Origin of the sequence: Allobosea sp. 117 (assembly GCF_000702305.1) — a bacterium.
In the GTDB taxonomy this organism is placed as follows: domain Bacteria; phylum Pseudomonadota; class Alphaproteobacteria; order Rhizobiales; family Xanthobacteraceae; genus Ancylobacter.
Genome location: NZ_JNLC01000017.1, coordinates 169,642 through 225,825 on the forward strand (window position 1 = coordinate 169,642; position 56,184 = coordinate 225,825).

General features: G+C 68.0%; 52 protein-coding genes and 1 tRNA gene (2 of these 53 cut by a window edge). 22 read left to right on the plus strand and 31 right to left on the minus strand.

Going from position 1 to position 56,184, the window contains the following annotated elements; all coding sequences use genetic code 11:
* A protein-coding gene (locus U742_RS23640) for an ImuA family protein (protein WP_038362184.1) crosses the window boundary here: on the plus strand, nt 1–23 show its 3' end. 796 nt of this gene lie to the left of the window's left edge; the window shows 23 of its 819 coding nt (coding positions 797–819); its start codon lies off the left edge, out of view; it ends in the stop codon at nt 21–23.
* Nucleotides 1–1,476: the 3' portion of a Y-family DNA polymerase gene (locus tag U742_RS0119215; RefSeq protein ID WP_248310422.1), read on the plus strand. 12 nt of this gene lie to the left of the window's left edge; 1,476 of the gene's 1,488 nt are visible here — the last part of the coding sequence; the start codon falls outside the window, past its left edge; its stop codon occupies nt 1,474–1,476. The genes U742_RS23640 and U742_RS0119215 overlap by 35 nt, the downstream gene beginning before the upstream one ends.
* Nucleotides 1,473–4,838, plus strand: coding sequence for an error-prone DNA polymerase (locus tag U742_RS0119220; RefSeq protein ID WP_029355999.1), 3,366 nt, complete (start codon nt 1,473–1,475; stop codon nt 4,836–4,838). The genes U742_RS0119215 and U742_RS0119220 overlap by 4 nt, the downstream gene beginning before the upstream one ends.
* Nucleotides 4,839–4,843: 5 nt before the next feature.
* Here U742_RS0119220 and U742_RS0119225 read toward each other — a convergent pair whose 3' ends face one another.
* Both U742_RS0119225 and U742_RS0119230 read right to left on the minus strand, forming a co-directional pair.
* Complete coding sequence (locus tag U742_RS0119225; RefSeq protein WP_029356002.1) at nt 4,844–5,308, minus strand: AAC(3)-I family aminoglycoside N-acetyltransferase; 465 nt, start codon at nt 5,306–5,308, stop codon at nt 4,844–4,846.
* 63 nt (nt 5,309–5,371) lie between these two features.
* The gene (locus U742_RS0119230) at nt 5,372–6,001 is read right to left on the minus strand and encodes an alpha/beta hydrolase family protein (protein ID WP_051661340.1); all 630 of its coding nucleotides are present in this window, start codon (nt 5,999–6,001) and stop codon (nt 5,372–5,374) included.
* Between the two features lie 105 nt (nt 6,002–6,106).
* On the opposite strand from U742_RS0119230, the gene U742_RS23270 reads away from it, so the two are divergent.
* From U742_RS23270 to rimO, 4 genes are all read left to right on the plus strand, one after another.
* Nucleotides 6,107–6,436 carry a hypothetical protein gene (locus U742_RS23270; RefSeq protein WP_156034276.1) on the plus strand — a complete coding sequence of 110 codons (330 nt, stop codon included), beginning with the start codon at nt 6,107–6,109 and terminating at the stop codon, nt 6,434–6,436.
* A 613-nt stretch (nt 6,437–7,049) separates the two neighbouring features.
* On the plus strand, nt 7,050–7,619 hold the full coding sequence (locus tag U742_RS0119240) for a hypothetical protein (RefSeq protein WP_029356008.1): 570 nt from the start codon (nt 7,050–7,052) through the stop codon (nt 7,617–7,619).
* A 117-nt stretch (nt 7,620–7,736) separates the two neighbouring features.
* On the plus strand, nt 7,737–8,066 hold the full coding sequence (locus U742_RS0119245) for an antibiotic biosynthesis monooxygenase family protein (protein WP_029356011.1): 330 nt from the start codon (nt 7,737–7,739) through the stop codon (nt 8,064–8,066).
* Between the two features lie 89 nt (nt 8,067–8,155).
* Nucleotides 8,156–9,514, plus strand: a complete 1,359-nt coding sequence (rimO, locus tag U742_RS0119250) for a 30S ribosomal protein S12 methylthiotransferase RimO (protein WP_051661341.1) — start codon at nt 8,156–8,158, stop codon at nt 9,512–9,514.
* Between the two features lie 94 nt (nt 9,515–9,608).
* On the opposite strand, the gene U742_RS0119255 is transcribed toward rimO, so the two are convergent.
* From U742_RS0119255 to U742_RS0119300, 10 genes are all read right to left on the minus strand, one after another.
* A complete protein-coding gene (locus U742_RS0119255) occupies nt 9,609–10,373 on the minus strand; it encodes a bestrophin-like domain (RefSeq protein ID WP_029356014.1) in 765 nt (254 codons plus the stop codon).
* Between the two features lie 19 nt (nt 10,374–10,392).
* Nucleotides 10,393–11,622, minus strand: coding sequence for a M20/M25/M40 family metallo-hydrolase (locus U742_RS0119260; protein ID WP_029356016.1), 1,230 nt, complete (start codon nt 11,620–11,622; stop codon nt 10,393–10,395).
* Nucleotides 11,619–12,899, minus strand: a complete 1,281-nt coding sequence (locus tag U742_RS0119265; protein ID WP_029356018.1) for an allantoate amidohydrolase — start codon at nt 12,897–12,899, stop codon at nt 11,619–11,621. The genes U742_RS0119260 and U742_RS0119265 overlap by 4 nt, the downstream gene beginning before the upstream one ends.
* Before the next feature lie 112 nt (nt 12,900–13,011).
* Nucleotides 13,012–14,109, minus strand: coding sequence for a BMP family ABC transporter substrate-binding protein (locus U742_RS0119270; protein ID WP_029356020.1), 1,098 nt, complete (start codon nt 14,107–14,109; stop codon nt 13,012–13,014).
* Between the two features lie 98 nt (nt 14,110–14,207).
* On the minus strand, nt 14,208–15,131 hold the full coding sequence (locus tag U742_RS0119275; RefSeq protein ID WP_029356022.1) for an ABC transporter permease: 924 nt from the start codon (nt 15,129–15,131) through the stop codon (nt 14,208–14,210).
* Nucleotides 15,124–16,200: an ABC transporter permease gene (locus tag U742_RS0119280; RefSeq protein WP_029356025.1), complete on the minus strand. Its 1,077-nt coding sequence runs from the start codon at nt 16,198–16,200 to the stop codon at nt 15,124–15,126. Before U742_RS0119280 ends, U742_RS0119275 begins: the two co-directional genes overlap by 8 nt.
* A complete protein-coding gene (locus U742_RS0119285; protein ID WP_029356026.1) occupies nt 16,190–17,746 on the minus strand; it encodes an ABC transporter ATP-binding protein in 1,557 nt (518 codons plus the stop codon). The genes U742_RS0119280 and U742_RS0119285 overlap by 11 nt, the downstream gene beginning before the upstream one ends.
* Before the next feature lie 122 nt (nt 17,747–17,868).
* Nucleotides 17,869–18,846: a quinone oxidoreductase family protein gene (locus U742_RS0119290; protein WP_029356028.1), complete on the minus strand. Its 978-nt coding sequence runs from the start codon at nt 18,844–18,846 to the stop codon at nt 17,869–17,871.
* Between the two features lie 15 nt (nt 18,847–18,861).
* Nucleotides 18,862–19,581: a TerC family protein gene (locus U742_RS0119295; protein WP_029356030.1), complete on the minus strand. Its 720-nt coding sequence runs from the start codon at nt 19,579–19,581 to the stop codon at nt 18,862–18,864.
* Nucleotides 19,582–19,602: 21 nt separating this feature from the next.
* Nucleotides 19,603–20,328: a CDP-alcohol phosphatidyltransferase family protein gene (locus U742_RS0119300; RefSeq protein ID WP_038362187.1), complete on the minus strand. Its 726-nt coding sequence runs from the start codon at nt 20,326–20,328 to the stop codon at nt 19,603–19,605.
* Between the two features lie 165 nt (nt 20,329–20,493).
* On the opposite strand from U742_RS0119300, the gene U742_RS0119305 reads away from it, so the two are divergent.
* On the plus strand, nt 20,494–21,720 hold the full coding sequence (locus tag U742_RS0119305) for a UbiH/UbiF family hydroxylase (protein ID WP_248310423.1): 1,227 nt from the start codon (nt 20,494–20,496) through the stop codon (nt 21,718–21,720).
* A 4-nt stretch (nt 21,721–21,724) separates the two neighbouring features.
* Here U742_RS0119305 and U742_RS0119310 read toward each other — a convergent pair whose 3' ends face one another.
* A complete protein-coding gene (locus U742_RS0119310; RefSeq protein ID WP_029356036.1) occupies nt 21,725–22,687 on the minus strand; it encodes an AEC family transporter in 963 nt (320 codons plus the stop codon).
* Nucleotides 22,688–22,931: 244 nt separating this feature from the next.
* Between U742_RS0119310 and U742_RS0119315 the strand changes: the two genes are divergently transcribed.
* Together U742_RS0119315 and hspQ are read left to right on the plus strand one after the other, a co-directional pair.
* A complete protein-coding gene (locus U742_RS0119315; RefSeq protein WP_248310424.1) occupies nt 22,932–23,981 on the plus strand; it encodes an HpcH/HpaI aldolase/citrate lyase family protein in 1,050 nt (349 codons plus the stop codon).
* Nucleotides 23,982–24,041: 60 nt separating this feature from the next.
* The gene (gene hspQ / locus U742_RS0119320) at nt 24,042–24,371 is read left to right on the plus strand and encodes a heat shock protein HspQ (RefSeq protein ID WP_029356040.1); all 330 of its coding nucleotides are present in this window, start codon (nt 24,042–24,044) and stop codon (nt 24,369–24,371) included.
* A 77-nt stretch (nt 24,372–24,448) separates the two neighbouring features.
* On the opposite strand, the gene U742_RS0119325 is transcribed toward hspQ, so the two are convergent.
* The gene (locus tag U742_RS0119325) at nt 24,449–25,270 is read right to left on the minus strand and encodes an invasion associated locus B family protein (protein WP_029356042.1); all 822 of its coding nucleotides are present in this window, start codon (nt 25,268–25,270) and stop codon (nt 24,449–24,451) included.
* Nucleotides 25,271–25,570: 300 nt separating this feature from the next.
* On the opposite strand from U742_RS0119325, the gene U742_RS0119330 reads away from it, so the two are divergent.
* Nucleotides 25,571–27,268 (plus strand): extracellular solute-binding protein, encoded by a 1,698-nt coding sequence (locus U742_RS0119330; protein ID WP_029356045.1) that lies wholly within the window; start codon nt 25,571–25,573, stop codon nt 27,266–27,268.
* Between the two features lie 135 nt (nt 27,269–27,403).
* Nucleotides 27,404–27,724 (plus strand): hypothetical protein, encoded by a 321-nt coding sequence (locus U742_RS0119335; protein ID WP_029356047.1) that lies wholly within the window; start codon nt 27,404–27,406, stop codon nt 27,722–27,724.
* A 3-nt stretch (nt 27,725–27,727) separates the two neighbouring features.
* On the opposite strand, the gene mfd is transcribed toward U742_RS0119335, so the two are convergent.
* Together mfd and U742_RS0119345 are read right to left on the minus strand one after the other, a co-directional pair.
* Nucleotides 27,728–31,261: a transcription-repair coupling factor gene (gene mfd / locus U742_RS0119340; RefSeq protein WP_029356049.1), complete on the minus strand. Its 3,534-nt coding sequence runs from the start codon at nt 31,259–31,261 to the stop codon at nt 27,728–27,730.
* 16 nt (nt 31,262–31,277) lie between these two features.
* Entirely contained in the window at nt 31,278–31,574 is a 297-nt protein-coding gene (locus U742_RS0119345) for an FAD assembly factor SdhE (protein WP_029356051.1), read from the minus strand.
* A 121-nt stretch (nt 31,575–31,695) separates the two neighbouring features.
* Between U742_RS0119345 and recG the strand changes: the two genes are divergently transcribed.
* The 3 genes from recG (at nt 31,696) to mobA (ending at nt 34,957) form a co-directional block, all read left to right on the plus strand.
* The gene (gene recG / locus U742_RS0119350; protein ID WP_029356053.1) at nt 31,696–33,783 is read left to right on the plus strand and encodes an ATP-dependent DNA helicase RecG; all 2,088 of its coding nucleotides are present in this window, start codon (nt 31,696–31,698) and stop codon (nt 33,781–33,783) included.
* Between the two features lie 156 nt (nt 33,784–33,939).
* Nucleotides 33,940–34,335: a YbaN family protein gene (locus U742_RS0119355; protein WP_248310425.1), complete on the plus strand. Its 396-nt coding sequence runs from the start codon at nt 33,940–33,942 to the stop codon at nt 34,333–34,335.
* A gap of 1 nt (nt 34,336) precedes the next feature.
* Nucleotides 34,337–34,957: a molybdenum cofactor guanylyltransferase MobA gene (gene mobA, locus U742_RS0119360; RefSeq protein WP_029356057.1), complete on the plus strand. Its 621-nt coding sequence runs from the start codon at nt 34,337–34,339 to the stop codon at nt 34,955–34,957.
* An 84-nt stretch (nt 34,958–35,041) separates the two neighbouring features.
* Here mobA and mobB read toward each other — a convergent pair whose 3' ends face one another.
* Nucleotides 35,042–35,575: a molybdopterin-guanine dinucleotide biosynthesis protein B gene (gene mobB / locus U742_RS0119365; RefSeq protein ID WP_029356058.1), complete on the minus strand. Its 534-nt coding sequence runs from the start codon at nt 35,573–35,575 to the stop codon at nt 35,042–35,044.
* A gap of 131 nt (nt 35,576–35,706) precedes the next feature.
* On the opposite strand from mobB, the gene U742_RS0119370 reads away from it, so the two are divergent.
* A complete protein-coding gene (locus U742_RS0119370) occupies nt 35,707–35,973 on the plus strand; it encodes a sulfurtransferase TusA family protein (protein WP_038362190.1) in 267 nt (88 codons plus the stop codon).
* 34 nt (nt 35,974–36,007) lie between these two features.
* Here U742_RS0119370 and U742_RS0119375 read toward each other — a convergent pair whose 3' ends face one another.
* The gene (locus U742_RS0119375) at nt 36,008–36,262 is read right to left on the minus strand and encodes a hypothetical protein (RefSeq protein WP_029356062.1); all 255 of its coding nucleotides are present in this window, start codon (nt 36,260–36,262) and stop codon (nt 36,008–36,010) included.
* Nucleotides 36,263–36,532: 270 nt separating this feature from the next.
* On the opposite strand from U742_RS0119375, the gene U742_RS0119380 reads away from it, so the two are divergent.
* Complete coding sequence (locus U742_RS0119380; RefSeq protein WP_156034278.1) at nt 36,533–36,766, plus strand: hypothetical protein; 234 nt, start codon at nt 36,533–36,535, stop codon at nt 36,764–36,766.
* Nucleotides 36,767–36,794: 28 nt separating this feature from the next.
* Here the strand turns inward: U742_RS0119380 and U742_RS0119385 are convergent, their stop codons facing one another.
* The gene (locus tag U742_RS0119385; protein ID WP_029356065.1) at nt 36,795–37,748 is read right to left on the minus strand and encodes an aldo/keto reductase; all 954 of its coding nucleotides are present in this window, start codon (nt 37,746–37,748) and stop codon (nt 36,795–36,797) included.
* 142 nt (nt 37,749–37,890) lie between these two features.
* Nucleotides 37,891–39,111: an MFS transporter gene (locus tag U742_RS0119390; protein ID WP_029356067.1), complete on the minus strand. Its 1,221-nt coding sequence runs from the start codon at nt 39,109–39,111 to the stop codon at nt 37,891–37,893.
* Between the two features lie 276 nt (nt 39,112–39,387).
* On the opposite strand from U742_RS0119390, the gene U742_RS0119395 reads away from it, so the two are divergent.
* Complete coding sequence (locus tag U742_RS0119395; protein ID WP_029356069.1) at nt 39,388–40,200, plus strand: sulfite exporter TauE/SafE family protein; 813 nt, start codon at nt 39,388–39,390, stop codon at nt 40,198–40,200.
* Nucleotides 40,201–40,384: 184 nt separating this feature from the next.
* On the opposite strand, the gene U742_RS0119400 is transcribed toward U742_RS0119395, so the two are convergent.
* Nucleotides 40,385–40,460 (minus strand) — tRNA-Lys (locus U742_RS0119400).
* Nucleotides 40,461–40,687: 227 nt separating this feature from the next.
* On the opposite strand from U742_RS0119400, the gene wrbA reads away from it, so the two are divergent.
* Nucleotides 40,688–41,287 (plus strand): NAD(P)H:quinone oxidoreductase, encoded by a 600-nt coding sequence (gene wrbA / locus U742_RS0119405; RefSeq protein WP_029356071.1) that lies wholly within the window; start codon nt 40,688–40,690, stop codon nt 41,285–41,287.
* Nucleotides 41,288–41,299: 12 nt separating this feature from the next.
* Here the strand turns inward: wrbA and tgt are convergent, their stop codons facing one another.
* The 7 genes from tgt to gyrA all read right to left on the minus strand — a co-directional run bounded on the left by tgt (nt 41,300) and on the right by gyrA (nt 48,368).
* Nucleotides 41,300–42,433 carry a tRNA guanosine(34) transglycosylase Tgt gene (tgt, locus tag U742_RS0119410; RefSeq protein ID WP_029356074.1) on the minus strand — a complete coding sequence of 378 codons (1,134 nt, stop codon included), beginning with the start codon at nt 42,431–42,433 and terminating at the stop codon, nt 41,300–41,302.
* On the minus strand, nt 42,430–43,518 hold the full coding sequence (queA, locus tag U742_RS0119415; protein ID WP_029356076.1) for a tRNA preQ1(34) S-adenosylmethionine ribosyltransferase-isomerase QueA: 1,089 nt from the start codon (nt 43,516–43,518) through the stop codon (nt 42,430–42,432). Before queA ends, tgt begins: the two co-directional genes overlap by 4 nt.
* 49 nt (nt 43,519–43,567) lie before the next feature.
* A complete protein-coding gene (locus U742_RS0119420; RefSeq protein ID WP_029356078.1) occupies nt 43,568–44,020 on the minus strand; it encodes a peptidylprolyl isomerase in 453 nt (150 codons plus the stop codon).
* A gap of 42 nt (nt 44,021–44,062) precedes the next feature.
* Nucleotides 44,063–44,632, minus strand: a complete 570-nt coding sequence (locus tag U742_RS0119425; RefSeq protein WP_156034279.1) for a peptidylprolyl isomerase — start codon at nt 44,630–44,632, stop codon at nt 44,063–44,065.
* A 44-nt stretch (nt 44,633–44,676) separates the two neighbouring features.
* Nucleotides 44,677–45,180 carry a pantetheine-phosphate adenylyltransferase gene (gene coaD, locus U742_RS0119430; RefSeq protein ID WP_029356082.1) on the minus strand — a complete coding sequence of 168 codons (504 nt, stop codon included), beginning with the start codon at nt 45,178–45,180 and terminating at the stop codon, nt 44,677–44,679.
* Nucleotides 45,181–45,276: 96 nt separating this feature from the next.
* On the minus strand, nt 45,277–45,570 hold the full coding sequence (locus U742_RS0119435; RefSeq protein ID WP_029356084.1) for a DUF2218 domain-containing protein: 294 nt from the start codon (nt 45,568–45,570) through the stop codon (nt 45,277–45,279).
* A gap of 23 nt (nt 45,571–45,593) precedes the next feature.
* Complete coding sequence (gene gyrA / locus U742_RS0119440; protein ID WP_029356086.1) at nt 45,594–48,368, minus strand: DNA gyrase subunit A; 2,775 nt, start codon at nt 48,366–48,368, stop codon at nt 45,594–45,596.
* A 342-nt stretch (nt 48,369–48,710) separates the two neighbouring features.
* Here gyrA and U742_RS0119445 point away from each other — a divergent pair, with 342 nt between their 5' ends.
* Nucleotides 48,711–49,337 (plus strand): MarC family protein, encoded by a 627-nt coding sequence (locus tag U742_RS0119445; protein WP_029356088.1) that lies wholly within the window; start codon nt 48,711–48,713, stop codon nt 49,335–49,337.
* Between the two features lie 76 nt (nt 49,338–49,413).
* Here U742_RS0119445 and ssb read toward each other — a convergent pair whose 3' ends face one another.
* A complete protein-coding gene (gene ssb, locus U742_RS0119450; protein WP_029356090.1) occupies nt 49,414–49,968 on the minus strand; it encodes a single-stranded DNA-binding protein in 555 nt (184 codons plus the stop codon).
* Nucleotides 49,969–50,377: 409 nt separating this feature from the next.
* On the opposite strand from ssb, the gene uvrA reads away from it, so the two are divergent.
* On the plus strand, nt 50,378–53,281 hold the full coding sequence (uvrA, locus tag U742_RS0119455) for an excinuclease ABC subunit UvrA (RefSeq protein ID WP_029356092.1): 2,904 nt from the start codon (nt 50,378–50,380) through the stop codon (nt 53,279–53,281).
* Between the two features lie 296 nt (nt 53,282–53,577).
* Here the strand turns inward: uvrA and U742_RS0119460 are convergent, their stop codons facing one another.
* Nucleotides 53,578–54,645, minus strand: a complete 1,068-nt coding sequence (locus U742_RS0119460) for a COX15/CtaA family protein (RefSeq protein WP_248310426.1) — start codon at nt 54,643–54,645, stop codon at nt 53,578–53,580.
* Nucleotides 54,646–54,835: 190 nt separating this feature from the next.
* On the opposite strand from U742_RS0119460, the gene U742_RS23645 reads away from it, so the two are divergent.
* A complete protein-coding gene (locus U742_RS23645) occupies nt 54,836–55,093 on the plus strand; it encodes a DUF2842 domain-containing protein (protein WP_051661343.1) in 258 nt (85 codons plus the stop codon).
* On the opposite strand, the gene U742_RS0119470 is transcribed toward U742_RS23645, so the two are convergent.
* A complete protein-coding gene (locus U742_RS0119470) occupies nt 55,062–56,048 on the minus strand; it encodes a polysaccharide deacetylase family protein (protein ID WP_248310427.1) in 987 nt (328 codons plus the stop codon). The two genes, U742_RS23645 and U742_RS0119470, sit on opposite strands and share 32 nt — an antisense overlap.
* Nucleotides 56,049–56,184 lie beyond the last annotated feature (136 nt).

Genomic DNA, 56,184 nt, shown 5'->3' on the forward strand with positions numbered 1-56,184 from the left:
TCGCCCTGCGCCGTACCGCGTGACCGGCCCTTCGTCCTGATCGGCAAGGATCGCGGCGCGCTCAGGCTGTCGGATTGCAACCGCCCGGCCCTCGCCCTCGGCCTCACGCCGGGCATGACGCTCGCCGATGCGCGCGCGCGCATTCCCGATCTGCCGGCGTTTCAGGCCGATCCGGACGCCGACCGGATGCTGCTGGAGCGGGTGGCGGCCTATTGCGACCGCTTCACGCCGCTGGTCGCGCTCGATCCGCCGCATGGGCTGACCCTCGACATCACCGGCTGCGCCCATCTCTTCGGCGGCGAGGCGCGCCTGATGGCGCTGGTCGGCCGCTGCATGGCGGCGGCGGGGCTCGATCACCGCACAGCCATCGCCGGCACACCGCAGTCGGCGCAGGCGATGGCGCGCTTCGGCAGGGGCGGCATCGTTCCACCCGGTGGGGACGAGGCGGCGATCCGCCCGCTCCCCCTCATCGCGCTTGGCGTGCAGGCGGAAACAGTGACGGCGCTGACACGGGCCGGGCTGAAGACGATCGGCGATCTCGCCGACCGTCGGCCGGAGACGCTGGCGGCCCGGTTCGGCGAGGCGCTGATTGTGCAGCTCCGCCGCCTGCTTGGCCGGGAGGATGTGCGCATCACGCCGCTCCGGCCGCCTCCCGATTGCGTGGTGGAACGCCATTTCCCCGATCCGGTGACGCTCGCCTCCGCGCTCGAGGACGCCATTTCGGGCCTCGTCCAGGAGGCCGCGCGGATACTGGAACGGCGAGGCGAAGGCGGACGCCTGTTCGAGATCGCCTTCTTCCGCTCCGACGGCGCCGTCCGCCGCCTCGCCATCGAGACGGGCCGGCCGTCGCGCGACGCGGCGGCGATCCTGCGGCTCTGGCGCGAGCGGGCCGACACGCTCGCCGATCCGCTCGATCCCGGCTTCGGCTTCGATGCGATCAAGCTCGCCGTTCCCTTGTGCGAGCCGCTGGACGAGGTTCAGACGAGCCTCGACAGGCGGCATGCCGAGGATCACGAGGTGCTGGAGCTGGTGGACCGGCTCGTCGCCCGCTTCGGTCGCGACCGCGTGCTGCGCTTTGCCGCGCGCGATACCCACGATCCGCGTCGGCAGGCGGTGATGGTTCCCGCGACGGCACGCGTCGAGCCGGCGGCGCCCTGGCCGGAGCCGCAGGTCGGCGACCCTCCGGGCCGGCCGATCCAGATCTTCGAGCCGCCGCAGCCGATCGAGACGCTCGCCGAGGTGCCGGACGGCCCGCCGCTGCGTTTCCGCTGGCGGCGCGTGGTGCACGAGATCGCCCGTGCCGAGGGGCCGGAGCGGATCGCGCCGGAATGGTGGCGCGACGGCCCGCAGCCGCCGATGCGCGACTATTACCGGGTCGAGGATGCACAGGGGCACCGCTTCTGGGTGTTCCGCGCCGGGCTTTACGATACCGGCGCCGAACCGCCGCGCTGGTTCCTGCACGGACTTTTCGCATGAGCAGCTACGCGGAACTCGTCGCGGCGACGAACTTCTCCTTCCTGCGCGGCGCCGCGCCGGGGCCGGACCTGGTGCTGACCGCGCTGCTGCTGGGCCATGTCGGCCTCGGCATCGCCGATCGCAACAGCGTCGCCGGGGTGGTGCGTGCCTGGAGCGCGCTGGAGGAACTGCGCGAGCATGGCCTGCCCTCACCGGAGAAGGTCCGCGAGGGCGGCAGCCCAGGCGAATATGTCTGGGTCGAGGACCCGGATTTCGCCCATCTGCCCTTCACCGAAGATGAGATGCGCCGCAAGGCGAAGGCCTTCCGGTTGGCGGTAGGCAGCCGCCTCGTCTTTGCCGACGGCACGCCCGATCTCGTCGTCTATCCGGCGAACCGCGCCGGCTGGGCCCGGCTCTGCCGCCTGCTGAGTCAGGGCAATCTCCGGGCCGGCAAGGGCGAGTGCATCCTGCATCTCGACGACCTGCTCTCGGACACGCGGGACCTGCTTCTCATCCTCCTGCCCGGACAGGAGCTCGCCCCCCTGCCCGGCCTGCTGCAGCGTCTCGTGGAGGCCGCGCCCGGCGCCATCTGGCTCGGTGCCGCCATGCACCGGCGCGGCGACGACCGCCGCCGGCTGGCGCGGCTCAAGGCGATCGCCGATGCGGCGGGTGTGCCGCTGCTTGCCACCAATGACGTGCTGTATGACTCCCCGGCCCGGCGCGACCTGCAGGACGTGCTGACCTGCATCCGCGAAGGCGTCACCATCGAGACGGCCGGCCGCCTGCTCGAAGCCAATGCCGAGCGTCATCTCAAGCTGCCGCAGGAAATGGCCCGGCTGTTCCGCGATTGCCCGGAGGCGATCGCGGAGACGCAGCATTTCCTCTCGCGCGTCGAGTTCGACCTGCGTCAGCTCGGCTATGAATATCCCGACGAGCCGATCCCGCCCGGCTGGGAGGCGCAGGCGTGGCTGGAGGAACTGGTACGGCGGCGGACGCCGATCCGTTATCCGGATGGCGCCACGGAGAAGGTGCAGGCCCTGCTGGACCAGGAACTCGCTTTGATCGCCAAGCTCGACTATGCCCGCTATTTCCTCACCATCCGCCAGATCGTCGAATTCGCCGACAGCCGGGGCATCCTCTGCCAGGGCCGCGGCTCGGCCGCCAATTCGGCGGTCTGCTACGTGCTCGGCATCACCGCCGTCGACCCGGCCGACCACGATCTGCTCTTCGCCCGCTTCATCTCCGAGGAGCGCCGCGAGCCGCCCGACATCGACGTCGATTTCGAGCATGAGCGGCGCGAGGAGGTGATCCAGTGGATCTATGAGAAATACGGCCGCCATCGCGCCGGCATCGCCGCCACCGTCATACGCTACCGGCCGCGCAGCGCCATACGCGATGTCGGCAAGGCGCTGGGTCTCACCGAGGACATCACCGCCCGGCTCGCCGATACCCAATGGGGAAGCTGGGGCAGCAGGCTCGGCGACGATCGCGTCCGGCAAGCCGGCCTTGATCCGCGCAATCCGGTGATACGCCGGGCGGTCCACCTTGCCGGAAGGCTGCTCGGCTATCCGCGCCATCTCTCGCAGCATGTCGGCGGCTTCGTGCTGGCGCGCGGGCGGCTCGACGAGATGGTGCCCATCGGCAACGCCGCCATGAAGGATCGCACCTTCATCGAGTGGGACAAGGACGACATCGACGCGCTACGTCTGATGAAGGTCGACGTGCTGGCGCTCGGCATGCTGACCTGCATCCGCAAGGCGCTCGACCTGCTGCGCGAGCATGAGGGGATCGACTGGGGGCTGGCGGATCTGCCGAAGGAGGACACCGCGACCTACGACATGCTCTGCAAGGGCAAGTCGCTCGGCGTCTTCCAGGTGGAGAGCCGCGCGCAGATGAACATGCTGCCGCGGCTGAGGCCTCGAAAGCTCTACGACCTCGTCATCCAGGTCGCCATCGTCCGGCCCGGCCCGATACAGGGCAATATGGTGCATCCCTATCTCAAGCGGCGGGCGGGGATTGAGAAGGTCGACTACCCCTCGCCCGCCCCACCCCATGATCCCGATGAGCTGGTCGACGTTTTGAAGAAGACCGAAGGCGTGCCGCTCTTCCAGGAGCAGGCGATGAAGCTCGCCATGGTCGCTGCCGAATTCACGGATGTCGAGGCGAACGGCCTGCGCAAGGCCATGGCGACCTTCCGCAATGTCGGCACCATCGGCCGCTTCGAGGAAATGCTGGTCGAGCGCATGGTGAAGCGGGGCTATCAGCGTGACTTCGCCCAGCGCTGCTTCGAGCAGATCAAGGGCTTCGGCAGCTATGGCTTTCCGGAGAGCCACGCGGCCTCCTTCGCCAAGCTCGTCTACATCTCCTCCTATCTCAAGCGCCACCATCCGGCCGCCTTCGCCTGCGCCCTGCTCAACGCGCAGCCCATGGGGTTCTACGCGCCGGCGCAGATCGTGCGGGAGGCGCAGGAGAATGGCGACGTCGAGCCGCGCCCCGTCGACATCAATCACAGCGCACACGACAACACGCTGGAGGAGAACATGCCCGCCGCCGATGGCGGGAGGCGCTTCGCGCTGCGGCTCGGCTTCCGCCAGATCGACGGCTTCGCGGAGGATTGGGGCCTGCAGGTCGAACAGGCGCGCGGGGCCGGCTATCGCAGCGTCGAGGAGCTGATGCGCCGCGCCGCCCTGCCCGCCCGCGCCATGCGCCTCCTCGCCGACGCGGACGCCTTCCGCTCACTCGGCCTCGACCGGCGCGAGGCGCTCTGGGCGGTGCGCCGCCTGCCGGACGACGATGCGCTGCCGCTGTTCGCCTTCGCCAAGGCGAGCGAGCTGGGCGAGGAGGTCCGCCACCCGCTGCCGCTCATGCCGGTGAACGAGCACATCGTCGCCGACTACCAGACGACGCGCCTCTCGCTCAAAGGCCACCCGATGGGCTTGCTGCGCCCGCTGTTCCGGCGCGAGAAGGTGGCGAGCTGCGCGGAGGCCAATGCCCTACCCGATGGACGCTGGGTGCGGACGGCGGGCGTGGTGCTGGTGCGCCAGCGCCCCGGCAACGGCAAGGCCATCTTCATCACGCTCGAGGACGAGACCGGGATCGTGAACGTCCTGCTCTGGGCACGGCTTTTCGAACGCTTCCGCCGCGAGGTGATGTCGGCGCGGCTGATGGTGGTGGAGGGGGTGATGCAGAAAAGTCCCGAAGGGGTGGCACACCTCATGGGACAGAGGGTCCTCGACCGCTCGGGAGAACTGCTCGCCCTGTCCGAGACGCATCGCGCCACCATCGAGATGGCGCGCGCCGATGTCTTCCAGCATCCGCACCATCCGCGCGCGCAGCATCCGCGACATGTGCGCGTCATGCCGAAATCACGGGACTTTCATTGACGGGGTCATTCCACGGCGATGTCGAAGTGGAAGACCTCTTCACGCTTTCCCAGCTTGTCGTAAAGAGCCACGGCCGGCGCATCCGGCGGGTCGGCCTGGACGAAGATGACATAGGCACCACGCGCCGCGCCGATCGCCCTCAGCCGGTCGATCAGCGCCGTGGCCACGCCCCTGCGCCGATGCGGCGCGGCGACGGCGAGATCGTAGATGTAGAATTCGCTGCGCTCCTGCTCGAATTTCGGAAGCTCATAGGCGGCGAGGCCGCCGACCACCTCCTCGCCCAGCATGGCCGCGAGGGCAACGAACTCCCTCCTTCCCAGCAAGGTCTGCAGATAGGCCGTTCGCGGCTGCGCCCGCGTATAGGTGTCGACCGCGTCAAAGGCCTCGCCCATGACCGCGAGCAGCTGGCGGAAGAGGGAGACCTCCTCCGCCCCGATCTGCCGAATGGAATAGTCCGTCGCTTGCGGCATGTCTCATGTAGCCCCGTCAGTCCGAGGAGGCGTTCCGCCCGCAGGACAGGCGGGTGCCGCTCATCAGCCGCCTTCCCCGCTTCTCCTCGGCGCAGGAGGCGGCAGCGGCACGCTCGCCTCGGCGGCCGGAGGGCTCGCGGCGGCGCGCGTCTCGGTGGCACGTGCCGCCTGGGTATTCTGCGCCATCAAGGTCGCGGTATAGCGCAGCACCATCTGCTGAATCGCCGGGTGGGTGGCGAGCATCGCATGGTTGACCATGTTCGCGCCCGACTTCCAGGCGTCGATGTTCTGCGCGCCGGCGACGTCCGGAAAGCCCGGCCCGTGAATGTTGATGCAGCGGGCGACCGGACATGGCGGCGGGTTGGGGGCGGCGTCAATGGTGATCACCAGCGGCGCGGGATAACCGGCCTGGACGAGCTTGCGTGCATAGGCGAGGCCGGCGCTTCCGCCCATCGAGTGGCCGATGATGACGACGGGGATCTCGCTGCCCGTGCGGTTCATCATGTGGGTGTCGACGACGGGGCGATAGCCCTGCTGCTTCAGCGGCCCCGCCAGCGCCGAGACGCCGATATAGGAATTCGCGACATAGACGCCGAGGCCGTCGAGGAGGAGCGCGGTGCGGTTTGTGTCCTGTGCGACGCAGGGCGTCACGAGCGCGCAGCAGGCTGACAGGGCAAGCAGGAACGACTTCACAGCATCACTCGTTGCAGACTCTGCCCCTCGTCAGACATAGCGCATCCCGGCCGCAGGCGGGAATCGCCGTCGCCGATATCGTTAGGTCGCGTTATCGCCCGAAAAATGGCAAACGCCGCCGCCCGGCAGGGCGACGGCGCGTTCTTCCCATATCGGAGGATTTCAGGCCGCTTCCCGAATGTGCTGTCCGGCGAGGCCGCAGGCGATCGACCACGTGCGGAAGGCGGTCCAGGCCTCCGCCTGTTGCTGCGGCAGGCGCGCGGCTTCCATCTGAGCAAGCAGCATTTCGGCGTAATTGCCGAGCCGATCGTGCCGGAGCGAGCGTATGAGCTCGATCGCGCAATTGAGCGATCGAACGTCGATGTCTTCATGTCCGATGCGGATATGCACGGGCTGGGGACGGAACTCGTCGTGATCGCTTTTCATTGGCGTTGAACCTCTCCCTATAGGGTGCGACCCGTTCGTTGTTGCCCATGGCGGCGTGTGGGGGCCGGAGCCACACGACTGGGACGGCGAAATCGTCTCCTCATCCGATGACGGATTATCGACGCAAACCGCGCCGAATCGCATCCGAATATACGCGTAGGCTACGACTTTCGTCGCACACCTTCGTGTGTTTCGGAAATCGCGGCGATCCGGGATCGATCCGTCACGAAGGAGAAAAATAAAAAATTCGGTGCATTGAACATAGAATTCTGCATTCCAGAAGAATGCCACACCCTGCAACCTCACGTCGCGGAAGAGGACCCGTTCCCTCTTCCCATCCGACGAAAGTCGATGGACAGCCTTATACTGAGCGAGCGCCCGTCCCGCTCCGCATTCGATTGCAGTTGTTCGTAAACATTGTGCGCATATGACAAGCATACGAATTCATATAAGCTGCACATAACTCAATAATGTATTTATTTTTTCGCTTATGCGAAGACAGTAATGGGCAATTGTTGCTATGCAATAACGTTTGTATTTCCGAACCTATTGTCACGAGTTCGATTTTCGGTGTTATTTTTCCTCCCGGATGGCGCAATGACCGTCCATCGGGAGGAAACAAATGAATATTCGTCTCAAGATCGCCGGCCTTGCGGTGGCGGCGTGTGCCGTGGCGTGGGCGCCGGCCATGGCACAGGATGAGTTGCCGCACGCCAAGGCTGCCACCGCCTATGTGAAGAAGAACATCGAGCCCTGGCTCAGCGATCCGGTCGTCATCAGGGCCGTTCTTGCTTCCAACAAGGAGCATGCCCGCCTGATGCAGAGCGACATCGACGCCCTCGACGCCAAATGGAAGGCGAAGGATCAGGCGTTGATGGACACCACCATGAAGAACCCGCTCGCGGCGTTCCTCACCAAGAAGAAGGAAGCCTCCGGTGGCGTGATCACCGAGGCGTTCGTGATGGACGACCGCGGCCTCAATGTCGGCCAGACCGATGGCACCTCGGACATGTGGCAGGCCGACGAGGCCAAGTGGCAGAAGTCCTATGGCGCCGGCCCCGGCACCATCTTCGTCGACAAGGTCGAGGAGGACGGCGGCAAGAAGATCGCGCAGGTCAGCGTCACCATCTCCGACAAGGACAAGGCGATCGGCGCGGTCACCTTCGGCATCGACGTCGACAAGCTGAAGTGATCGTCCCGGTCCTGGGGGCGGAGCGAGGGCGGCGCAATGCCGCCCTCTGCTTTCCGGGATCGACCGCCGCCGCACCGCGCGTTATTGCTGGCCCGTGACATGTGATGGAGGTCGGCAATGTTCCTGGCGATGAACCGTTTCAAGGTGCGGCGCGGCTCGGAGGCCGAGTTCGAGGAAGTCTGGCGTTCGCGCGATTCCCACCTCTCCACCGTGCCGGGCTTCAAGAAGTTCGATCTGCTGCGCGGCCCGTCGGGCGAGGAGCACACGCTCTACGCCTCGCACAGCATCTGGAATTCGCGCGCCGACTTCGAGGCCTGGACGCGTTCGGAGGCGTTCCGCGCGGCTCACCGCACCGCCGGAGGCAACAAGCCTCTCTATGTCGGGCACCCGGAAGTCGAGCTGTTCGAGGGCGTCGAAGGCATCAGCACGCAGGCCGACGCGGCCTGAGCGCGGGAGGCGGCGCGCCGGCGGGTGCTTGACGCGGCAGCGAAGGTGGCTTAACCGCTCCCGCTTTCCCGATCCGAGCCGCACCCATCATGGCCAACGCCGTGCCGACCGATCTTTTGACCCCGGATGCCGGCATCGCGCCGCGCGTGTCCTTCGTTTCGCTCGGCTGCCCGAAGGCGCTGGTCGACAGCGAGCGCATCGTCACGCGGCTGCGCGCGGAGGGCTATGAGCTCTCGCGCCAGCACGAGGGCGCCGATCTGGTCATCGTCAACACCTGCGGCTTCCTCGACAGCGCCAAGGCGGAGAGCCTCGCCGCCATCGGCGACGCGCTGAAGGAGAACGGCAAGGTCATCGTTACCGGCTGCATGGGCGCCGAGCCCGAGCAGATCCGCGACGTGCATCCGGGCGTGCTCGCCATCACCGGCCCGCAGCAATATGAGAGCGTGCTGGAGGCGGTGCACAGCGCCGTGCCGCCGCGCCACGATCCGTTCCTCGACCTGGTGCCGCCGCAGGGCGTGAAGCTGACGCCGCGTCACTACGCTTACTTAAAGATTTCAGAGGGTTGCAATAACCGGTGCACCTTCTGCATCATCCCGAAGCTGCGCGGCGATCTCGTCAGCCGTCCCGCCGCCGACGTGCTGCGCGAGGCCGAGCGGCTGGTCGCGGCCGGGGTGAAGGAGCTGCTGGTCATCTCGCAGGACACCTCGGCCTATGGCGTCGACGTGAAATATGCCGAGAGCCAGTGGAAGGATCGGACGGTCCGTGCCCGCTTCCTTGATCTGTCGCGCGAGCTCGGCTCGCTCGGCGCCTGGGTGCGGCTGCACTATGTCTACCCTTATCCGCATGTCGACGAAGTGATCGGCCTGATGGCCGACGGCGTCGTGCTGCCCTATCTCGACATCCCGTTCCAGCACGCCTCCCCGTCGGTGCTGAAGCGCATGAAGCGCCCGGCGGCGCAGGAGAAGACGCTGGCGCGCATCAAGGCGTGGCGCGAGGCCTGCCCCGACCTCACCCTGCGCTCGACCTTCATCGTCGGCTTTCCCGGCGAGACGGAAGCGGAGTTCGAGGAGCTGATCGCGTTCCTCGACGAGGCGGAGCTCGATCGTGTCGGCTGCTTCAAATATGAGCCGGTCACCGGTGCGCCGGCCAACGACCTCGGCGCGGCTGTGCCGGACGAAGTGAAGCAGGAACGCTGGGACCGCTTCATGCAGACCCAGCAGCGCATCTCTGCCCGCCGGCTCAAGCGCAAGGTCGGCACCCGCCAGCAGGTGATCATCGATTCCGTCGGGCCGACGGTGGCGATCGGCCGCTCCAAGGCGGATGCGCCGGAGATCGACGGGGTGGTGCATGTCGCCTCCCGTCGTCCGCTGCGCGTCGGCGAGATCGCGACCGTGAAGATCGAGCGCGCCGATGCCTATGACCTGCACGGCACGGCGGTCGGCTTCTGAGGCGGATTGACGGCCGAATATCTCTCTTCTGGATCCCGGATCGGCGCTGCGCTCCGCGCAGCTTGTCCGGGAAACGAGGGCTCGCCCCGGCCGCCTACTTCAATATGCGCGCCAGCTCGTCCGAGGGGATGATGCTCTCGTCCACCGTCGGCCAGGCGAGCGCGATGGTGTAGGCGAGCGTCACCGCAAAGGCGACCGAGAAGGTCACCATGCCGAGCACGAGCTGCGGGCGCCGTCCCACATGCAGCGCGGCGAGGCCTACCTGCGACAGGAAGCCGAGCAGCAGCACCACGATCCAGCGGTGCGGCGCGAGGTCGGCATGCAGGATGAAATAGCGGTCCGTGCGCAGGCGGCGCAGCTCGATCTGGCCGGCGAGCAGCGCGCTGCGCAGGTGGGTCGCCACCGTGGTCTCGGCTTCGGCCGACGAGATGGCCGCGATCAGCCCGTCGAAGGCGCGGGTGACCGCCTCGTGCGGCGCGACCCAGCCCTCGTCCCACTCATATTGCGACAGCGCGCGGGCATAGATGCCGACCGCGCTCTCCACCTGCGCGCAGGCCGGCCCGCACACCCGCGCGGTGTCGATCATCGCGTCGAGCTTCTGCACCTCCGACAGCACGGTCTGGGCGTAGCGCGTCTCGCGGTTCCAGATGTCGCTCACCATGAAGGCGAGGAACAGCGCGAAGGGCAGCGTCAGGGCTCCGAGATACGAGGTCTGCAGGTCCCTCGGGTGGAAGCCCTCGACGGCCTTCGGCCGCATCGCCACCCAATAGCACAGCCAGCCCGTCGCGAGGGGCAGCAGGCCGATGAGGGTGACGAAGATCCAGAAATACTCGCCGACGATCAGCCGGGTCCATCCCATTGCTAGGCCCGTCCGGCTCTCATTCCGCCTTCAGCAGGTCGCGCAGCGTGCCTTCGATCACCCTGGTCGCGGCCTTGAGGTCGCTGATGCGCACATGCTCGTCGGCGGCATGGGCGTTGGCCTCGAGAATGCTGCGCGGGCCGGCGCCATAGAGAACGGTGGGCACGCCATGCGCCGTATAGTGCCGGGCATCGGTATAGAGCGGCACGGCGGTCGCCGGCGGCGTGAGGCCGAGCACCTCGCCGGCGTGCTTCTGGATGGTCTCGACGAGCTTCTCGGTGCCGGGCAGCGTGCGCAACGGCTCGGCGAGGATGATGCGCCGGCATTCGAGCTCGATGCCGGGGAAGTCGGCCACCGCCCGCTCGACCAGCGCCGTCAGCCCGGCCTCGACCTCAATGCCGTCCTCCTCCGGGGTCAGCCGGCGGTCGACGCGCATGACGATGCGGTCCGGCACCACATTGGTGTTGATGCCGCCCGAGATGAGGCCGACCGTGATCTTCGGCGAGCCGATGCCCGGCGTCGCGCTGACGATGCCGTAGAGTCGCTGCCGCTCGGCATAGATGGCGGCGAGGATGCGGGTTGCCGCCTCCAGCGCGTCGATCCCGGTCTCCGGCAGCGCGGCGTGCGCCTGCTTGCCGACGACGACGATCTCGAGGTGCAGCGCGCCGTTGTGGGCGATCACGACCGAGTAGGAGAAGCCGGCCGAGATGGCGTAGTCGGGCTTGCTGATGTCGTGCTCCAGCAGCCATTTGGGGCCGACGAAGCCGCCGGCTTCCTCGTCATAGGTGAAGTGCAGTTCCACCGTGCCGTCGAGCCCTTCCGGCCGCTCCTTCAGGGCGAGCAGCGCGAAAGTGTAGGTGGCGAAGTCGGACTTCGATACCGCCGCGCCGCGCCCGTAGATGGCGCCACCCTTCTCTTCGGCCCCATAGGGGTCGAAGGTCCAGCCAGCGCCGGGCGGCACCACGTCGCCATGGGCGTTGAGCGCGATGACCGGACCCCGGCCTTCGCCGAAACGCTGGCGCACCACGAGATTGACCACCGAGCGCATGCCGGCCGTCTTCACGAAGGGCTCCGGCACGACGTGCCGCTCGACGACGAAACCGAGCTCCTCCAGCAGCCGGGCGGCGACTTCCGCGTGCGGCGCGCAATCGCCGGGCGGATTGTCGCTCGGCACCCGCACCAGGGCCTTCAGGAACTCGACCTCGGCGGCGAGGCGACTGGAATCGCCGTCCTGTCCGGAACTGCTCACGTCTGTGCTCCACGCGCATCGCCGCCGCGTTGCGGCAGCTCGAAGCGCTCGATGAACCGTACCAGCGCGCCGACCGCAAGTCCCATGTCGGAGGGCGAGGCATATTCCGCCGGATTGTGGCTGACGCCGCCGCGGCAGCGGACGAACAGCATGCCGATCGGGCACAGATGCGACATGGCCTGTCCGTCGTGGCCGGCGCCGGACGGCAGCGTGACGGCGCGGTGCCCGAGGCTCGCCACCGCATTGCCGAGGCGCATCTGCAGGTCGCGATAGCACGGCACGGTCGCGACCTCGTGGAAGGCGGAGATCACCACGCCGAGGCCGCGGTGATCGGCGATCTTGTGGGCCTCGCGCTCGAAGCGGGTCAGTGCGTCGCGCCGCGAGAGGTCGGAGGGCGAGCGCAGGTCGATGGTGAAGACGACGCGCGAGGGGATGACGTTCACCGCGCCGGGATCGACATGCACGCGTCCCACGGTGGCCACCATGCCGTGGCGGTCGGCCTTGGCGATACGCTCGACGGCGAGCGCCATCTCGGCGGCGCCGAGCAGCGCGTCGTGGCGCAGGCGCATCGGCACGGTGCCGGCGTGGCCGGCCTCGCCCGTGACGGTGACCGACAGCCGGGAGGCGCCGGCGATGGCGGAGACGACGCCGAGCGGCTCGTCCTCGACCTCCAGTACCGGCCCCTGCTCGATATGCGCCTCGAGATAGGCGATCACTCCGTTCGGGTCGTAGGCGGCGGCGGGAATCTCGGCCGGGTCCTTGCCATAGGCGCGCAGCGCCTGCTCGAAGCTGATGCCCTGCGCGTCCTCGGCCGCCAGCATGGAGGGCTGGAACACGCCGGCGACGGCGCTGGAGGAGGACAGCGTGGTCGGAAAGCGCGAGCCCTCCTCGTCGCCGAAGGCCAGGACGTCGATGCCATAGGCGGGGCGCAGGCCGGATCTGATGGCGGCCTCGAGCGCGAGGATCGCCACCACTACGCCCATGCAGCCGTCATACCGGCCGGCATTCTCGACGGTGTCGATGTGCGAGCCGATCAGCAGCCGGGGCGCCGCCTCGCCGGCGGGATGCCAGTGGCCGCGCACGGTGCCGAGGGCGTCCTCAGTGACTGCCATCCCGGCATCGTGCATCCATCCCGCCATGAGGTCGGCGGCGCGGCGGTGCTCGGGGGTGAGGAACAGGCGAGTCAGATGCTCGGGCGAGGCCGATATCGAGCCGAGCGCGTCGATCATCGACGCCGCGCGCGCGCCGAGCGCCTCGATGTCCAGCGCCGTGCTCATGATGTGACTGCCCGCTCCGATCCCGTGCGCCGCGCCGATGCGGCGAAGCCCCCTGCAAGGGCCCGCCGCATCGCATATGGAGCGGCCTTTGGCAATGCGCCTGCCGGCTGACCTACTGGCCGGGGACCTTGTCGGTGATGCCCTTCACGTACCAGTTCATCGAGAGGATGTCCTTGTCGGGCAGCACCTCGCCCTCCTTCACCACGAGGGTGCCGTCCTGCTTGTAGATCGGCCCCTTGAAGGGGTTGAGCGCGCCGGACTTGATCTTCGCCTCGGTCTCCTCGGCCATCTTCTTCACGTCGTCCGGCATGTTGGTGTAGGGCGCCATGACGACCTCGCCGTCCTTCATGCCGCTCCAAGTGTCGGTCGATTTCCAGGTGCCGTCGAGCGCCGCCTTCACGCGCTCGACGTAATAGGGCGCCCAGTTGTCGACGATGGAGGTGAGCTGCGCGTTGGGGCCGAAGTTCTTCATGTCGGAAGCCTGACCGAAGGCCTTCACGCCACGCGCCTCGGCGGCCTGCATCGCGGCCGGGCTGTCGGTGTGCTGAGAGATGATGTCGGCGCCCTGGTCGATCAGCGCCTTGGCGGCGTCGGCCTCCTTGGCGGGGTCGAACCAGGAGTTCACCCAGACGATCTTCACCTTGATATCCGGGTTCACCGACTGCGCGCCGAGCATCAGCGAATTTATGCCGGAGATCACCTCGGGAATCGGGAAGGAGGCGATGTAGCCGATGGTGCCGGTCTTCGAGGTCTTGGCGGCGATCTGGCCGAGGATGTAGCGGCCCTCGTGGAACTTCGAATTGTAGGTCGAAACGTTGGCCGCGCGCTTGTAGCCGGTGGCGTGCTCGAACATCACCTTCGGGTAGCGCTTGGCCACCTTCAGTGTCGGCTCCATGTAGCCGAAGGAGGTGGTGAAGATCAGCTTGTTGCCGGCACGGGCGAGCTGCTCGATGACGCGCTCGGCGTCGGGTCCTTCCGGCACGCTCTCGACATAGGTGGTCTCCACCTTGTCGCCGAGCGCCGCCTCCACCGCCTTGCGGCCCTGGTCGTGCTGATAGGTCCAGCCGAAGTCGCCGACCGGGCCGATATAGATGAAGCCGACCTTCAGCTTCTCGGCGGCACCCGCCCCGCCGGTCGCGGCGCCGGCGATGACGAGGCCTGCGGCGAGCGCCGCCGACGCCGAGAGAATCTTGGAGAGAATCTTGCGCATGAACGTCTCCGTTCCCTTCCACCCTGCGGCCGAACTCTATACGCCGGAGGCGCGGCCGCGCTCGCCCCGGCCTTCCGACGACCGTGCGCGCGACCGTATCAGCGGTCGGGCACGAAGGGCACGCCCAGCGACGCCGGTGCCCCCTGCCCGCGCTTCAGCGCCGAGATGACGACGAGCGCCGCGATGGTCGCGAGATAGGGCAGCGCCGACAGGAGCTGCGCGGGTATGCCGAGGCCGAAGCCCTGCACGTGGAGCTGCAAGATCGAGACCGCGCCGAAGAGATAGGCGCCGGCGAGCAGCCAGAGCGGCTTCCAGGCTGAGAAGACGACGAGGGCCAGAGCGATCCAGCCGCGCCCGGCGGTCATGTCGCTGGCCCAGAACGGCGTGTAGGCAAGCGACAGATGCGCGCCCGCCAGCCCGGCGCAGGCGCCGCCGAACATCACCGCTAGGGTGCGGATGCGGCGTACCGGATGGCCAAGCGCGTGAGCGGCGCCGTGGCTTTCGCCGACCGCGCGCAGCACGAGGCCGGCGCGAGTGCGGGAAAGCCCCCACGCGACGAAGGCGAGCAGGATCAGCGAGGCATAGACGAAGGCATCCTGCCCGAACACCACGGGGCCGACCAGCGGCAGGTCGGAGAGGCCGGGGATGTGGAGCTCGGGCGCGGCGTCGAGCCGAGTGCCCACATAATTGGCACCGACGAGGCCGGCGAGGCCGAGGCCGAGGATGGTCGTCGCAAGGCCCGAGGCCACCTGATTGGCGGCAAGCCAGATGGCGAGGCCGGCGAAGACCAGCGACAGCAGCGTCCCGGCGATCACCGCCGCGAGCGTGCCGAGGATGAGGCTGCCCGAACCATAGGCGGTGGCGTAGCCGACTGCCGCGCCGACGATCATCATGCCCTCGACGCCGAGATTGAGCGTGCCGGCGCGCTCGGCCACCAGCTCGCCCAGCGCGGCGAGCAGCAGCGGTGTCGCCGCCGCGACGATGCTGGCGAGGACGGCGGCGAGGATCGTCACGTCAGGCATGTGCCGCCCCCTTCAGGCGCCGGATGCGGTAGCGGACCAGAACGTCGGCCGCGAGGATGGAGATGAGCAGCGTGCCCTGGAAGACGCGGGTCACGTCGAAGGGCATGCGCAGCGTGATCTGCGCCGCCTCGCCGCCGATATAGGTGAGCGCCAGCACGAGGCTCGCGATCAGCACGCCGACCGGATGCAGGCGCCCGAGCATGGCGGCGATGATGGCGGTGAAGCCGTAGCCGGGCGAGATGGACGGCTGCAGATTGCCGATCGGCCCGGCCACCTCGATGATGCCGGCGAGCCCTGCCAGCGCGCCGGAGAGCGCGAAGACGCCATAGGTCACGCGCCGCTCGTCGAAGCCGGCGAAGGCGGCGGCGCGCGGCGCCGAGCCGCCGAGCTCGATTGAGAAGCCGACCAGCGTCCGGCCCAGCACGAAGGCGGCGAGCGCGACCGCGACGAGGCCGACGAGCACGCCGGCGTGCAGGCGTCCCTCCTCGAACAGCAGCGGCATGGTGGCGACGGGATCGAAGGTCACGCTCTGCGGGAAGTTGAAGCCCTGCGGATCGCGCCACGGGCCGCGCACCAGATAATCGAGGCCGAGCTGGGCGACATAGACCAGCATCAGGCTGGTCAGGATTTCGCTGGCGCCGAACTTCACCCGCAGCACGGCGGGGATCAGCCCCCACAGCGCGCCGCCGAGCGCACCGAGCACCAGCATGGCGGGCAGCACCCAGGGCCCGGCCTCGGTGCCGTGGGTCGCCAGCGCCAGCCACGAGCCGAGCACGGCGCCGGCCACATACTGCCCCTCGGCGCCGATGTTCCAGCGGTTGGCGCGGTAGCAAAAGGACAGCCCGATGCCGATCAGCAGCAGCGGACCGGCCTTGACGACCAGTTCCTGCAGCGTCCAGGGGTCGCTCAGCGGCTCGATGAAATAGACGCTGAAGGCGCGGATCGGGTCTTGCCCGAGCGCGACGAACATCACCGCCCCGACGATCAGCGTGAAGATGAGCGCCAGCAGCGGCGCGGCGAGGAGGGCGAGGCCCGAGACCGTTTCCTGCCGTTCGAGCCTAAACGGCATGAGCATGTTCCTCGGCGTGCGACGGGGCGGAATGCGCTCCGCCCATGGCGAGGCCGATCGCCTCGCGGGAGGTCTCGGCGACCGGCACCGGTTCGGTCAGATGGCCCTCGCACATCACCGCGATGCGGTCGGTGAATTCGATCAGCTCATCAAGGTCCTGGCTGATGACGAGGACGGCGCAGCCTTCGGCCGCCTTCGCGCGCAGCGTGGTGCGGATGAAGGCGGCGGCGGCGGCGTCAACGCCCCAGGTCGGCTGGTCGACGATGATAAGCACCGGCTCGCGCAGCACCTCGCGGCCGATGACGAATTTCTGCAGATTGCCGCCGGACAGCCGCCGCGCCTTCGGGTCCCGACCGCCGAAGCGCACGTCGAAGCGCTTGACGATCTCGGCGAAGGTCGATTGCAGCACCGAGCGGCGGATGACGCCGTGCCGGACGATCGCGCCATCGCCATGGGTGGTCAGCAGCACGTTGTCGGAGAGCCGCATGTCGGGGGCGGCGGCATGGCCGAGCCGTTCCTCCGGCACGAAGCCGGCCTTGAGCGCGCGGCGCGCGGTCGGCCCGAGCGCGCCGGCGGGCACTGTGTCGATGACGATGCTCTCCGGGTCCCGGGCCAGGCGCTCGCCCGAAAGCGCATTGAACAGCGCGGTCTGGCCGTTGCCGGCGACCCCTGCGATGCCGACGATCTCGCCGGCGCGGATCTCGAGATTGATATCGTGCAGCGCCGAGCCGCGTGAACCGTCGCCGGGGACGGTGAGGTTCTTCACCAGCAAGCGCGGGGCGCCGATCTCGTGCGCGACGATGCGCGGCGTGCGCGGCACCTCGGCGCCGACCATCAGCCGGGCGAGGCTGGCGGCGGTCTCCTTCTTCGGGTCGACCTCGGCGATGAACCTGCCGCCGCGCAGCACGGTGGCGCGATGGCAAAGGCGTCGCACCTCGTCGAGCTTGTGGCTGATGAACAGCACCGCCCTGCCCTCGCCGGTCAGAACGTCGACGGTGCGGAACAGCGCCTCGGATTCGTCCGGGGTGAGCACCGAGGTCGGCTCGTCGAGGATGAGCACGCGCGGGTCGCCGAGCAGGCAGCGCACGATCTCCACCCGCTGGCGCTCGCCGACCGAAAGCTCGCCGACGCGGCGATACGGCTCGACGACGAGACCGTAGCGGCCGACGCAATCCTCGATGCGCTTCGCCAGCGCGCCGAGCGGCTCGTTCCCCGGCAGGCCGAGCGCGACGTTCTCGACCACGGTCAGGGCGTCGAACAGCGCGAAATGCTGGAACACCACGCCGATGCCGCGCGCGCGGGAGGTCGCCGGATCGGGAAAGACGATGGGCGCGCCGTCGAAGCGCAGCTCGCCCGAATCGGGCTGGAGCAGCCCGCACATCATCTTCACCAGCGTCGACTTGCCGGCGCCGTTCTCGCCGAGCAGCGCGTGGGTCTCGCCGGCGCGGATGGCGAGGCTCACATTGTCGTTTGCCACCAGCGCGCCGAAGCGCTTGGTGAGGCCGATGGCCTCCAGCAGCGCCGGCGGCGTGATGTCATCGGGCATCGCGTTCAACCATCCGGATACGGAGCGCGCCCGGAACCGGGCGAGGCAACTGTAGCCGATTATTCGCCGGCGCCGATGCCCAATTGGGCGGCGGGAAGATGCCTCCGCGGCCGCAGATTTGGTCAGGGGATCAGGACGGTGGAGCCTGTCGTCCGACGCCCTTCGAGGTCGCGATGCGCCTGCGCGGCCTCGGCAAGCGGGTAGGTCTGGTTGACCGGGACGCGGACGATGCCGGAGCTCACCGCGCCGAACAGGTCGTTGGCGCTCTCAAGGAGCGCGTCCCGTGTTGCGATGTGGGTGGCGAGGGTTGGGCGCGTAGCGTAGAGCGAGCCCTTCTGCGACAGGGCAAGAAGGTTGAAGTTCTGGATCGCGCCCGAAGCGTTGCCGAAGCTGGCGAACAGGCCGCGCGGGCGGATGCAGTCGAGCGAGGCGGGATAGGTCGCCTGCCCGACGCCGTCATAAACCACGTCGCACAGCCTTCCTTCGGTGATCTCCTTCACGCGCTTGGCGAAATCCTCACGGGTGTAGAGGATGGTGTGATGCGCGCCATTTGCGCGGGCGAGCTCGGCCTTTTCCTCTGAGCCGACGGTGCCGATGACGGTGGCGCCGATATGCGAGGCCCACTGGCACAGGATCAGCCCGACGCCACCGGCGGCCGCATGCACGAGGATGGTGTCGCCCGGTTTCACCGGATAGGTCTGGCGCAGCAGATAGCGCGCCGTCATGCCCTTCAGCATCATCGCCGCCGCCGTGCGGTCGCCGATCGCGTCCGGCAGCTTGACCAGCGGCGCGGCGGGCATGACCCGCTCGGCGCAATAGGAGCCGGGCACGGCGCCATAGGCCACGCGGTCGCCGGGCGCGAGGCCCTCGACGCCTTCGCCGACCTCCTCGACGATGCCGGCCGCCTCGTTGCCGGGGATGAAGGGCAGCCCGCCCGGCGCGGGGTAAAGTCCCGAACGGAAATAGGTGTCGATGAAGTTGAGGCCGATCGCCGTGTGCTTCACCCGAACCTCGCCCGGCCCCGGCGCTCCGACCGTGACGTCCTCGACGGTGAGAACCTCGGGTCCTCCGGTTTGATGGATGCGGACGGCGGCGACCATGGGGCGGCTCCTCTCTCAGCGCCGGTGTCTGGCACGGCGGCGGGCGGCGACATTGAAGACCTCGACGAGGGCCGAGAAGGCCATCGCGAAATAGATATAGGGCCGCGGCACGTGCAGCCCGAACCCGTCGGCGATCAGCGAGACGCCGATCAGCAGCAGGAACGACAGGGCCAGCATCTTGGTGGTCGGGTAGTCGATGATGAACTTCGACACCGGGCCCGAGGCGACATACATGATGCCGACGGCGATGATCACCGCGGCGATCATGATGGTGAGATCGCGGGCCATGCCGATGGCGGTGATGATCGAATCCACCGAGAACACGATGTCGATGACGATCACCTGCGCAACGATCCACGCGAAGGACGCCGACCCGCCGGCTGCAGCCTGCCCCTCCTCGCCCTCGATGGCGTCGTGAATCTCGCTGGTGCCCTTGGCGATGAGGAACAGGCCGCCGGCGATCAGCACGATGTCGCGCCAGGAGAAGGGCTGGTCGAGGATGGTGACGACCGGCTCGGTCAGGCCGATCAGCCAGGTCAGGACGGTGAGCAGGCCGATGCGGAACAGCAGCGCCAGCGAGAGGCCGATCTGCCGCGCGTGCCGGGAGCGCTCACGGTCGAGCCGGGAGACCAGCACCGAGATGAACACGACATTGTCGATGCCGAGCACCACCTCCATCACCGTGAGGGTGAGAAGGGCAGCCCAGGCCTCGGCGGAGGTCAGCAGTTCGAGCATGCCGCGCCGGTTCCCGGATGATCAGGCGGAGGTCTTGCGCGGCCGCACCACGCCGAACAGCAGGAAATAAAGCGCGATCAGGCACAGCGCCCAGGTCACCCAGACGGACGGGGCGAGCCGGTCGACGACGGCGACGATGGCGAGCACTGCCCAGAGGGCGAGTAGGCCGAGTGTGAGGGCCCGCAGCCGCACGACACGGAAGGGATGTACGAACTTGATCGGCAGGAAGGTGGCGCCCGACAGCGCCGCGATGATGCCGAGGACCACCCAGGGGTTCAGCGGCACCAGGAAGAAATAGAAGACGACGAGGTTCCACACGGCCGGGAAGCCCTGGAAGTACTTGTCCTCCGTCTTCATGTGGGTGTCGGCGAAATAGAGCGCGCTGGTGAGCAGGATTGCCGCGCTCGCCGGCACCGCCATCCAGAACGGCATCAGCCCCCCGGTCGAGACCGCGAAGGCCGGCACTAGGACATAGGTGAGGTAATCGACGACGAGGTCGAGCGTCTCGCCCGACCAGCGCGGCAGCACCTCCACCACGCGCACGCGCCGGGCGATGCTGCCGTCGACGCCGTCCACGAACAGCGCGGCGCCGAGCCAGGCGAACATCAGCGCCCAGTTGCCCTCCACTGCCGCGATGAGGGCGAGCAGGCCGCAGACGGCGCCGGAAGCGGTGAAGAGGTGGACGGCGAACGCCAGCGTCTGGCGTCCCGGCGGAACGTCCTCCCTCAGCTTGGTCGATGCCGGCACTGCATTTCCTCCGACGTCAGCACTCGCGCGGATGGATGGGCGACGCCGCACGTCTTATCTCCGATGCGTTCCGTCACCTTGCCAAGCCGCGACACGAATGCTTATCCCACACTCCCGCCCCGGCTTACAGTCCCGCGGCGCCACCAACGCACCGGAGATGTCATGATGAGCGACATGCCGAGCGAGACGCGGAGTTCCCCGCAGGGCGAGGCCATCGTCGTGGGCGGCGGCGCGGCGGGCCTCATCACCGCGCTTGCGCTGGCCGCCGCCGGCGCGCAGGTGCATCTCCTCGCGCCGGCGCGCCGCCCCGATCCGCGCGCGACCGCGCTGATGGACGGTTCGGTCAAGGCGCTGGAGGCTCTCGGCCTCTGGGCCGAGCTGCGCCCGAACGCCTCGCCGCTGCGCGTCATGCGGCTGGTGGACGACACCCGCCGGCTGCTGCGCGCGCCCGAGGTCTCGTTCCACGCGCGGGAGATGGAGATCGAGGCCTTCGCCTGGAACGTCGAGAACGAAGCACTGAACGATGTCCTCGAACGGGCGGTCGCGACGCGTCCCGCCATCGCGCGGGTCGAAGGCGAGCTGGCTGGCCTGAGGCGGCAAGCCGGGCAATCCGTGGTGACGCTGGGCGACGGCCGCACCCTTTCCGCTGCCCTGGTCGCGGCGGCGGATGGACGCGAATCCGCGGTGCGCCGCCTGCTCGGCATCGCCGCGCCGACGCGTCCCTATCCTCAGGTCGCCGTCACGGCGACGCTCGAACATGAGCGGGCGCATGAGGACATCTCGACCGAGTTCCATACCGAGACCGGTCCCTGCGTTCTCGTTCCCCTGCCCGGCCGGCGCTGCAGCATCGTCTGCGTGACGAGCCCGGCGGAGGCCGAAACGCTGATGGCGCTCGACGACGAGGGCTTTGGCCTCGCCATCGAGACGCGCACCCATTCGCTGCTCGGGCGCATGCGGCTCGTCTCGCCGCGTGGCAGCTTCCCGCTGGCTGCGCGCACCGCCGAGCATTTCTCGGCCGAGCGGACCGTGCTCGTCGGCGAGGCGGCGCATGTCATTCCGCCGATCGGCGCGCAGGGCCTCAATCTCGGCATACGCGACGCGGCGACGCTCGCCGAGCTGGTCGCCGACGCGCTGCGGGCCGGCGCGGACATCGGCTCTGACGCCGTGACGCAGGCCTATGAGCGCCGGCGGCGGGCCGACGTGGCGAGCCGGACCTTCGCGGTCGACCTCGCCAACCGTTCGCTGCTGAGCGAGCTGATGCCGGTACACGGCATGCGCGGCTTCGCGCTGTGGCTGATGGGCCGGGTGCCGGCGCTGCGCCACGCCATGATGCGCGAGGGCATCGGCCCGAGCCGCGACGTGCCGCGTCTGGTCGCCGGCAAGCCGCTCTGAGGCCTCAGGGAAACAGCGCGTGCGGCAGCATGTCGTGCTGCACGATATAGAGGAGCGCGGTGACGGTGGCGACCGACACCACCGTGCCCACCAGCACGCCGCCCGAGGCCGCCTCGACATAGGTCTCGTACTGCTTCGCCATGATGAAGGCGTTCAGCGCCGGCGGCAGGCCGGCCATCAGCACGGCGGTCGCCACCCAGACGGGATCGAAGCCGCCGATCAGCATCAGCACCGTGAAGACCAGCGCGGGGTGCAGCAGCAGCTTGATGGCGATGAGCGGGGGCACCTCCCACTGGAAGCGCTCCATCGGCCGCAGCGCGACCGACACGCCGAGCGTGAACAGCGCGCAGGGCGCCGCCGCGTTCTTCAGGAAATCCAGCATGCGCTCGATCGCCTGTGGCGGGTGGAACTCGAAATAGGCCGCCGCCACGCCGAGGAAGGTCGCGACGTTGAACGGATGCGTCAGCACGCGGCGCAAGGCCAGCAGCGCCGTCTGCAGCGGCGGGTGGCGGTCTCGGCCCGAAAGCCCCATCAGCAGCGGCACGACAGTGAAGAAAAACAGGCTGTCGAACACGAAGATCAGCGCGGTCGGCACCGAAGCGCCCGCCCCCAGCGCGCCGAGCGTGAGGCCGGGGCCCATATAGCCGACATTGGAATAGGAGCCGACGACGGCGGCGATGGTCGCCTCCGGCACGTCGCCGCGCCGGAGCCAGAGACCGAGGCCGAAGGACAGGGCGAAGCAGGTCGCGGTCGAGACGGTGGTGGCGAGGATGAAGCTGCCATTGGTCAGCTCGTGGAACGGCGTCCTCGCCACCAGCGAGAAGAACAGCGGCGGCAGCGCCACATAGATAATGAAGAAGCTCAGCCAGTCGAGGCCGCTCTCGGGAATGCGGGCGAAGCGGCCGCATCCGAAACCGAGGAAGATGACACCGAAGAAAGGGAGCGCGAGAGCGAGGACGTCGGCCATCCGCGCTCGGTATCCGGCATGCCAGCGGTGGTCAATCAGACCTTAGAGCCCTTTCCGATCAGGCGGAATCGGCTGATCGACCGGAAAGTGCTCTCACTCAATAGCTTGGAGCATGTTCGCATCGCGAAAGTCCCGCAACTTTCGCGGAACATGCTCCGGATCGGGCGCTTCTGGCGCGACGAATATGAGGTTATGCTGCTATGCAGCACGGCCGTCGCCGATGCACAGGAATGGGGTTTTGCACGTGCCTGAGAAGCTGCCGCGCAATTTCTACAAGCCGCTCGCCATCGGCGCGCCCGAGCCCTATCGCGAGCTGCCGGTGCGGCTGGAGCGGATGATCCATTTCCTGCCGCCGCATCTGGAGAAGTTCCGCGCCAAGGTGCCGGAGCTGATCGGCACGGTCGACGTGCTGCTCGGCAATCTGGAGGACGCCATCCCCGCCGACGCCAAGGTGGCGGCGCGCGAGGGGCTGATCGCGCTCGGCCGGGCCAACGACTTCGGCGCGACTGGCTTGTGGACCCGCATCAACGCGCTGAACAGCCCGTGGGCAGTCGACGACATCGTCGAGCTGGTCGGCGCACTCGGCGCCAAGCTCGACGTCGTCATGGTGCCGAAGGTCGACGGGCCCTGGGACATCCATTACGTGGACCAGCTACTCGCCCAGCTCGAGGCCAAGCACGCGGTCGGCAAGCCGATCCTGATCCACGCCATTCTGGAGACCGCGGAGGGCGTGAAGAATGTCGATGCGATCGCGGCCGCCTCGCCGCGCATGCACGGCATGAGCCTCGGCCCGGCGGACCTTGCCGCCTCGCGGGCGATGAAGACCACGCGGGTCGGCGGCGGGCACCCGGACTATGCGGTGCTTGCCGATCCCAACGGGGATGCGCCGCGCACCGCCTTCCAGCAGGATCTGTGGCACTACACGGTCGCCAAGATGGTCGATGCCTGCGCCGCCAACGGCATCAAGCCGTTCTACGGTCCGTTCGGCGATTTCGCCGATCCGGCCGCCTGCGAGGCGCAGTTCCGCAACGCCTTCCTGCAGGGCTGCGTCGGGGCATGGTCATTGCATCCGACACAGGTCGACATCGCCAAGCGCGTGTTCAGTCCGGACCCCGGCGAGGTCCGGTTCGCCGCGCGCATCCTGGAGGCGATGCCGGACGGAACGGGTGCAGTGATGATCGACGGCAAGATGCAGGACGACGCGACATGGAAGCAGGCGAAGGTCATCGTCGACCTCGCCCGCATCGTGGCGGCGCGCGATCCGGCGCTTGCGGCGGCCTATGGCTTGAGTTGACAAGGGGGCAGCGGACGCCTAACCGGTCGCGCCGGCCGCAAGGGCGAGCTGTGTAGGATCATGAAGGAACGCAACGCCAAATACCGGATCGGCCAGATCGTGCGCCACCGCCACTATCCGTTTCGCGGCGTGGTGTTCGACGTCGACCCGGAGTTCTCCAACACCGACGAGTGGTGGGAGTCGATCCCCGAGGGCATGCGGCCGACCAAGGACCAGCCCTTCTACCATCTGCTCGCGGAGAACGCGGAGACGGAATACGTCGCCTATGTCTCCGAGCAGAACCTCGAGCCGGACAATTCCGGCGAGCCGGTCCGTCATCCGCAGGTCGAGGAGATGCTGGCGGCGGACGGTGACGGCGGATGGCGCGTGAGAACCGATCGCCTGCAATAGCTTATCGGCAAAACTTCATCCGATACGAAAACGCCCGGCTTGCGCCGGGCGTTCGCGTTTCTGGCCGTAGATGCAGCTCACTGAGCCGGGGCCGGGTTCTGCTTCAGCTTCTCGGCGCCGAGCTTCTCGAGACCCTGCTTGGTCTTCTGCTCCATTTGCTGCTGCTCGGTGGCGAGCTGCTGCTGGCGGGCCTTGACCTGCTCCTGGATCTTGGCGACCTGCTCCTCGAACGCCTTCTGGTCGGTGTTCGGGCCGTCATAGAGCTTGCCGAACTCGCCGAGGCCGATCGGGTAGGAGATGATGCGGCCGACCGAGTTGGCGACCTGCAGCGTCAGGCCCGGAGCCTTCTTCATGCGGTCGATGAAGGCCTGGTCGACCTGGATATCGCCGCGGCAGACGCGCTCGTCGCACATCACGAAGGTGCCGGTGAGCGGCTGCTCGTTGGCGAGGGCGACGCGGAAGCCGTTGCGCAGCAGAAGCCCCGTCGGGAAGGCGACGGTGAACATCTTCTTCGGGTCGTCCTTCACCTCGAACAGGCCGAAGCGGACCAGGAACTGCCCGGTGTCGGTGATGATGGTCTGCTCCATGTTGCAGACCTGCTTCTTGATCTGCGGCTCGTCGGCGCAGCGCTTCACCCACGGAATGGCGACCGCCGGAATCTGCTGGGCGGTCTGCGGCGAGGTGCCCTGGCCGGCGCCGGCGGGGGCCGCGCCCTGCTGCTGCGGGGCGGCCGGCTTCTGCTGGTTGGCGGCCGGCTTGGCGGCGGGCTTCTGCTGGTTCTGGTTCGCGGCGGGCGTCTGGGCCATGGCGGCCGGCGCGCCGAAAATAAGCGCCGCAGCGCACACCGCCGCCAGACGCGGCGAGAGAATGCGCGGCACGAGAGACGAGCGTCTGATCATATCGATTTCCTATCGAGCAAGCCGCCGGAAGGTCGACGGCCGACGCCGGGGCGCCATCTCCGATGTGGCGGCTGTCTCAAGGTCAAATGAGGCAAGACCGTGACCCTGTGGCATTCCGCCCCGACCGTCCGTGTTAGTTTCGTTGCGTTGACCGACTCACAATGCCGGCCGTCAGGAGCGCAAGCCTTGAGCGATATCACCCGACGCCGCGTGCTGCGTAACACCGCGCTCATGTTCGGCGCAATGGCGTTGCGCCCATCTGGCGCCTTCGCCGGTGTTTCGCCCGTCCATGGCATCGCCATGCACGGCACGCCGCTGTATCCCCCGGACTTCACGCATTATCGAAGCGTCAACCCGCAGGCCCCGCGCGGCGGACAGCTCGTGCAGGCCGCCGTGGCGAGCTTCGACAGCCTTAACCCCTTCATCGTACGAGGTACGGCCCCTCCCTTCATCCGCTGGAACATTGTCGAAAGCTTGATGGCGCGCAGCCCGGACGAGCCGTTCACGATGTATGGGCTGCTCGCGCGAAGCGTGGAGACGGACGACGAGCGCAGCTATGTCGCCTTCGAGCTCGACCCTCGCGCGCGCTTTTCCGACGGCGCGCCGGTGACGCCGGACGACGTTCTGTTCTCCTACGAGCTGCTGCGCAGCAAGGGGCGGCCGAATCACCGCAGCTATTACAGCAAGGTCGCGAAGGCCTCGGCCTATGGCAGCAACGGCGTGCGGTTCGACTTCGCGGAGAAGGACCGCGAGCTGCCGCTGATCCTCGCCCTGATGCCGGTGCTGGCGAAGCATGCGGTCAACCCGGCGACCTTCGAGGAGACGACGTTCCGCGCGCCGCTCGGCAGCGGCCCCTATGTCGCCGCCGAGGTGAAGCCGGGCGAGACCGTCATCCTCGAGCGTTCGCCGGCCTATTGGGGCCGGGACCTGCCGGTCAATCGCGGCCTCTATAATTTCGACAGGCTGCGCTACGATTTCTACCGCGACGTGAACAGCCAGTTCGAGGCGTTCAAGCGCGGTCTCTACGACATACGCTTCGAGACCGATCCCGGCCGCTGGAAGACCGGCTACGACATTCCCGCCGTGCGCGACGGGCGCATCCGGCTCGAGGAGATCGAGACCGGCATGCCGAAGCCCTATTCCGCGCTGATCTTCAACATGCGGCGCGAGATTTTCGCCGATGCGCGGGTCCGCGCCGCCATGGTCGAGCTGTTCGACTTCGAATGGGTCAATCCCAACCTCTATTTCGACGTCTACAAGCGCACCGCCAGCTTCTACGAGGGCTCCGAGCTCGCCGCGCGCGGCCGGCCTGCCGGAGAGGTCGAGCGCAAGCTGCTCGCGCCCTTCCCGGATGCGGTGCTGCCGGCGGTGATGGACGGCACCTGGCAGCCGCCGGTCTCCGATGGCTCCGGGCGCGACCGGGAGAGCCTGCGCCGGGCGCTCGCCCTGCTCGATGCCGCCGGCTGGAGCCTCGACAAGGGCACGCTGGTGTCGAAGGCGAGCGGCAAGCCCTTCGCCGCCGAGCTGCTGGTCGGCACCAAGGACCAGGAGCGCCTCGCGCTGGCCTATCAGCGGATGCTCAAGCGCGCCGGCATCACGCTGGAGATACGCCTCGTCGACAATGTGCAGTTCGAGGCGCGCAAGCAGACCTATGACTACGACATGGTGCCCTATATCTGGGACCAGTCGCTGTCCCCGGGCAACGAGCAGGCCTTCTATTTCGGCTCGGCGGCGGCCGACACGCCGGGCACGCGCAACTTCATGGGACTGAAGAGCCCGGCGGCGGACGCGATGATCCAGGCGCTGCTGGTCGCGCGCGAGCGCAGCGATTTCGTCGCCGCGGTGCGGGCGCTCGACCGGGTGCTTATCTCGGCGCAGTTCTCCGTGCCGCTGTTCCACACGCCCGGCCAATGGGTGGCGCGCTGGCGCAAGGTGGAGCGGCCGACGGTCGTCTCGCTATCCGGCACGCTCGCCGAGAGCTGGTGGCAGGGAAGCTGAGGCCATGGCCGGCAGGCCACAGTCGGTCGCAAACCTTTAACGCTGGCATCGGCCGCGACTGGACAGCGGGGGGCTAAAGGGGTCCTTAGGGAAGAGGTGCCGCCAGCCCGGCGCCGAGGATCGGAACCAAGACCCATGCGTACTGCCCTGTTCGCCTCGCTCGCCGCCGCCCTGCTCGGTGCCGCGCCCGCCATTGCCGTCGCCCAGGAACACATCACGGTGCATCCCAAGGTGGAGCCGGGTCCGGGGGGTGAGCCGGGCGAGGTCATTCAGTTCAAGCCGCTGAACAACCCCAACTTTCTCGACTATGGCCCGCTTCCCGACAATCCCGGCGCGGACAAGAGCCAGGATTACGAGGCGCAGGCGGGCGGCGACTTCCCCGATATCGCCGGCCCGGGCTCGGACAACGACGCCGATGTCATGCCCGACAACGACATGGCGCCGCCCGGCCCCTGACGGTCAGGCCGCCTTCGCCACCTGCTCGGCGATGCGGGCGAGCTCCTTCAGGATCGCGCCGGTGCCCTTGAGGCGCGCTTCGGCGCTCGGCCAATCGTCGGAGAACACCACCTTCAGGTCCGGCCGCACCTTGGCGATGACGTGCGGCTTGCCGAGATAGGCGACGAGGCCGGCGGGGTTCGGGAATTTCGAATCCCGGAAGCTCAGCACCGCGCCGCGCGGGCCGGCATCGACCTTCTCGACATTCGCCCGGCGGCACAGCGCCTTGATGGCGACCAGCTTGAGCAACTGGTCGACTTCCGGCGGAGCGGGACCGAAGCGGTCCACCAGCTCGGCGCCGATCTGCTCGATCTCGGCGTCGGCCTCGATATCCGCGAGGCGGCGATAGAGGCCGAGCCGCACATGCAGGTCGGCGACATAGTCCTCCGGAATCAGCACCGGCGTGCCGATGGAGATCTGCGGCGACCACTTGTCGGCGACCGGCTCGGTGATGCCGGCCTTGAGGTTGGCGATCGCCTCCTCCAGCATCTCCTGATAGAGCTCGTAGCCGACCTCCTTGATGTGACCGGACTGCTCGTCGCCGAGCAGATTGCCGGCGCCGCGGATGTCGAGGTCGTGGCTGGCGAGCTGGAAGCCAGCACCCAGCGTGTCGAGCGACTGCAGAACTTTCAGCCGACGCTCCGCCTGCGCGGTGATCGCCTTCTCCGCCGGCAGGGTGAAGATCGCATAGGCGCGGGTCTTCGAGCGGCCGACGCGCCCGCGGAGCTGGTAGAGCTGGGCGAGGCCGAACATGTCGGCACGGTGGATGATCAGCGTGTTGGCGGTCGGGATGTCGAGGCCGGACTCGACGATTGTGGTGGAGAGCAGCACGTCGAACTGGCCGTCATAGAAGGCCGACATGATCTCTTCGAGCTGGCTCGCCGCCATCTGGCCGTGCGCCACCGCGACCTTCACCTCGGGCACCTGCTTGTCGAGGAAGTCCTTCACCTCCGACAGGTCCTCGATGCGCGGGCAGACATAGAAGCTCTGGCCGCCGCGATAGCGCTCGCGCAGCAGCGCCTCGCGCACGATCAGCGGATCGAACGGGGTGACGAAGGTGCGCACCGCCAAACGGTCGACCGGTGGCGAGGCGATGATGGAGAGCTCGCGCACGCCGGTCATGGCGAGCTGCAGCGTGCGGGGGATCGGCGTCGCGGTGAGGGTCAGCACATGCACCTCGGCGCGCATCTGCTTCAGCCGCTCCTTGTGGCCGACGCCGAAATGCTGCTCCTCGTCGACGATGACGATGCCGAGGTCCTTGAAGGATATGGCCTTTCCGAGCAACGCATGGGTGCCGACCACGATGTCGACGGTGCCGTCGGCGAGGCCCTTGCGGGTCTCAGCCATGTCCTTCGCGGTCACGAGACGGGAGGCCTGCCGCACCACGACCGGCAGCCCCTTGAAGCGCTCGGAGAAGGTCTTGAAGTGCTGGCGGGCCAGTAGCGTCGTCGGCACCACGACGGCAACCTGCTTACCGCTCATCGCCACCGCGAAGGCCGCCCTTAGAGCAACTTCGGTCTTGCCGAAGCCGACATCGCCGCAGACAAGGCGATCCATGGGATGGCCGGAGCCGAGATCGTCGAACACCGCTTCGATGGCGGCGTCCTGGTCCTCGGTCTCCTCATAGGGGAAGCGCGCGCGGAACTCGTCATAGAGCCCGGCCGCCGGCACGAGGCGCGGCGCCTCGCGGAGCTGGCGCTGCGCGGCGACCTTGATGAGCTCGGCCGCCATCTCGCGGATGCGGCTCTTCATCCGCGCCTTGCGCGCCTGCCATCCGCCGCCGCCGAGCCGGTCGAGCTGCGCCTCGGTGTCCTCCGAGCCGTAGCGCGACAGAAGCTCGAGGTTCTCCACCGGCAGGAAGAGCTTGGAGCCTTCCGCATAGTGGATTTCGAGGCAGTCGTGCGGGGCGCCCATCGCCTCGATGGTCTTCAGCCCGACGAAGCGGCCGATGCCGTGATCGACATGTACCACGAGGTCGCCGGCGGTGAGCGAGGTGAGCTCGGCGATCACGTCCTGCGGGCGCCGCGCCTTGCGCTTCGGGCGCACCAGGCGGTCGCCGAGAATGTCCTGCTCGCCGATGATGGCGAGGCCGTCCGTCTCGAATCCGTTCTCGATGCCGAGCACGGCGAGGCCGATGGCGCCCGCCGGCAGCTTGTCGGCGGCGTCTCGGGTGCCGACCGACTGCGTGCCCTTCAGGCCGTGGTCAGCCAGTACGGTCGCCAGCCGGTCGCGCGAGCCATCGGACCATGCGGCCAATATGGTGCGCTTGGCCTTGGCGAGGTCGGCGAGATAGTCGGCGGCGCTCTGGAAGACGTTGGCGTCCGGATCGGCCCGCTCGGGCGCGAAATTGCGCGCCGGGCGGCCGTTGAGATCGACGACCTCGGCGCTCTCCGGCAGCGCGAAGGCGCTGAGGCGCACATTGGCGCGCTCGCCGAGGTCGCGCGCCCATTCCTCGGCGGTGAGATAGAGGGCGTCCGGCGGCAGCGGCTTGTAGGGCGCGCCATGTCCGCCTGTATTCTGACCAGTGTGATCGAGCGCGTCGCGGCGGGCGTCGTAATAGTCCGCGATCTGCGCGAGACGCTCGCGCGCGGCGTCCTCGGCCTGCGCCTCCATCACCAGCGGCGCGCCGCCGGCATAGTCGAAGATGGTATCCAACCCCTCGTGGAACAGCGGCAGCCAGTGCTCCATGCCGGGATAGCGGCGACCCTCGCTGACCGCCTCATAGAGCAGGTCGCCGCGCTGGGCCGCGCCGAAGGCGGCGACATAGGCCATGCGGAAGCGGCGCATGGTCTCGGAGGTGAGCTGCAGCTCGCTCATCGGCACGAGGTCGAGCGCACGCATCTGGGTCGCCGTGCGCTGTGTTTCGGGATCGAAGGAGCGGATGGATTCGAGTGTGTCGCCGAAGAAGTCGAGCCGGATCGGCGCCGGCAGTCCGGGCGGGAACAGGTCGAGGATGCCACCGCGCACCGCATATTCGCCGGTGTCGCGCACCGTGGGCGTACGCAGGAAGCCGTTGACCTCAGCCCAGGCGACCACCTCGTCGAGGTTGAGCGCGTTGCCCGGCGCGGCGGAGAAGGACTGCGTGGCGATCAGGCTGCGCGCCGGCACCCGTTGCAGGGCGGCGTTGACGGTGGTGAGAACGATGCTGCCTGCCTCGCGGCCCTTGACGCGGGCGAGGCGTGCCAGCGTCGTCATGCGGCGGGCGACGACGGCGCCGTTCGGCGAGGCGCGGTCGTAGGGAAGGCAATCCCAGGCGGGCAGCGGCAGCACCTCGACACCCGGTGCGAAGAAGCCGAGCGCGCGTTCCATCTCCGCCATGCGCTCGGAATCGCGGCAGACCACGACCAGCGTCGGCCATGGCGCATCGGGCCGCGCGGCGAGCGTGCGCGCGAGATCGGCCACCACCAGCCCCTGCATACCGGCAGGGACATTGGCGAGGGTGACGGTGCGCCCGGAGGCGAGGCGCGCGGCGAGATCGTTGGGAGAGCGGGGCTTCATCGGGCAGGCACGGCCTTTACATGTCGGGCACGCCTTCGCCGGACAGGTGGAACTGCCGGAAACGGCGGAAGACGGGTGTGTCGAAATCGGCCGGCGGTTCAAGGCCACCGAGCCAGGCAAACAGGTCCGGGTCCTCAACCTCGATCAGGCGCTCGAAGTCGATGACATCCGCGTCGGTCAGCGCGGCGAGGTGCGCGTCGGCGAAGCGGCCCATCAGCAGGTCCATCTCGCGGGTGCCGCGGTGCCAGGCGCGATAGAGGATACGCCGCCGGCGCTCGTCGAGCCCTGCGCTGGAGATCGTGGTGCCGGTCATATGGGCCTCGCGGTTCGCAATTGCGAGAAGGGCCGCTGTTTAGCGCGCTCCGCGGCGGCTGTCAGGTGTTTCCGTGCATGCCGTTGCGCGGCGGGCGGGGTTCGTCCACCTTCGCGCCACGATGCGGCCCGACGTCCTCAACCCCTATTTCGCCTCGATCACCGAGCTCGCCGGCATCGGGCCGAAGCTTGCGCGCCCGTTCAACCGGCTGCTCGACCGGCCGGATGGCGCGCGGGTGCTGGACCTGCTGCTGCACCTGCCTTCTTCCGCCATCGACCGGCGCGCGCGCCCGACCATCGCCGAGGCGCTGCCGGACACGGTGGTGACGCTGGAGGTCACAGTCGATCAGCACCGGCCGACGCCGCGCGGCTCGCGCGCGCCCTATCGCGTCCATGTGCATGACGAGACGGGCGACCTCACCCTCGCCTTCTTCAATGCCGATCGCGGGCGGATGGAGCGGCTGCTGCCGGTCGGCGAGGTGCGCTGGGTGTCCGGCACGATCACCCTTTATGACGGCATGCGGCAGATGACGCATCCCGACCGGGTGGTCGACGCGGCGGGCCTCGCGAAACTGCCGCCGGTCGAGCCGCTCTATCCTCTCGTCGAGGGGCTGGGCCACGGCCATGTGCGGCGCGCCGTCGATGCGGCGCTGACGATCGCGCGGGAGCTGCCGGAATGGCAGGACAGGCTCCCGGCCGGATCGCCCGGCTTCCGGGCGGCGCTTCAGGCCGTGCACCATCCCGCCGTTCCCGAGGCTGCGGGGCCGGACGGCGCGGCGTGGCGGCGGCTCGCCTATGACGAGCTGCTGGCCGGCCAGCTCGCTCTGGCGCTGGTGCGCTCGCGCGCCGTGCGGAGCACCGGCCGATCGAGCGTCGGCGACGGACGCATCGCGGCGCGGATCGAGGCCGCCCTGCCCTTTACCCTCACCGGCTCGCAGCGCGAGGCCCTGGCCGCCATCCGCGCCGATCTCGCCTCGGAGAACCGCATGCTGCGGTTGCTGCAGGGCGATGTCGGCTCCGGCAAGACGGTGGTGGCACTTCTGGCGGCGGCGTCCGTCGTGGAAGCCGGCCGGCAGGCGGCCCTGATGGCGCCGACGGAAATCCTCGCGCGCCAGCATCTGAAGACCATAGCGCCGATCGCGGCCGCCGCAGGCCTCAGGGTCGCGCTGCTCACCGGGCGTGAGAAAGGGCGCGTGCGCGAGGAACTGCTCGCCGGCCTGCGCAACGGCGAGGTTGACCTTGTCGTCGGCACCCATGCGCTGTTCCAGGAGGGCGTGGCCTTCGGCGATCTTGCGCTTGCCATCGTCGACGAGCAGCACCGTTTCGGCGTGCACCAGCGTCTCGCGCTGGCCGCCAAGGGCGAGGCCGTCGACGTGCTGGTGATGACCGCGACGCCGATCCCGCGCACGCTGGTGCTCACCTATTTCGGCGACATGGATTCGAGCGAGCTGCGCGAGAAGCCGGCCGGCCGCAAGCCGATCACCACCGCCACCATCTCCTCCGAGCGCCTGCACGAGGTTGTGGAACGGCTGGGCCACGCGCTGCGGGAAGGGCGCCGGGCCTACTGGATCTGCCCGCTGGTCGATGAATCGGAAAGCTCGGACCTTGCCGCCGCCGAGGCGCGTTTCGCCGATCTGCGCCAGCATTTCGGCAGCCGCGTCGGCCTCGTGCACGGCAAGATGAAGGGCGCCGAGAAGGATGCGGCGATGGCTGCGTTCGCGAGCGGCGAGACGCGGCTTCTGGTCGCCACCACGGTGGTCGAGGTCGGCGTCGACGTGCCGGAGGCCTCGATCATGGTGATCGAGCATGCCGAGCGCTTCGGTCTCGCCCAGCTCCACCAACTCCGCGGGCGGGTCGGGCGCGGGGAGGAAGCCTCGACCTGCCTGCTGGTCTACCGGCCGCCGCTCGGGCCGATCGCCGAGCAGCGGCTGCGGGCGCTGCGGGAATCGGAAGACGGATTCTTTCTCGCCGAGCAGGACCTGAAGCTGCGCGGCGAGGGCGACGTGCTCGGCACGCGGCAGAGCGGCTTTCCCGGCTTTCGGGTGGCGCGGCTCGAACGGCATGGCGACCTCCTCGAAGCGGCCCGCGCCGACGCGAAGGCCGTCGTGCAGGAGGACCCGGATCTTCTGGGCCCCCGCGGCCGGGCGTTGCGGCTGCTGCTGCACCTGTTCGAGCGCGACGTCGCGGTGAAGCTGCTCGATGCCGGGTAGTCCTTCCCCAAAAATTGAAGGGCTACCGCATCAAAGGCTGACCTGGGCATGGAGTTAGCGTCATTGCCCGACACGCATTTTCCGGCGCGGATGGAGGCGTTCCAATCGGCGCGCCGGCGGTTCGTGTCCTCGCGCAAGGCCGTTATAGTGCGCTGCATGATGGACGATCGCCCGAACAACATGCCCGGCCGCGCCGCGGGACGCTGGATGCTGTTCGCGCTCGGCTGGGTCTGCGTCGGCCTCGGTATCGTCGGCCTCGTCACGCCGCTGATGCCGGGCACGGTGTTCCTGATCCTCGCCGCCTGGCTGTTTTCGCGCTCCTCGCCGCGCTTCGAGGCGTGGCTGATCACCCATCCGCGACTCGGACCGGCGGTCATTGCCTGGCGCGAGACCGGCGCCGTGCCGCGCTGGGCGCAATGGGTGGCGACGGGCAGCATGGCCTTCAGCTTCGGCCTGATGGTGGCGCTGCGCGTCTCGGTGCCGGTGCTGGCGATCGTCGGCGCGATCTTCGTCGCGCTGGCCGCCTATCTCCTCACCCGCCCGGTGGCGTGACGTGAACGCACGGGACGCGATCGCCGGGCTCATCCTCGCCGGCGGCCTGTCGCGGCGCATGGGCGGGGGCGACAAGGCGCTGCGGCTTCTCGGCGGGCAGCGCATCCTCGACCGGGTCGTGGCGCGCATCCGCCCGCAGGTCGGAGCGCTGCTACTGAACGCGAATGGTGCTCCGGCGCGGTTCGGCGTGGACCTGCCGATCGTGCCGGACGCAGCGCCGGACCATCCGGGACCGCTCGCCGGCCTGCTCGCCGGCATGGACCATGTCGCCCGCCATGAGCCGCAGGCCGGCTGGGTGCTCAGCGTGCCGGCCGACTGTCCTTTCCTGCCCCTCGATCTCGTCGAGCGGCTTCAGGAAGGGCTGACCACGAAGGATGCGGCCTTCGCGGCATCCGGTGGCCGCGATCATCCAGTCGTCGGCCTGTTTCCGGTAGCGCGCCGGGATGAGCTGCGGCGCCTTCTCATCGATGACGGCGAGCGGCGCGCCGGCATGTGGACCCGCCACCTCGAAGCCGCGCGGGTCGAGTGGCCGGATACGCCCTGCGACCCGTTCTTCAACGTCAACACGCCGGACGAATTCGCGGCGGCGGAGGCCATGCTGGCCCTTCACCCCTCGGCGTGAGCCGGATTTGGAGCGTTTTCGAGCGAAGTGGAAACCGGTTCGCGTGAAGAAAGCGCTATAAGATAAGAACTTAGAGTCTTTCCGTTAAATGCGGAAAGACTCTAGCCGCCATTCCACCGTGTCGACGGGGATGGCGTGCGCTTCCACGAAATCGGCGATCGCCTCGATGTCGTTCAGGTCGATGACCGGCAGAGCCATGCCGTCGAGCGGATGGTCGGAGGCGATGGCGATGATCTTCGGGTCGTCGGGATGAAGGAACGGCTTGCCGACCTCCGCGCGATGGATCTCGATCTTCGGATGGCCGTCGCGCTTGAAGCCCTCGACCAGTACCAGATCGACCTGCGACAGACGGGCCAGCAATTCGGGCAGCTCCGGTTCCGGCGCCCCGCGCAGCTCATGCATCAGCGCCCAGCGGTTGGCGGAGGAGATCAGCACCTCGCGGGCGCCCGCCATGCGGTGGGTGTGCGAGTCCTTGCCGGGCTTGTCGACGTCGAAATCGTGATGCGCGTGCTTCACGGTGGATATGTTCAGGCCCCGCCCCACAAGGACGGGGATGAGCTGGGCGAGCAGTGTCGTCTTTCCCGCACCGCTCCACCCTGCAAAGCCGATGACCCTCATGGCGCTTCTCCCTTTTCAAGGACCCATCCGGCAGTCCCGCGGGGGTTGTCAACCCGCGGCGGCCAGGTCGGCGGCGGCAGGTCCTTGCCTGCGGCGCGCGCGGGGCTTAATCCGCCGGCCGGGAGACATTCATGACGGCTGCCGACATCCGCCTCGATCTCAGGGGGCTCAAATGCCCCCTGCCCGCGCTTCACACGCGCCGGGCGCTCGAGCGCGCGGCAGCGGGCGCGCTGGTCGAGGTGGAATGCACCGATCCGATGTCGGTGATCGACATCCCGCATCTCGTGCGGCAACTGGGCCTGACGCTGGAAGGCGAAGACAGGCGCGAGGGCTCGTTCGTCTTCCGCATCCGCGCGGCTAGAGCCCTTTCCGATCAGGTGGGATCACCTGATCGATAAGAAGGTGCTCCATTTCAATACGTTGGAGCATGCTCTAATGATCGAGGATGAAGCGCATCAGCGCGCCGTAGCCGCCCTCTCCCTCGCCGACCGGCGTCTCCTCCCGCGCCTCGTCGGCGGCGGCTTCCAGCAGATCGCGCGCGGTGACGTCGAAGCCGCGATCGGTGAGGAAGTTCACCGCATCCTCCGGCGAGGCGAAGTTCGGCACGGCCGCCGCCAGAGCGTGGCCGAGCCCCGTATTGCCGCTGGCATCCGCCCTGAGGCGCTGCATGTCGGGGGTGCTGTTCATGGGAATGGCTCCGGCAGAGAAGGCAAAGACCGCCCACCTCATAACGGCGGCGGCATTGAAGCGTTCCCGCGTGGAGCGGCCCGGTTCAAGGAGCTCCGCCAATTCACGCCGTGGAACTGCGTATAGTTTATTTGCGAAACTGCGCTAATATTGCGTCATAATGTCGCTTGATCCGGGAGGCGGCCACGGACGCCACGAAAGACGGGCAGTCACGCGACGGCATATGAAGTCGGGTGACGGGCGGCGTCTTCGTTCGTCGCGGTGCGTGTCATGAATGAGATTTCCGCAGATACCCTGGCGCGCGCTGTAGCCGCGGCCCTGGCGGAGTGGGAGCGCTCCCTCAACGAATTGCCGGACGAGGACGACGTCGACGAGGCGCGGGTCATGGAGCGCGTCGTGCTGGTGGCGCTGGCCGTGCTCCGACCGGAGATCGAGCGGGCGGCAACCGAGCGGGCAGCCTGCGGCGCGAACGCCGTCCGCGCGCCTGCCGATCACGTCCCATAGTCATCGCCGCGACAAGCCGCGTCTCGGCTTATGCGCTTGCCTGATCGAGCGCCGCGATATCCTCGGTGGCCAGCCGCAGGCTGGCCGCCTTGGCGAAGCTGGCGACATGGGCGGCGCGCGTGGCGCTGGCGATGGGCGCGGTGACGCCCTTGCGCGCGATCAGCCAGGCGAGCGCCACCTCGGCGGGCTTGGCGCCATGACCGGCCCCGACGTGGTCGAGCGCCTTCAGGATCGCCTCGCCGCGCGGGGTCAGATATTTCGCCACGCGATCCCCGCGCTGCGATTGGCCGAGATCCGCCGCCGACCGGTACTTGCCGGACAGGAAGCCGGAGGCCAGGCTGAAATAGGTCACGACGCCCAGCCCCTCGGCCATGCACAGTTCGCGCAGCACGCCGTCATAGGAGGCGCGGTCATAGAGGTTGTATTCCGGCTGAAGCACCTGATAGTGCGGCAGGCCCCTGTCCTTCGCGACCTTGAGCGCATCGGCGAGCTGGGCGGCGTTCAGGTTGGACGCGCCAATGGCCTTCACCTTGCCGGCCCGCAGGAGCTTTCCGTAAGCGGCGAGGGTTTCCTCATAGGGCGTCGCCGGATCCGGCCAGTGCGAGAAATAAAGGTCGATCGCCTCGATGCCGAGCCGGGAGAGCGAACCCTCGACCGCCTTCACGATCCATTCCTCGGACAGCGCCCCCGGATGAGGGCCGCCGCCCACGGACCCGACCTTGGTGAAGATGGCCACCCTGTTGCGCATGCCGGGGCGGGCCTTCAGCCAGTTGCCGATGATGGTCTCGGATTCTCCGCCCGTGTTGCCGGGCACCCATGCGGAATAGACGTCGGCGGTGTCGATGGCGTTGAAGCCGTGGTCGACGAAGGCGTCGAGCACCTCGAAGCTGGTCTTCTCGTCGATGGTCCAGCCGAACACGTTGCCGCCGAACACGATCGGGGCGATCGAAAGACCGGTGGAGCCCAGGGCGCGCTTTTCCATCTGTCTGACCTCGTGTCTGGCCTCATCTCTGGCGTCCCGACATTATCCCAATCGGGGCGCGGAGCTGCGCAAATGACCGCGACGTGGCGCTGCCGACATCATGGCGGTCCTCATGGCTATCCGGTTCTCGTTTCGTCGGGCGTCAGGGAATGCCGTTGATCTGCCGCGGGCTCGGCAGGAACCAGGCAAGCAGCCCGATGGCCGGGAGGAACGAGCAGATACGATACACGGCCTCGATGCCGATCACGTCCGCGATTTCCCCGAGCATCGCCGCCGCGATGCCGCCGAGGCCGAAGGTAAGTCCGTAGAAGAAGCCGCCGACCAGCCCGATGCGATCGGGCATCAGGTCGATGGCATAGACCAGGATGGCGGCGAAGGCGCTCGACATGATCAGGTTGATGATGACGGTCAGGACGCCCGTCCAGAACAGGTCCACATAGGGCAGCAGGACCGTGAAGGGGAGCGCTCCGAGAATGGAGAACCAGATGACCTTGTCGCGCCCGATCCTGTCTCCCAGCATGCCGCCACCCACCGCTCCGGCCGCCGACGAGAGGAGAAAGAGGAACAGCATGACCTGCGAGGTCTGGAGTGAAACCCCGAACTTGCCCATCAGATAGAAGGTGTAGAACGAGGTGAAGCTCGCCGTGTACGCGTTCTTCGAGAAGAGCAGCACGATCAGTATGGCGATGGCGGGAATGACGACCGAAGGCGGCGGAGCGGTGCGCTGACGGTCGAAGTCCGGTCCGGTGGCGGCCCGCGCCGCCTTGCGCTGCTTGCCGATGAGCGCGGCGCGCCCGGCCGTCCAGGTCATGAGCACCATGGCGACCAGCGCCGCCACGGAGAACCAGGCGAGACTGCCCTGACCGTTGGGAACGATGATGAAGGCGGCCAGCAGCGGTCCGAGCGCGCCGCCGGTCTGTCCGCCGACCTGGAAGATGCCCTGCGCCAGCCCGTGCTGCCCGCCGGACGCATTCCGGGCCATCCGCGTCGCCTCGGGGTGGAAGATGGACGACCCGATGCCGACGCAGGCCGCCGCCACCAGCAGCAGCGGGTAGCTCCCGGCCGATGCCAGGCCGACAAGGCCGGTCAGGGTGAATGCCATGCCGAGGACCATCGAATAGGGCATGGGATGCTTGTCGGTGTAGAGGCCGACGAGCGGCTGCAGGAGCGAGGCGGCGACCTGGAATGTCAGGGTCATCAGCCCGATCTGCCCGAAGTCGAGCGCATAGGCCGCCTTGATGATCGGATAGATCGCCGGGATGAGCGACTGGATCATGTCGTTCAGCAGGTGCGTGACGCTCAATGCGATCAGCACAGGCATAGCGGCGCGATGGGCGATTGCCGTCGACGCGTTCACGTTCATGAGAATGTTTTCTTAAGTTTTCGAAGCTGGCGTCGTATGTTCACTAACGCAAAACAGGTCGTCGGACAACTTCATCAGTAGCGTCGAGCGCCCCCGGCGCCGCACGGGGTTTCCGCCCTGTTCGTGCCGATCCTTGCCGCCCGTGGAGCTCTGGCCACGAGTGGCACCCCCGAGACTCTGAGACCCCCACCAGTGCGAAGAGGCGAGACGTCCAACCGGTTGACGTTGCCGCTCTTCCATGGCTTGGGTCTCGTTGTATTCAACGGGGAATAGCCAATGACCGCCACAGATCATCCGGCGAAGAGCAGAAGCAGCAAGGTCGCCGCGTTTGCCGCTGGGTGTATCATCGGTATCTTTGGCGGAATGATCGGCCTCGGCGGTGCCGAATTCCGGCTTCCGATCCTGATCGGCTTCTTCAGCTTTCCCGCTCTTGAAGCGGTGATTTTGAACAAGGCCATGAGCCTGATCGTCGTCGCGTTCGCGCTCCCGTTTCGCGCGAGCGCCGTGCCGTTCTCAGAGTTGGCCTCTCACTGGCCGATTATCGTCAACCTCCTTGCCGGCAGCATCGCGGGAGCATGGCTGGGAGCCGGGTGGGCGACTCGTCTGCGGTCAGAATCCCTTTACAAGGTGATCGCGCTCTTACTTGTCATGATCGCCGTCGTCTTGCTGTTGGGGCATGATCCGAATGGCACCGGGCGCCCACTCTTCGACATGCCGCTACAGGTCTTCGTCGGCATAGGCGCAGGCTTTGCCATCGGTATCGTTGCCGCGATCCTTGGCGTTGCAGGCGGCGAATTGCTCATCCCGACAATCGTTCTCCTGTTCGGCGCCGATATCAAACTGGCGGGAAGTCTGTCGTTGGCGGTAAGCCTGCCGACTATGATCGCCGCTTTTGCTCGCTACAGTCGCGATGGTAGCTTTTCGGTGCTCGGACGGAATCGGTCGTTCGCAATCACAATGGCGGCGGGGTCGATTGTCGGCGCCTTCATCGGAGGGCAATTGCTGGGAGTGGTGCCCAACGAATTTCTGCTGCCCTTCCTCGCGATCCTTCTGCTGCTTTCAGCGGTCAAGGTTTGGCGGCACACCTGAAAGGTCGGGCGCGCCGACGTGTCCCCAGTATGCCCTCCTCACAGCATACCCGCTCAGCGGCAAGTCAGTGAATTATGGGGCGCGATTTGAACCCCTGCAGGCCCCCCAGTAGCAATTGTCAGCAAAGTGAAGGCCGCAGCCTACCGCGACCTCCATCTAAGCTAACGTATTTACTCGATATTTGTGGTGAGCCCGTCGGGATTCGAACCCGAGACCCCATGATTAAAAGTCACGTGCTCTACCGGCTGAGCTACGGGCTCCCACGCGCGGGGCTTAAGCGTTTCGGCGCTGGAAGGCAAGCTTCGCCGTGATCCGCGAGCTGTGGACCATGGCACATAAGGCGTCCCGCCGCCGCTCTCGATTTTTGCAGTTTTGCAATTCTGATATTCAGAAACGCTGCTTTGTTTGCGTGTCTCGGGTGCTTAGCTTTCGGCCATGACATCACACCGGGTGGCCATGAGGCGCCCGCGATCAGGAGCCGACTGACATGGCCAAGGTTCTCGTCCTCTACTATTCCTCCTACGGGCACATCGAAGCGATGGCCAATGCGGTCGCCGAGGGCGCCCGCGAGGCCGGCGCCGAGGTCGCCGTGAAGCGGGTGCCGGAGACGGTGCCGCTGGAGGTGGCCCAGAAGGCCGGCTTCAAGCTCGACCAGGCGGCGCCCATCGCCACCGTCGACGAGCTCAAGGACTATGACGCGATCATCTTCGGCTCGGGCACGCGCTTCGGCAACGTGACCTCGCAGCTCCGCAGCTTCATCGACCAGACCGGCGGCCTGTGGTTCACCGGCGGGCTGGTCGGCAAGGTCGGCTCGGTCTTCACCTCCTCCGCCACGCAGCATGGCGGGCAGGAATCGACCATTCTGTCCTTCGTCCCCACCCTCCTGCATCACGGCATGGTGGTGGTCGGCCTGCCCTATGCCTTCCAGGGCCAGATGGGCGTCGATGAGATCAAGGGCGGCTCGCCCTATGGCGCCTCGACGATCACCGACGGCGACGGCAGCCGCCAGCCTTCCGAAGTCGAGCTTGCCGGCGCGCGCTACCAGGGCAAGCATGTCGCGTCCATCGCGGCGAAGCTGCACGGCTGAACATAGCGGGCCTCAGCGCGGGGGGATATCTCCCCGCGCCCAGCCTTCCTTCACCGCTGCGCGGAAGTCGTCGAACCGTCCCTCGTCGATCGCCGCGCGGATGCCGGCCATCAGATGCTGGTAATAGGCGAGGTTCACCCAGGTCAGCAGCATCGAGCCCAGCATCTCGTCGCAACGAATGAGATGGTGCAGATAGGCGCGCGAATAGTCCCGCGCCGCCGGGCAATCGCTTTCCTCGTCCAGCGGACGCGGGTCGTTGGCGTGGCGGGCGTTCTTCAGGTTGATCTTGCCGAAGCGGGTGAAGGCGAGCGCGTGCCGCCCGGCGCGGGTCGGCATCACACAGTCGAACATGTCGATGCCGCGGGCGACCGATTCCACGATGTCGTCCGGCGTGCCGACGCCCATGAGGTAGCGCGGCCGGTCGTCGGGAAGCACCGGCGCCACCGTCTCGATCATGCGCAGCATGACCGCCTGCGGCTCGCCGACGGCGAGGCCGCCGATCGAATAGCCCGGAAAGCCGATATCGACGAGGCCGCGCGCGGATTCGATCCGCAGCTCCTCGTCGTCGCCCCCTTGTACGATGCCGAACAGAGCGCGGCCCGGCGGCTGGGCCTCGAAGGCGCGCTTGGAGCGCTCCGCCCAGCGCAGCGAGAGCCGGAGCGCGCGCGCGATGTCGTCGTGCGTCGCCGGCAGGCGCACGCATTCGTCGAGCTGCATCTGGATATCGGCGCCGAGAAGCCCCTGAATCTCGACCGAACGTTCCGGGGTGAGCGCGTGATAGGCGCCGTCGACATGCGAGCGGAAGGTCACGCCCTCCTCGGTCAGCTTGCGCAGGCTCGCCAGCGACATGACCTGGAAGCCGCCGGAATCGGTGAGGATCGGATAGGGCCAGCGGGCGAATTCGTGCAGGCCGCCCAGTGCCGCCACCCGCTCGGCACCGGGCCGCAGCATCAGGTGATAGGTGTTGCCGAGGATGATGTCGGCGCCAAGCGCGCGGACCTGCTCGGGATACATGCCTTTCACCGTGCCGGCGGTGCCGACCGGCATGAAGGCGGGCGTGCGGATGGTGCCGCGCGGTGTCGAAATCTCACCGAGGCGCGCGGCGCCGTCGACCGCCCGCAGGGTAAATCGAAACGGATCGCTCATGGCGCAGCTTTTGGCAGCAAAAGGCAGGCGTCGCCATAGGAATAGAAGCGGTAGCCCTGCGCGATGGCGTGGGCATAGGCGCGCTTCTGCGCCTCGTGGCCGATGAAGGCGGCGACCAGCATCACGAGGGTCGAGCGCGGCAGGTGGAAGTTCGTCAGCATGCCGTCGATGAAGCGGAAGCGCGTGCCGGGCGTGATGAAGATGTCGGTCTCGCCGTGCCATGCTTTGAGCCGGCCTTCCTCGGACGCCGCGCTTTCCAGCAGCCGCGTCGCCGTGGTGCCGACCGAGACGACACGCCCTCCCCGCGCCTTCACGGCGTTCAAGGCGTCCGCGGTCACGGCGGAGATCTCGCCCCATTCGGCATGCATGCGGTGCGCGCTGGTGTCGTCCGCCTTCACCGGCAGGAAGGTGCCGGCCCCGACATGCAGGGTCACGCGATGGGTTTCGATCCCGCGCGCGGCGAGCCGCTCGACGAGCTGCGGGGTGAAATGGAGGCCGGCCGTGGGGGCCGCGACCGAGCCCTCCGCATCGGCGAACATGGTCTGATAGTCGGCGCGGTCGCGCAGGTCGTCCGGCCGCTTTGCCGCGATATAGGGCGGCAGCGGGATGTGCCCGACCGTCGCGATGGCTTCGTCGAGGGCCGGTCCCGAGAGATCGAACTGCAGGCGGATTTCGCCGCCCTCGCCCTTCTCGGCGACGGTGGCGTCCAGCGTGCCGAGCAGGCACGCTTCGTTCTCGCCGCCGAAATGGATGCGGTCGCCGATCGCGAGCCGCTTGCCCGGGCGGGCGAGCGCGAGCCATGCGTCGGGCGCGACGCGCTTGTGGAGCATCGCCTCGACGCGCACATCGCTGCCGCCGGCGCGATGACGCACGCCGTTCAGCCGGGCGGGAACGACGCGGGTGTCGTTCACCACCAGGGCGTCGCCCGGCGCGAGCAGTTCGGGAAGGTCGCGGACGTGGGCGTCGGTCAGCTCATGCGTGTCGCCGGGCCGCACGACGAGCATGCGCGCCGCGTCGCGCGGCGAGACGGGCCGGAGCGCGATGCGCTCGGGCGGCAGCTCGAAATCGAAGAGATCGACGCGCATGTCTCGAATGCCTCACCCTGCGGGCAGGGTGAGGCCGATGGGATGGAGATCACGCCGCCATCTTGGCGGAGACGATCTTGTCCGGGTTCATGACGGGCTCGCCGCGCTTGATCTTGTCGACGTTCTCCATGCCCTCGATCACCTCGCCCCAGACGGTGTACTGGCCGTCGAGGAAGGAGGCGTCGCCGAAGCAGATGAAGAACTGGCTGTCGCCCGAATCCGGGCTCTGGGCCCGCGCCATCGAAACGGTGCCGCGCACATGCCGGCCCTTGTTGAACTCGGCCTTCAGCTTCTGGCCGGAGCCGCCGCGGCCGGTGCCGGTCGGATCGCCGGTCTGCGCCATGAAGCCGTCGATGACGCGGTGGAAGACGACGCCGTCATAGAAGCCGTCATTCACCAGCTCGGTGATGCGCGCGACATGGCCGGGCGCGAGGTCGGGGCGCATGCGGATCTTCACCGGGCCCTGCGTCGTCTCGAGCAGCAGCGTGGTTTCGTCGCTCATATCTGTCTCCTCGTGTTTTGGGGCTTCGCCTCCGGCGAACCCTCACTGCGCGTCGGCGGCCACCTTCATGGTGACGATCTTGTCCGGGTTCGCCACCGGCTCGCCGCGCTTGAGCTTGTCGACATTCTCCATGCCCGAGACGACCTCGCCGATCACGGTGTACTGGCCGTTCAGGAAGGAGGCGTCGTCGAAGCAGATGAAGAACTGGGAATTGGCGCTGTCCGGCGCCGAGGCGCGGGCCATGCCGACGGTGCCGCGCTTGAACGGCACCTTGGAGAACTCGGCCGGCAGGTCCGGATATTTCGAGCCGCCGGTGCCGTTGCCGTACTGGCCATCGCCGGTCTGGGCCATGAAGCCCTCGATGACCCGGTGGAACGGCACGTTGTTGTAGAAGCCCTCGCGCGCCAGCTTCTTGATGCGCTCGGCGTGCTTCGGGGCGATGTCGGCGCGCAGGGCGATGACCACGGGACCCTTGGTGGTCTCCAGGAGGATCGTGTTCTGCGGGTCGGTCTTCTTGCCCTGCGCGGCGGCGGGCAGGGAGATCGGCACTACCGCAAGCGCGATCAGCAGCGCGGCCGGCACGGCCAGTGCGGTGATCAGGCGTCGAAGCATGGGAAAACTCCGTTGAGCGTCGCGGACATGTCGTCCGTCGGGTGTCAGGTTCTGCCGAAGCGGGCAGACAGCCGCGCCAGCACGGCGGGCGGCACGAAGGCCGAGACGTCGCCGCCCATGGCAGCGATCTGCCGCACCAGAGTGGCGGTGATGGGGCGGGCGATGGGAGACGCCGGCAGAAATACGGTCTGGACCGCCGGCGCCAGCGTCGCGTTCATGCCGGCCATCTGCATCTCATAATCGAGGTCGGTCCCGTCACGCAGCCCGCGAATGAGCAGATGCGCCCCGTGGCGGCGCGCGGCGTCGACCACCAGATCGTCGAAGGTGACGCAATCGAGCTCGGCGCCGGCCTCCGCCGCCACCGGCGCGAACACCTCGCGCAGCATGACCAGCCGCTCCTCCGCTTCGAACAGCGGCGCCTTGCCCGGATGCACGCCGATGCCCACCACCAGCCGGTCGGCGAGCCGGGCGGCGGCGCGCGCGACCTCGACATGGCCGTTGGTCGGCGGGTCGAACGAGCCGGGATAGAAGGCGGTGCGAACGGTCATGAACCTCGTGCCGGTGAAAGCGTGCAAAGCGTTAGCCGCGACGCGCGATCCGCGCAAGGGTTGTGCATCGGCTCCGATCCGGCCGGACAGCCGGTTTCAATCGGCGTCCCGCCAGTCGAAGACGAGCGGCGCCTCGCGAAAGGCGAAGCGGTCCAGATGCCGCTGCACCACGCCCTTCATGCGCTCCAGTGTCCCGGCATCGGGCGCGCCGAGGTCGAGGTCCAGATTGTCGAGCCGCGCCACGAGCTGCAGCACCGCGCCCTCCGGCAGTTCCACCTTCCCGCTTTCGGGGGTGAAGGAGACGGTGAGCCTGTGGCTCCAGTGCTTGCAGAGCTGCTGCAGATAGCGGCTCGCATGGGCGGTAGGGACGAGGCACGCACTGCTGATCATGGCCCGGCTCCGGCGGCGCGCCCTCAGGCCGCGCCGCCCTCCTCCAGATCGAGGTCGTCCTCGCCGGTCTCGTCCTCGGTCACGCGCTCGACCGAGACGACCTTCTCGTCATCGGCGGTGTTGAAGACGATGACGCCCTGGCTGCCGCGCCCGACGATGCGGATGCCGTCGACCGGGCAGCGGATGAGCTGGCCGCCATCGGTGACCAGCATGATCTGGTCGGTCTCCTCCACCGGGAAGGACGCGACCAGCGGCCCGTTCCGCCCGTTCACCGCCATGGCGACGATGCCTTTGCCGCCGCGCCGGGTGATGCGGTACTCGAAGGACGAGGTGCGCTTGCCGTAGCCGTTCTGCGAAACGGTGAGGATGAACTGCTCGGCCGCGCTCATCTCTATATAGCGGTCCTGATCGACCTGAGCCGGCACACCGGCGGCAGCACCCTCGCCCGGCAGTTCCTCGGCCTCGACTTCGATCGCTTCCTCGGCCTCGCCCTCGACGCCGTTCTGGCTACGGCGGACGGCATTGGCCATCTTGATGTAGGCGGCGCGCTCCTCGGAGCTCGCCTCGACATGGCGGATGATCGCCATCGAGATGACGCGGTCGTCGCTGTCGAGCTGGATGCCGCGCACGCCCATGGAGTCGCGGCCCTTGAACACCCGCACCTCGGTGGTCGGGAAGCGGATGCACTGGCCCTTCGCGGTGGTGAGCAGCACGTCGTCGATGTCGCTGCAGAGCTGGACGTCGGCGATCTGCTCGCCCTCCTCCAGCTTCATGGCGATCTTGCCGTTGCGGTTCACATTGGTGAAGTCGGACAGCTCGTTGCGACGGACCGTCCCGCCGGTGGTCGCGAACATGATCTGTAGCCGGCTCCAGGCCTCCTCGTCCGGCAGGGGCATGATCGAGGTGATGCGCTCGTCGGCGTCCAGCGGCAGGATGTTGACCAGCGCCTTGCCGCGCGCCTGCGGCGCCGCCACGGGCAGGCGCCAGACCTTGAGCTTGTAGACCTGCCCCTTGGAGGAGAAGAACAGCACCGGCGCATGTGTCGAGGCCACGAAGAGGCGGGTGACGAAATCCTCCTCGCGCGTCTGCATGGCCGAGCGGCCCTTGCCGCCGCGCCGCTGCGCCCGGTAGGTCGAGAGCGGCACGCGCTTGACGTAGCCGGCATGCGACACGGTGACGACCATGTCCTCGCGGGCGATCAGGTCCTCGTCCTCGAAGTCGCCTTCCGCCTCGAGGATCTCGGTGCGCCGCGGCGTGCCGAACTCCTCCCGGATCGCGAGCAGCTCCTCGCGGACGATGGCGCGGATGCGCGCGCGGCTGGCCAGGATCTCCAGATAGTCCTTGATCTCGACCGCGATGCTGTCGAGCTCGTCGGCGATCTCGTCGCGGCCGAGCGCGGTGAGGCGCTGCAGGCGCAGATCGAGGATCGCGCGCGCCTGCTCGGCGGAGAGCCGGTAGGTGCCGTCCTCGGCGATGCGGTGGCGCGGATCGTCGATCAGCACGATCAGCGGCGCGACATCCGCCGCCGGCCAGTCACGGCTCATCAGCAGCTCGCGCGCCGTGTTGGGGTCCGGCGAGGTGCGGATGGTGCGGATCACCTCGTCGATATTGGCGACCGCGATGGCGAGGCCCACCAGCACATGGGCGCGGTCGCGCGCCTTGCGCAGAAGGAATTTCGTGCGCCGGCTAATGACCTCCTCGCGGAAGGCGACGAAGCTGGTCAAGAGGTCGTGCAGCGTCATCACCGCCGGCTTGCCGCCGTTCAGCGCCACCATGTTGGCGCCGAAGGAGGTCTGCAGCGCGGTCATGCGGAACAGGTTGTTCAGCACGATGTCGGCCTGCGCGTCGCGCTTGATCTCGATGACGACCCTGAGGCCCTCGCGCGAGGATTCGTCGCGGATCTCGGCGATGCCTTCGATGCGCTTGTCGCGCACCAGTTCGGCCATGCGCTCGATCATCGTCGCCTTGTTCACCTGATAGGGAATCTCGGTGACGATGATCGCCTCGCGCTCGCGGCGCAGCGTCTCGATGCTGGTGCGGGCCCGCATGATGATCGAGCCGCGGCCGGTGAGATAGGCCTGGCGGATGCCGCTGCGGCCGATGATGAGGGCGCCGGTCGGAAAGTCGGGACCCGGGATCAGCTCGATCAGGCGCTCGACATCGATGTCGGGCTCGTCGATCAGCGCGACGCAGGCGTCGATCACCTCGCCGAGATTGTGCGGCGGGATGTTGGTCGCCATGCCGACGGCGATGCCGCCGGCGCCGTTGACGAGCAGGTTCGGGAAGCGGGCCGGCAGGACGGTCGGCTCCTGCTCTCGCCCGTCATAATTGTCCTGGAAGTCGACGGTGTCCTTGTCGAGGTCGTCGAGCAGCGCCATCGCCGGGCGGGCGAGGCGCACCTCGGTGTAGCGCTCCGCCGCCGGCGGATCGCCGTCCACCGAGCCGAAATTCCCTTGCCCGTCCACCAGCGGCAGACGCATCGAGAAATCCTGCGCGAGGCGCACGAGCGCGTCATAGATCGCCTGGTTGCCGTGCGGATGGTACTTGCCCATCGTATCGCCGGTGACGCGGGCGGATTTGTTGTAGGCGCGGTCGGGCGTGTAGTTGTTCTCGCGCATCGAGAACAGGATGCGCCGGTGCACCGGCTTCAGGCCGTCGCGCACGTCGGGCAGCGCGCGCGAGACGATGACGCTCATCGCGTAGTCGAGATAGCTGCGAGAGAGCTCGTCGGTGATCGAGACGGGCCTGATGTCCGAAGGACCGCCGTCCTCCGGCCTGCTGGTATCGGAATCGGACAAGGAAGCACTTTCCGTAGTTGCGGAACCGCTCGCTTGATAGCCGATTCCGTTGCGGGACACCAGCGAAGCGGGCTTTCGAGGCCTCCGAAAACAATATATATATCAATGTGTTATGATTGTCTTTTGGAACCCGGTGGAGAACATGGCGGAAGCATGGCCAAATGGTTCATGGCTACCTCCCGAATGGAGGTGAACCATCGGCGGCGCTTCCGGGGCGCATCGCCTGGTCCGGCCACAAGGCGGGCCGGACGAACGACGGTGCCGGGACGGCGGCGGCTTGGGGCGCGAGACCTTGGGGCTCGAGACCTTGGGGCTTGAGATTTGGGGTGGGGGCCGACGGGAATGCTCGACTTTTTCATTTCGGCCGCCGTCACCATGCTGGTGGTGCTCGATCCGATCGGGCTCGCGCCCCTCTTCCTGGCGGTTACCGGCGGACTGTCGGAGGCGGAGCGCCGGCGCGTCGCCTGGCGGTCCTCCGGCATCGCGCTGGCGATCCTCGTGGTGTTCGGGGCGATAGGCGCGCCGCTGCTCGCCGCGCTCGGCATCAGCCTCCCCGCCTTCCGCATCGCCGGCGGGCTGCTGCTGTTCGCCATCTCCTTCGAGATGGTGTTCGGGCGGCGCACCGAGCGCAAGCCGGATACCGCCGAGGCGGCGCTGCGCGAGCAGCACCTGCACAATCTCGCGGTGTTCCCGCTCGCCATTCCGCTGATGGCGGGCCCCGGGGCGATCACCGCGATGATGCTGCTGGCCGGCGAGGCGCGGGGCGAGCCCGCCCTGCTGGCGATCCTGTTCGCGATCACCGTGGCGGTGATCGCGAGCTGCCTTGCCGTCTATCTCGCCGCCGAGCGCATGGACCGGCTGCTCGGCGTGACCGGCAATGCCATATTGACGCGCCTGCTCGGCGTGGTGCTCACCGCGCTTGCCGTGCAGTTCGTCATCGACGGCATCAAGGCGTCGTTCTTCACGTGACCGCCTCCGGCCGCCGTCTCCGGCCAGCCGGGCGGCGGTCGAACCAGGCGGAGGCCCGAACGTCCGCCCGCACCGGTCAGAACGGAATCTCGTCGTCGAGATCGGCGCTGCTCGGACGGCCACCACCACCGCCGCTGCCGCCACCTCCGACCGCAGCCGGCCGGCGCTCGCCTCCGCCGCCGAAGCTTCGGCCACCCGAAGAGCCGCCGAAACCCGAACCGCCGGAGCCGAAATCGCTGCCGCCGGCGGAATAGTCTTCACCCGACTCGGAGCCGCCACCCTTGCTGTCGAGGATCGTCAGCTCGCCACGGAACGGGCGCAGCACGACCTCGGTGAAATAGCGCTCCGCGCCCCCCTGGTCGGTCGCCTTCCGGGTCTCGAGCTGGCCCTCGATATAGACCTTGGAGCCCTTGCGCAGATACTGCTCGGCGACGCGCAGCAGGTTCTCGTTGAAGATCACCACGCTGTGCCATTCGGTGCGCTCGCGCCGCTCGCCGGACGCCTTGTCGCGCCAGGTCTCGGACGTCGCGATGCGCAGATTGCAGACCCGCCCGCCGTTCTGGAACGTACGCACCTCCGGGTCGCGGCCGAGATTGCCGACCAGGATCACCTTGTTGACGCTGCCCGCCATCCCGTTCCTCCATGTCGAGGCGCCCAGCGGGCCCGCCTCGGAACCGTGCCATCCAAACCACTATCCTAACCGCCCGCGCGCCGCGCGCGGAGGGCAGACCGGCCCCTTGTCCACACTCTTGCGCGAGCCGCGGCCCAAACCCGCAGCGCCGCGCACATCTGCGCGCGTTTCAGCACCTGAGATTATGTTCTTGTTATGTTCTAGCATCGCGATTAAGGTCGCGCAAGCGGTGATGACGCGGTGCAGCGGGATCACTATCTTAGGACGAGACGACGAGCGCCATCGACGAACCGGCACGCAGGTCCCGCTTGCGGCCGCGTCGCTTTTCGGCCGTTCGCCGGAGCCTGAATTGAAGACGACCGCGCGCGGTTCTCGGAAGCCGCCGCCTTATCTCTGCCGGAACGCTTGCATGACAGACCGTGTCGACACTCCCCGCCGCGACGCCCGCTCCATCAGCATCCGCGGCGCGCGGGAGCACAACCTCAAGAACGTCGATCTGGAAATCCCGCGCGACAGCCTGGTGGTGTTCACCGGCCTGTCGGGGTCCGGCAAGTCCTCGCTCGCCTTCGACACCATCTATGCGGAAGGCCAGCGGCGCTATGTCGAGAGCCTTTCGGCCTATGCGCGCCAGTTCCTCGAGATGATGCAGAAGCCGGACGTCGACCAGATCGACGGGCTCTCGCCGGCCATATCGATCGAGCAGAAGACCACCTCGAAGAACCCGCGCTCGACGGTCGGCACCGTCACGGAGATCTACGACTATATGCGCCTGCTCTGGGCGCGCGTCGGCGTGCCCTATTCGCCGGCGACCGGCCTGCCGATCGAGAGCCAGACGGTCAGCCAAATGGTCGACCGCGTGCTCTCCCTGCCCGAGAAGACGCGCCTCTATCTGCTCGCCCCGGTGGTACGCGGGCGCAAGGGCGAATACCGCAAGGAGCTGGCGGAGTTCCAGAAGAAGGGCTTCCAGCGCGTCAAGGTCGACGGCACCTTCCACGAGATCGCCGAGGCGCCGACGCTCGACAAGAAGTTCAAGCACGACATCGACGTGGTGGTCGACCGGCTGGTGGTGCGCCCCGACATTGCGAGCCGCCTCGCCGACAGCTTCGAGACGGCGCTCGGCCTCGCCGACGGCATCGCGGTGATCGAGTTCGCCGACGAGACGGACGCGGACGGCACGCCGAAGCGCATCATCTTCTCGGAGAAGTTCGCCTGCCCGGTCTCCGGCTTCACCATCCCCGAGATCGAGCCGCGGCTGTTCTCCTTCAACAATCCGTTCGGCGCCTGCCCGGTGTGCGACGGCCTCGGTCACGAGAGCAAGATCGATCCCGATCTGGTGGTGCCGGACAAATCGCGCTCGCTCAAGCAGGGCGCGCTGGCGCCGTGGGCGAAATCGAGCTCGCCCTATTACGGGCAGACGCTGGACGCGCTGGCGCGGCATTACGGCTTCAAGCTCACCGTACCGTGGTCCGATCTGCCCGAGAAGGTGCAGGGCGTGATCCTGCACGGCTCGGGCAGCGAGACGATCAAGTTCATCTATGACGACGGCATGCGTGCCTATGAGACGAACAAGACCTTCGAAGGGATCATCACCAATCTGGAGCGGCGCTGGCGCGAGACGGAGAGCGACTGGGCGCGCGAGGAGATCGGCAAGTATTTCTCGGCCGTGGCCTGCGCGGCCTGCAACGGCTACCGGCTGAAGCCCGAGGCGCTGGCGGTGAAGATAGCCGGCCGGCACATCGGCGAGGCGGCGCAGCTCTCGGTGCGCGCGGCGCTCGGCTGGTTCGAGGCACTGCCGGGGCAGCTCACCGAGAAGCAGAACGAGATCGCCGTGCGCATCCTCAAGGAGATCCGCGAGCGCCTCGCCTTCCTGCTCGATGTCGGGCTCGACTATCTCACCCTCGCCCGCGCCTCCGGCACGCTGTCGGGCGGCGAGAGCCAGCGCATCCGCCTCGCCTCGCAGATCGGATCGGGGCTCACCGGCGTGCTCTATGTGCTGGACGAGCCGTCGATCGGCCTGCACCAGCGCGACAATGAGCGCCTGCTCGGCACGCTGCGGCGGCTGCGCGATCTCGGCAATACGGTGATCGTGGTCGAGCATGACGAGGACGCGATCCTCGCGGCGGATTACGTGGTCGATGTCGGCCCGGGCGCCGGCGTGCATGGCGGGCGCATCGTCGCGCAGGGCACGCCGCAGCAGATCCTCGCCGATCCGGCCTCGCTCACCGGCAAGTACCTCACCGGCGAGCTCACCGTGCCGGTGCCCAAACGCCGCAAGCCGAACCCGAAGCGGATGCTCAAGGTGATCGGCGCGCGCGGCAACAATCTGAAGGACGTCAGCGCGGAAGTGCCGCTCGGCCTGTTCACGGCGGTGACCGGCGTCTCGGGCGGCGGCAAGTCGACGCTGCTGATCGACACGCTCTACAAGGCGGTGGCGCGCCGGCTGAACGGCGCCTCCGAGCCGCCGGCGCCGCATGATCGCATCGAGGGGCTGGAGCACCTCGACAAGGTGATCGACATCGACCAGTCGCCGATCGGCCGCACGCCGCGTTCCAACCCGGCGACCTATACCGGCGCCTTCACGCCGATCCGTGAGTGGTTCTCCGGCCTGCCGGAGGCCAAGGCGCGCGGCTACGGGCCGGGGCGCTTCTCCTTCAACGTGAAGGGCGGGCGCTGCGAGGCCTGCCAGGGCGACGGCGTCATCAAGATCGAGATGCACTTCCTGCCCGACGTCTACGTCACCTGCGACGTCTGCAAGGGCAAGCGCTACAACCGCGAGACTCTGGAGGTCACCTTCAAGAACAAGTCGATCGCCGACGTGCTGGACATGACGGTCGACGAGGGCGCGGAGTTCTTCAAGGCGGTGCCGGCGGTGCGCGAGAAGCTGGAGACGCTCTCGCGCGTCGGCCTCGGCTACATCCATGTCGGCCAGCAGGCCAACACACTCTCCGGCGGCGAGGCGCAGCGGGTGAAGCTCTCCAAGGAGCTCTCGCGCCGGGCGACGGGGCGCACGCTCTACATCCTCGACGAACCGACCACCGGCCTGCATTTCGCCGATGTGTCCAAGCTGCTGGAAGTGCTGCACGAGCTGGTCGAGCAGGGCAACACGGTGGTGGTCATCGAGCACAATCTCGAAGTGATCAAGACCGCCGACTGGGTGATCGACCTCGGCCCGGAAGGCGGTGACGGCGGCGGCGAGATCGTCGCGGTCGGCCCGCCCGAGGCGATCGCCAAGGCGGCGCGCAGCCACACGGGCCGCTTCCTCGCCGAGGTGCTGGCGCGCCGCCCGATGAAGCCCCGCGAGGCGGCGGAGTAGGCGCCGGCGGGCAGGACGCGGGTCGCCAGCCATGACGGGCTGGGAGCGAGACGTGGATGGCCGGGGTCAGGCCCGTTCAAACGACCCCGTCATGCTGAGGTGCCGGCCGTCAGGCCGGCCTCGAAGCACGCAGGTCGGTGCCGCAAGCCATAAGGTCAGTACCCTGCATCGGCCGTCTGCGTCCTTCGAGGCTCGCTTCGCGAGCGCCTCAGGATGACGACGGATGCGCGCGGCGAGGCGGTGCGGCCCGCAGCCCCTGCCCGACAATGGCGTGGAGCATGTGGCACTGGGTGGGCTCAGGCGGCGGCGGGCTGCGGTGAGGGTTGCGCACGCATGCCGAGGCCCAGCTTCACCGCGTGCGCGGTCGCGGCGATCAGCACGAGGGTGGCGCCGAGCTGGTGGGCCAGCGCGATGTCGATCGGCACCTGATGCACCAGCGTCAGGATGCCGAGCATCGCCTGCGCCGTGACCAGCCCCAGCAGCAGCAGGGCCCGTCGCGCCACGGCGCCGCCGTGATGGCGGGCGTCGAGCCAGTGCAGCAGAGTGAGCGTCCACAGCGTGTAGGCGAACATGCGGTGGTTGAACTGCACGGTGAGCACGTTCTCGAACAGGTTCCGCCAGGCGGGATGCTGCACGAACAGGCTCGCCACCGGCGGTATGAAATACCCGTCCATCAGCGGCCAGGTGGTGAAGGTCAGGCCGGCATCGAGCCCGGCGACCAGCCCGCCGAGGAAAATCTGGATCAGAACCGCGACGACGAGCAGCGCGGCGGTCGCCCGCAGCCGCCACGGCAGCCCCTCGCCCGGCGCCTCGCCGGCCCGGCCCGCGGCTCGGCCGGCCGGACGTATCGTCAGCGTGGTCGCGACGGTCGCGGCGAGGATCACGCAGGCAAGCGTGAGATGCATCGCCAGCCGGTACTGGCTGACATCGGTGCGGTTCACCAGACCGGAGGAGACCATCCACCAGCCGACCGCACCCTGCAGGCCGCCGAGCAGGAACAGGCCGCCGAGCCGCCAGGCGAGCGGGCGGTCGATCAGGCCGCGCCAGAGGAAGACGAGGAACGGCAGGAGAAAGGCGAAGCCGATCAGCCGGCCGAGCAGGCGGTGCGCCCATTCCCACCAGAAGATGGTGCGGAACTCGGCAAGGCTCATGCCCTTGTTGATCTGCTGGTATTGCGGGATCTGCTTGTACTTCTCGAACTCGGCCTGCCAGGCGGCCTCCGAGAGCGGCGGCAGCATGCCGGTCACCGGCTTCCATTCGGTGATCGACAGGCCGGATTCGGTCAGCCGGGTGGCGCCGCCGACCACCACCATCAGCACGATCAGCGCCGCCACGCCGTAGAGCCAGAGGCGGATCGGCCGCATGCGATCGGCGGTCCCTGGGGCGGCTGTCGTGCCATCGGTCGTCATGTCGGATCCTCCCGGCGGCGCGCCGTCGATCCCCCAATCGCTTTCGCTGCCGTGCGGCGAGCGATATAGACGGACCGAAGATGGCGGCAAGGGGACCAATTGCCTCGCCGGCCACGAAGATCAATCCGCGGGAGGAATTCCGATCGTGCATGAGCCCGCTTCCCGGCCCGAGACCGGCGGCCTGCCCCCGCGCCTGCGCAAATTCATCGGCACGGTGCTGATGATCGTGCTGGTGATCGTCTGGGCGCTCGGCGCCATGGGGCTGGCGCAGGGCCGCGTGACCACCCTGCCCGGCTATCTGCAGTTCTTCGCCTATATGCTGCTCGGCATTGGCTGGGTGTTCCCGGCCGGCCTGATCATCCGCTGGATGGTCAGGTACGACCGGCGGCCCGAAAGTCTCTGAGCGAGGCGAAGGGCAGGCCGGACAGGAGTGCGCCGACATAGCGCAGCTTCTGGAAGCGCCCGTTCAGCGAGATGCGTGGCAGGCTGTGCATGGCCTGCGCGTCGGACGGCTTCAGCACACCCGGGCGCGTCGTCACCGCCAGGCGGAAGCCGAGGCCGGCGGCGAAATGGAATTCCCGCGGCCCGGCGGATGAGAGGTCGCCCACCGGATAGGCAAAGGTGGTCACCGGGCGGTCGAGCCGGCGCTCGATCACCGTGCGGCTTTCGCGCATCTCGGTGGCGGCGTCCGGACCGGTGAGCGTGGCGAGACGCGGATGGGTCACCGTATGGGCGCCGAAGGTGACCAGCGGATCGTCCGACAGCGCGTCCAGCTCGTCCCAGTCCATACAGAGCTCGCGGCAGAAGGAGCGCGTGTCGATCCCGTTCCGCTCCGCGAGGCCGCGCACGATGCCGAGCACCTGCGGTTCGCTCATGGCGCGCAGGCGCCAGTAGATCGCGTCATAGGCGGCGCCCTTGGCGGCGTCGGTGCGGCAATCGAAACTCTCCTCGCCCTCGCCGAGATCGATGACGACCCGATCGCTGCGCGCGATCACATCTTCGAGCGCGAGCCACCAGAGCTCGCCACGCTGGTCCGCGAAGGCGGTGGTGACGAAGAGCGTCCAGGGCACGTTGTGCCGGCGCAGGATCGGCTGCGCATAAGCCATGTTGTCGCGGTAACCGTCGTCGAAGGTGAGGCAGACGAAGCGCCGCGTCGTCGTGCCGGCGGCCAGCCGCCGGCCGGCCTCCTCGAGGTCGACGAACTCGAAGCCGGCGCGCCGGATATAGCCGAGCACGGCGTCCAGGAACTCGGGCGTGATCTCAAGGAGGCCATTGGGATCGAAGCCCCGCTTCCGCGCCGGGCGCACGTGATGCAGCGTCAGCAATGCGCCGAGGCCGCCGGTGGCCGGCGCGGCCATGCGTGACAGTCCCGATAGCGCCATCGCTTCGAGGCCGCAACGATACACGAGGTAACGCATGTTCACGGCTGCATGATACCTGTCGAATTTTATCTATCTTCCGACGGGATTCTTGAATAATTCGTGGCACCCTGAC

Bases quoted from the DNA above. Each gene is read 5' to 3' on its own strand.
- U742_RS0119220 (WP_029355999.1), top strand. From the start codon at position 1,473: ATGAGCAGCTACGCGGAACTCGTCGCGGCGACGAACTTCTCCTTCCTG.
- U742_RS0119225 (WP_029356002.1), bottom strand. From the start codon at position 5,308: ATGCCGCAAGCGACGGACTATTCCATTCGGCAGATCGGGGCGGAGGAG.
- U742_RS23270 (WP_156034276.1), top strand. From the start codon at position 6,107: ATGGCAAACGCCGCCGCCCGGCAGGGCGACGGCGCGTTCTTCCCATAT.
- U742_RS0119240 (WP_029356008.1), top strand. From the start codon at position 7,050: ATGAATATTCGTCTCAAGATCGCCGGCCTTGCGGTGGCGGCGTGTGCC.
- U742_RS0119245 (WP_029356011.1), top strand. From the start codon at position 7,737: ATGTTCCTGGCGATGAACCGTTTCAAGGTGCGGCGCGGCTCGGAGGCC.
- rimO (WP_051661341.1), top strand. From the start codon at position 8,156: ATGGCCAACGCCGTGCCGACCGATCTTTTGACCCCGGATGCCGGCATC.
- U742_RS0119255 (WP_029356014.1), bottom strand. From the start codon at position 10,373: ATGGGATGGACCCGGCTGATCGTCGGCGAGTATTTCTGGATCTTCGTC.
- U742_RS0119265 (WP_029356018.1), bottom strand. From the start codon at position 12,899: ATGAGCACGGCGCTGGACATCGAGGCGCTCGGCGCGCGCGCGGCGTCG.
- U742_RS0119270 (WP_029356020.1), bottom strand. From the start codon at position 14,109: ATGCGCAAGATTCTCTCCAAGATTCTCTCGGCGTCGGCGGCGCTCGCC.
- U742_RS0119275 (WP_029356022.1), bottom strand. From the start codon at position 15,131: ATGCCTGACGTGACGATCCTCGCCGCCGTCCTCGCCAGCATCGTCGCG.
- U742_RS0119280 (WP_029356025.1), bottom strand. From the start codon at position 16,200: ATGCCGTTTAGGCTCGAACGGCAGGAAACGGTCTCGGGCCTCGCCCTC.
- U742_RS0119285 (WP_029356026.1), bottom strand. From the start codon at position 17,746: ATGCCCGATGACATCACGCCGCCGGCGCTGCTGGAGGCCATCGGCCTC.
- U742_RS0119290 (WP_029356028.1), bottom strand. From the start codon at position 18,846: ATGGTCGCCGCCGTCCGCATCCATCAAACCGGAGGACCCGAGGTTCTC.
- U742_RS0119295 (WP_029356030.1), bottom strand. From the start codon at position 19,581: ATGCTCGAACTGCTGACCTCCGCCGAGGCCTGGGCTGCCCTTCTCACC.
- U742_RS0119305 (WP_248310423.1), top strand. From the start codon at position 20,494: ATGAGCGACATGCCGAGCGAGACGCGGAGTTCCCCGCAGGGCGAGGCC.
- U742_RS0119310 (WP_029356036.1), bottom strand. From the start codon at position 22,687: ATGGCCGACGTCCTCGCTCTCGCGCTCCCTTTCTTCGGTGTCATCTTC.
- hspQ (WP_029356040.1), top strand. From the start codon at position 24,042: ATGAAGGAACGCAACGCCAAATACCGGATCGGCCAGATCGTGCGCCAC.
- U742_RS0119325 (WP_029356042.1), bottom strand. From the start codon at position 25,270: ATGATCAGACGCTCGTCTCTCGTGCCGCGCATTCTCTCGCCGCGTCTG.
- U742_RS0119330 (WP_029356045.1), top strand. From the start codon at position 25,571: ATGCACGGCACGCCGCTGTATCCCCCGGACTTCACGCATTATCGAAGC.
- U742_RS0119335 (WP_029356047.1), top strand. From the start codon at position 27,404: ATGCGTACTGCCCTGTTCGCCTCGCTCGCCGCCGCCCTGCTCGGTGCC.
- mfd (WP_029356049.1), bottom strand. From the start codon at position 31,261: ATGAAGCCCCGCTCTCCCAACGATCTCGCCGCGCGCCTCGCCTCCGGG.
- U742_RS0119345 (WP_029356051.1), bottom strand. From the start codon at position 31,574: ATGACCGGCACCACGATCTCCAGCGCAGGGCTCGACGAGCGCCGGCGG.
- recG (WP_029356053.1), top strand. From the start codon at position 31,696: ATGCGGCCCGACGTCCTCAACCCCTATTTCGCCTCGATCACCGAGCTC.
- U742_RS0119355 (WP_248310425.1), top strand. From the start codon at position 33,940: ATGATGGACGATCGCCCGAACAACATGCCCGGCCGCGCCGCGGGACGC.
- mobB (WP_029356058.1), bottom strand. From the start codon at position 35,575: ATGAGGGTCATCGGCTTTGCAGGGTGGAGCGGTGCGGGAAAGACGACA.
- U742_RS0119370 (WP_038362190.1), top strand. From the start codon at position 35,707: ATGACGGCTGCCGACATCCGCCTCGATCTCAGGGGGCTCAAATGCCCC.
- U742_RS0119375 (WP_029356062.1), bottom strand. From the start codon at position 36,262: ATGAACAGCACCCCCGACATGCAGCGCCTCAGGGCGGATGCCAGCGGC.
- U742_RS0119380 (WP_156034278.1), top strand. From the start codon at position 36,533: ATGAATGAGATTTCCGCAGATACCCTGGCGCGCGCTGTAGCCGCGGCC.
- U742_RS0119385 (WP_029356065.1), bottom strand. From the start codon at position 37,748: ATGGAAAAGCGCGCCCTGGGCTCCACCGGTCTTTCGATCGCCCCGATC.
- U742_RS0119390 (WP_029356067.1), bottom strand. From the start codon at position 39,111: ATGAACGTGAACGCGTCGACGGCAATCGCCCATCGCGCCGCTATGCCT.
- U742_RS0119395 (WP_029356069.1), top strand. From the start codon at position 39,388: ATGACCGCCACAGATCATCCGGCGAAGAGCAGAAGCAGCAAGGTCGCC.
- wrbA (WP_029356071.1), top strand. From the start codon at position 40,688: ATGGCCAAGGTTCTCGTCCTCTACTATTCCTCCTACGGGCACATCGAA.
- tgt (WP_029356074.1), bottom strand. From the start codon at position 42,433: ATGAGCGATCCGTTTCGATTTACCCTGCGGGCGGTCGACGGCGCCGCG.
- queA (WP_029356076.1), bottom strand. From the start codon at position 43,518: ATGCGCGTCGATCTCTTCGATTTCGAGCTGCCGCCCGAGCGCATCGCG.
- U742_RS0119420 (WP_029356078.1), bottom strand. From the start codon at position 44,020: ATGAGCGACGAAACCACGCTGCTGCTCGAGACGACGCAGGGCCCGGTG.
- U742_RS0119425 (WP_156034279.1), bottom strand. From the start codon at position 44,632: ATGCTTCGACGCCTGATCACCGCACTGGCCGTGCCGGCCGCGCTGCTG.
- coaD (WP_029356082.1), bottom strand. From the start codon at position 45,180: ATGACCGTTCGCACCGCCTTCTATCCCGGCTCGTTCGACCCGCCGACC.
- U742_RS0119435 (WP_029356084.1), bottom strand. From the start codon at position 45,570: ATGATCAGCAGTGCGTGCCTCGTCCCTACCGCCCATGCGAGCCGCTAT.
- U742_RS0119445 (WP_029356088.1), top strand. From the start codon at position 48,711: ATGCTCGACTTTTTCATTTCGGCCGCCGTCACCATGCTGGTGGTGCTC.
- ssb (WP_029356090.1), bottom strand. From the start codon at position 49,968: ATGGCGGGCAGCGTCAACAAGGTGATCCTGGTCGGCAATCTCGGCCGC.
- uvrA (WP_029356092.1), top strand. From the start codon at position 50,378: ATGACAGACCGTGTCGACACTCCCCGCCGCGACGCCCGCTCCATCAGC.
- U742_RS0119460 (WP_248310426.1), bottom strand. From the start codon at position 54,645: ATGCGGCCGATCCGCCTCTGGCTCTACGGCGTGGCGGCGCTGATCGTG.
- U742_RS0119470 (WP_248310427.1), bottom strand. From the start codon at position 56,048: ATGGCCGCGCCGGCCACCGGCGGCCTCGGCGCATTGCTGACGCTGCAT.